This is a genomic window from Sphingobium sp. GW456-12-10-14-TSB1, from assembly GCF_059424385.1.
This window is the reverse complement of the sequence record NZ_JBWKZI010000001.1, coordinates 1,470,188-1,525,644: the sequence shown is the minus strand read 5'-3', so window position 1 is coordinate 1,525,644 and position 55,457 is coordinate 1,470,188. Positions and strand designations below refer to the sequence as shown.

The following is a 55,457-nucleotide window of genomic DNA, read 5'->3' as shown; positions in this document are numbered from 1 at the left end:
CCCGGGCGTTCGCGTTCTTCGGCGGTGTGCCGCGACGCGGTATCTACGATAATATGAAGACGGCGGTGACGGCCGTGTTCACCGGCAAGGAGCGTGTGTTCAACCGCCGCTTCCTGATCATGACCGATCATTACATGGTCGAGCCGACCGCCTGCTCGCCGGCGGCGGGATGGGAGAAGGGCCAGGTCGAGCAGCAGGTCCAGACAATCCGAGGCCGCTTCTTCCAGCCGCGGCTCCGGTTCGCCAGCCTGGCCGAGCTCAACGGGTGGCTGGAGGCCGAGTGCCGGCGCTGGGCCGAGCATCATGCCCATCCCGAACGCGGGGATATTACCGTCGCCGAGGCGCTGGATATGGAGCGACCGGCCCTGCAGCCGATCCTGGCACCGTTCGACGGCTTCCATGAGAGCGAGCATGCCGTCACCGGCACCTGCCTCATCAGCTTCGATCGCAACCGCTACTCGGTCATGTCGACGGCCGCACGCCGGACCGTTCAGGTGCGCTCCTATGCCGATCGCATCGTCATACGCTGCGGCGATGCGATCGTCGGGGAGCATGAGCGCCACTTCGGTCGGAACCGCACGATATACGATCCCTGGCATTATCTGCCGGTCCTCGCGCACAAGCCCGGCGCGCTGCGTAACGGCGCACCGTTCCAGGACTGGGATCTGCCGCCCGCCCTGCACCGATTACGGCGAAGGCTCGGCACCGGGGACGAGGCCGATCGCAGGTTCGTGCGGGTCCTCTCGGCGGTGCTCACCGATGGCCTGGAGCCGGTAGAGGCTGCCGTGCGCGAAGCGTTGGCGAACGGAACGGCCAGCGACGAGCTGATCCTCAACATCCTCTCCCGGCGCCGCGAGCCGGCGACACCCCACAGCATCGTCACTTCGGAAGACCGGATGCTGCAGCATCCTCCGCTCGCCGACTGTGCCCGCTATGATCTGCTGCGAGGCTATGATGCAGCGGCATGATATGATCGACACGATGCGCGGCCTCGGACTCAAGGGCATGGCGGCGGCGTTCGACGAGGCGGTCACCACCGGCCTCCAGCGCAAGCGCACCACCATGGAGATACTGACCGACCTGCTCCGTGCTGAGGCGACCCACCGGGATGCAGCCTCCATCCGCTATCGGATGACGGCTGCGAGGCTGCCCGTGGTGAAGGACCTGGAGCGGTTCAGCTTCGAGGGCACACCGATCAATGAGGAGATGATCCGCTCCCTTCACGATGGCTCCTTCCTCCCGCCTCGCCGCAATATCGTGCTGGTCGGCGGCACGGGGACAGGCAAGACCCACCTCGCCATCGCGATCACCGCCAATGTCGTGCGAAGGGGCGCTCGCGCCCGCTACTTCAACACCGTCGATCTGGTGACACGCCTCGAAGAGGAGACCCGGATCGGCAAAGGCGGGACCCTGGCGGCGCAGCTGTCGCGGCTCGACCTGATCGTTCTCGACGAGCTCGGTTATCTGCCGTTCGCCCGCTCGGGAGGGCAGTTGCTGTTCCACCTCATCAGCAAGCTTTATGAGCGGACCAGCGTCATCATCACCACGAACCTCGCCTTCGGCGAATGGCCGACCGTGTTCGGCGATCCCAAGATGACCACGGCGCTGCTCGACCGCGTCACCCACCACTGCGATATCGTCGAGACGGGCAACGACAGCTGGCGCTTCAAAAACCGCAGCTGACAGCCACCTTCGGCGCCTTCAAAAATCTATCTTGCGCTGCGCGCGCCTCCGGTCGGGCTACGCCCGCCCTCCGCCGCACGCAGCGCAAGGCCATCTTCAACAAACCAGCATCATATTATCTGAAAAGGGGGTCCCTCTTCGACGCCGATCGGGGGTCCCTTTTGAACGCCGTTTGACACTCTATCTCGCGCTCGAGGACAATCAGCGCCGCCTTCAAGGACGACTGCGCGCGATGTGCCTTACCGATGTGCCGGATCGGCTGACTTTCAGCACAGAATGGCCAAATCTCGATGGCGACTGCCTCAAGGAAATTGAGACTTGGCTCGATCGGGCTGAAAAGGCACGACTGATCGTGATCGATGTCTATGCGAAGGTGCGGGGTAGCAATCGCAGCAACGAGACGCAGTATGAGGCTGATTACCGCTTCATGACAGCACTACAGGGACTTGCCGGGCAATGGGGGGTCGCCATCGTCGTCGTCCACCACACCCGCAAGATGGAAGCTGAAGACCCGTTCGACACCGTGAGCGGGACGCGCGGCATTACAGGCGCGGCGGACAGCATACTGGTCATGAAGAAGGACAGCGCCAGCCAGCAACCAGTCCTCTACGGGCGCGGGCGTGATCTGCCCGACTTCGAAAAGGCGCTGCTGTGGGATTCCAATACCTGCACGTGGGCGATTACCGGGGACGCTCAGCATCTCGCGCCATCTGTCGAGGGGCAGGCCATCATGGAAGTTTTGGCTAAGGAGGGCGTCCCTATGTCGCCTACCGAGATTGCAAAGCGCCTCAACAAGGAGCGCAGCAATATTCAGCACCAGATGACCAAGCTTTGTGAAGCCGGGAAGCTCCAGAAAGAAGGGAGGGGGCTATATACCCCATTCACTACACTCACTCCGTTCACTCAGACAGTGAATGAAGTGAACATAGTGAATGACATATATAGGGGAAGTGACAGCGATCTGGACGGCGATGGCAATATCATCGGCTGGAATGAGATTGAGTAATTGGCCCCGGCGCTCACACTTTTTTCTGAAGTGGAAATCTTTGGATGCTCTCTGTTGGCCTGATTTGCCGTCAGTTGCCTTCTGTTTACTGATTTATGAACAGTTGAATAGTATTGATATTGCTGTATTATTTGTCGTTATGGACGAAAAGGCTAACTCTCCGGCTAACTTAGATACTGAAACGCCTGCTATTGCGCGTCGTCCCGGTCGTCCCAAGGGTCAACCCAAGGCTCCCGGATCGGGCCGCAAACCTGGCACCCCAAACCGCCACACGCGTGATGTGCGCGCTGCTGCTGCCAAGCACTCCACGAAGGCCATTGCGGCGCTTGTGAAGCTGCTGGGCCATGAGGATGGTAAGGTGATTGCCCTCGCAGCGAGAGAGATACTGGATCGCGCCCACGGTCGCCCGATGACGCCTACCGAGATGACTGGCAAGGACGGCGCTCCGCTGATCCCGGAGGTTTCTCAATTCGACGTTGCCCGGCGCATGGCCTTCCTCCTGAACAGGGCCGCGAAGGAAAAGGCGACCGCCGATAAGCCGCTGCCCCCCGCCTCCGAACGCTTCGCCGCACAGCCCCGCCCTGAAGTGTCGTCGCCCCCGCCACCACCCGCACCGCCGCCTGCGCCGATCGTTCCCGATGACACTCAGCGCATCTTGGAGGAGGCGGGCCGCGCCGATCGAGAAATGCGCGCTGAACGCTCCCGTCCCGATCAACAGAATTTCGCCAACACCGTGCCGAACGTGGTGCGGCTTCGCCCTCGATAGGAACCACTATGCTTACGACGACTGAACAGACGCAGCGGGCGCACAAGGCGGTAGGAGACTGGCGTAGCGCAGTCGCCGGTGCGCGGCTAACCCGGCAGGCCATGGAGGCGCATGTCGCTGCTATGCGCACCGCCCGCGCCGCCCTGCTGCCATTCGCTGACCCCGACCATGTGCCGACCTTTGAACAATTGGCCAAGGTCCACCCTAGCGAATGGGACGGCATGATTGCCGACACCATCGAACACGTAAAGTCCCGCATGAAGGAGCAGAAAGCATGAACGCCGTCACCCCCAAGATCAGCCCTGAAGCCCCCGACGAAGCCGTCGCCCCGTTCGACAACAGCCTGCGCGCATCCAAGACGAACCTTCAGCCTGAAGGCCACTCCCGCAATCGCTACTGGCACAAAGCTGGCCCCGGCGTGACGCAGGACCATATCCGCCATCAGGACTATTGGGCGAACCTCGCCAAGCGCTTCACCCGTCACGACATTGTTACGGTGATGGCCGACGATGAAAGCTGGGAGGCCGAACTGTGCGCCGAGCATGTCATTCACGGAGCCGTCCAGATGTCGGTGCGCAAGGTCTACAAGCGCGTATCGACCGTTCACGCGGGCCGCGTCGTGGATGGCCTGGGCAACTTCTTCTCGCAATGGCGCGCTGGCGATGGCTGGTGCATCATTCGCCGGGATGATGGTCACCCGGTCATTCGTGGCCATACTCTGGAAGCGACCGCGATTGCTCAGTGGCACCGCGAACAGCCGAAAATGGTGGTGTGATGGAAACCGATCTGGCCGAAGTCGCCCTGCCGACGATCATCAGCGAAATCACCGCGATCGAGACCGACATGCGGACCAACCGGCCCGCCTATAATCGGGACACGGAAAAGCAAGCCCGCCTGCGCGACCTATACGACCGTCGCGCAGCGGTGCAGGCTCCTACCGTGCTGGATGAGGATAGTCAGGGCATGGAGGCGCTGATGCCGGTCCTGCGCTCTGACTTCTACAAGCAATGCCCGGACGGCGATTATGCCCTCTATGCCAAATATCTGCGGCACTGCGGCGACGTGATGCTCCCGATCCCAAGCGGGGAGCGGCGATCCTTCGTCGCGCGGTTTGAGGCTCTGCCCGATGGCGTGGTGCAGGCCATGATGACCGAACTGGCCAACACAGCCACGGTTGTGCATGGGCGCTGCACCGAAAAACAGGTGCGGGACGCAACGCGGATCAACGGCGGGTCCGTCATCCACGAATGGGGGCAGGAAGCACCGGAGAAGATGGCACGGGTCCGCGCCCGGCTGGAGCGGATGCTGATGACCATGGAAACCGACCGCGACGTGTCCAGCTTCATGGATTGGTTGTCGGGGCTGTCAGATGGCGCGGCGCGGGCCGTTTACCGGAAGCTGGCGCAGTGAGCGACCTCCTTGATCAATTCCTTGGCGGGAAGTCTCCCTCCAAGGTAGATCCACTCGATGAGGAACTTCGCGACATTGCCGCCGCGCGTCGTTCGATCATCATGCACAATGCCGCTTCACCCGATGCTGCTGCGAGAGCCAACGTCCTGTCGCGCGAGAATGGCTTGCCCCCCACGATCGTGGAACAGCACCTTCCGGCTTTCGAGATCGCGCGCCGTTCGGAACGCGCCAACGCGCTGATGGCGAAGCATCCCGCGATCGGAAGATGGTCGAGCGACCCGCGCAATATCGCGGCGGCTGCGGATGATTACGATAATCTGGGCAAGCTTGGTGCGGCCTTCGCCTCGCGGATTGCCCGCGACAAGCGCGACCTCATGGCCAGCGGCGGCTTTGTCGAGCGCATGGGCGACCTGTTCAAATCTGGCGTCTATAGCCTTGATCAGGGCGCGGCGGCGGTGCGGGGCGCTTTGCAGGACTGGAGCGCCCGCAATCCGCTGCCTTGGACAAGCGCGGAGAACACGGAAGCCGCCGTGGTCGCGGCCAGACAGGCCCGTGCGATTGCGCGGATCAGCCGGGATATGGCTGGGACGAAGGTGGCGGGGGAAACTGACTGGAGCGCCGTCAAGGAGCGTCCGACGCCGGGCAATGTCCTAAAGTTCGGGTTGGATCAGACTGTCAAAAGTGTGCCTGGCATGGCGCAGGCGGCGCTTATGCTGCCTGCCTATATCCTTGGGCAGGCGGGCAGCATCGGCCAGACGCGCGCGAATGTGCAGGGGCGGGAGGACGCCGATCTGCAAGACGTGGGTGAGGCAACACCTGCGGCCCTCCTGAGTGCGGCGCTGGAGCGGATCGGTATCCGTGGAATATTCGGGGCGACCGGCAAGAATGCGGTGATGCGGGCTACCAAGGCCGGGGCGACTGAAGCCGTCACCGAATTTGGACAGAGCGCGGTCGAGTATATCGGCGGGCACAGTCAGACGGGCACCGAGTTCAGCACCGACGAGATGCTGGATCAGGCATTTGCAGGGGCTGTCGCGGGCGGTGTCATGGGCGGCGGGATGCGCGGCACCGTCGAGGCGTCCGGGCCGGTGGCAAGGCGCGCGCGCGGGCTGGTGAAGCAATTTACCGCTGCGAACGATGCTGTTCTTGACGGCCAATTTCTCGACGGCTTGGGCAAAGCGATCAACGGCACGAAACTCGCTACCCGTGATCCCGATGCACTCTCATCCCTCATTCGTGATCTGGGAGAGGAAGTCGGCGTCGAGCAAGTTTTCATATCGGGTGAGAAGATCGTCGCCTACCAGTCGTCCGGGGCGGACAACGACTATTTTGGAGAATGTGCATGTCCTTGGCGAACCTGATCGTCCAGCCCCAAGCGGCGTATCTCTATACCGATCAGGGCCATTTTGATCGTGACGGGCGTATACTGCGACTCGAACACAAGATTATGCCTTTCCCTCGCCAGTTCTTGGCGATTGCCATGGTGGGGGGGGGGAAGATGACCCCGACCAGACTTTTCGATGAGATCGAACGCCGGGGAATCGACCAGCTCGACCAGCTCGATTTTCTCAATGCGTTTCGCGCGCTGATAATTGAATTATGCCCGGAACCCGTTTGTATCAGTGGCATGGTAGAACACCGCTTCATGATTGGCTTTTACTCCCACAAACATGGGCGCGCGCTCGGTCTGACGATGTTCACGCCGGGATATGGGCCTGATGACAAAGCACCTTATGAGTATCATGCGGCTGAAATAGTGATTGCACCCAATGTCCCGGCTGCTGACGCCTTTGGCGGGCGCAGGATCAATGTCACCCGGCCTGCGTCCTTCGATCCGGTCAAGGACGGTGCGGCGCTGGTCGATGCGCAACGGGCGAAGGTGACAGGTTGGGGCCATGGCATTGCTGATGGCAGCTATATCGCTGGCGATACACTGCTAACCGAAATATCTGCCAATGGTCTGGCCTTCGATCTGATCGCGCAATATCCCGATAAAGTCGGTGAGCGGGTCGCGGCATGATGACACCGCCCTCCAGCGGGCCGGTCCTGCTCGCGAAGCAGGCGGCGGCTCAGAGGGCAGTGCCGGAATTATGTATAACCGGAAACGATCGTGACGTTAAGAGCGGGCCACTGGAATTAAATCTCTGGCGTGATGGTACAGAGGTCGTCGCCTGGGGCGGGGGTAATTCCCCGCCTCTTTTTACCGGGCTTTAGGGCCAGTTCGCGTGCCTGCTGGCGGGCGCGGTTCCACGCCGCCACGATAGCGTTGGCCTCACGAATGATAGCCTCTTCGTCCGTCTCAGCCTCTTTGACCGACACGAGATTGGCGACTGGGGCGGGCTTGAGCGCGCGGCGGACGGTATCGACGCTTAGGCCGGTTTCGTCTGCTATCTGGCGGGGAATTGCCTTTTCATGCTGTGGCCCTTTGCGGCGTCCGTCCGCCAGTGTTGAGACTGGTGCAGCATTTTGCGGCACCAGTCTCTGCGCCTCCAGCAACTCAGCATAACGCCGGATATGCTCGTCGCGCTGCAGAACTCATTTCTCGAGTTCAAGAATCGCCTTCCCTACTATCTCGCTAAGGTGTTTTGCCTGACCAGAAAGTATGGAAGAGAAGCTCCCATTTATCTGAGCAATCAAAACGCCGCTCTCATGCCGTTCAACAATACCCATCAAACAATAAACTTCAGTCTGTGCCTTAAGTGATGCGTATGCAGCTACAACAGTCCCAATCTCTGAAGGCTTCAGTAATCCGATCTTACTTATCCCATGATCGTACATCGGAAAATTTTCTTGAATGGGAATAAGAAACGACGCGTTGCCAGCATCGGCTGCCCGCGATGCGTTGATGTCGGCAGTCGATTTGATGTGTTTCAGCTCTTCAAGGATTCCCCTACGCAGGGCAACAGCACTCCGAGTGTCGGCGTGCGACTGCTTAAACCACTCCAGCAGCGTATTGCCGAGGGTCGCAAGAACGACCGCTCCCAGGCCCACCAGTAGTGGCTGATATATCGTCCAGTCTGCTCCGGCACTCAACTCAAGCTCGCCTTTATAAGTCGGCGCACCGCCTCAGGCCGCGACGGCTGATCGTCCTGCGCGTCGATCCATGCGTCTAGGTCTGATAGGTCAGCGGGCGCTAGCTTGACGTGGATGCCAACCGCACCAACGCTTGGCCGACCCCTGCCTTTCTTTTTTCCGGTATCCGATATTGCGTCTGTCATTATTATTGGGTATCAGAAAATCAGCCTGAGGGAAAGGCTGCAACCGATCCCCCAGGCCTAACCGAAACCCCTACGAGAGAGGGATTCCGACTATGACCGACCTAGCAATGTCTAGGCGCGCCGTCACGCGCGCGCTCGCAACACTTTCCGTTGCATCCGTTCCGACAATGGCTGTTACGGCTCCTCTATTGGCTTCTATGCCCGTGGCCGCCGATGCCCGCGAGTGGAATGCAGCCATGACGCACTACCGTAAAACGGTGGCGGACGGTGAGACGTTCGAGCGGGAGCGCCTTGAGCCGCATTTTGAAGCGGCCCGCACCAGATTTGGCGATGATCGCCCAAAAAGGGGAGCCCCAGACTGGCCGGAATATCGGGATTGGTGTGTGTCCAGCGGGTTCGACGCGGCCATGGATCAATGGCAAATCGTGGGCGAAGCGGTAGGCGACGCGCAAACAACGCTGCTTGCGATGCCAGCGCCCGACTTGGCAGCATTGCGATGGAAGCTGGAACATACGTTCGAGGCCGATGGCGACATTGCGCTTTGGTGTGAGGAAATCGCGCTGTCCATTCGGTCAGACTTCCTTCGACTTCTGGCCGGGGAGGCTTGAGCCATGGGCGTTATAAACCACCCCTCTTTTCCGCCTGCCGCCGCTGCGCTGATAGCCGCGCGCATGCTGGAAAAGCATAGCCCCGGCGAGATCGGCGCGGCGATTGAAATCCTTATCGACGTGCTGGACCTTATGGGCGGCGACCCGGACGCGGAAAACGGGAACGACCTGGAGGACGACTTCACCCTGTCGCCCATGGCTGTTGCCTATGGCAGCGATGGCGCAGGGTGCGCGATCAGCGATCAGGATGCGGGTGCCTATGTCGAATGGCATACCATGCGCGGGAACCAGAAGCGCGGCTCCAATCTCCTAGCCGGGCGCGAGGACGACGAGGACGACGACCCAGCGGAGCAGGACGACCATGAAGGCCAGTGCGACGAGGACGGCATAAACACCGCCTTGGATACTGTGCGCTTCACCACCGGTGCAAGCGGGCCGGGATGCCCGATCAGCGACGAGGGTGGAGGCAATGTCGAGGATGAGGCTCAAATGTGGTTTGCGCCTGCCTACACAGGCCCACAAGGGGGCTTTCCAGCCTGACACGCAACAAACGACGCGAGACAATAGGGCGGGGGCTTCGGCTCCCGCTTCTTTATGTCCGTTAGCCCAGAAGTTAGCCGAGCCAGGTGCTCAGAGACTGTTAGCCCGGCAATGCCGAGATTATTCAACATTTTCAGGCTGTTATGGTGAGTCCAGCTGGGTTCGAACCAGCGACCTACTGATTAAAAGTCAGTTGCTCTACCGACTGAGCTATGGACCCCAACTGCTTAGGTGCGGACGCCCTAGAGGGGGCGGCGGGGATGGTCAACCTCTTGTGGCATGCTTTGGCTGGCTTTTTGCAGGCGGGCGCGGAGGTGACGGACGTTGAGCCCTGAGCGGGGATCGCGCCAGGTGGGGGCGATGCTGTAGAGCGGGGTCAAAACGAAATCGCGCGTGGCAAAGGCGGGATGGGGGATCGTCAGTGCAGGGCTGTCCCATGCGCCGCCCGACCACAGGATGATGTCGATGTCGATGCTGCGCGCGCCCCAGCGGCGGTAGCGGCGCCGGCCTAGCGCCCGTTCGATCGACTGGAGCCATGCCAGCATGGCGGGCGGGGCAAGCGGGCTTTGGACCAGCAGCGCGGCGTTGGCGTAGCGGCGGCGGGACGGACCGATGGGTGGCGTTTCGATCGTCGGCGAGATTGCGATCACCCGGCCGTGCTGCGCGATTCGCGCAGTCGCTTCGACCAATAGCCTGCGCGGCGTCAGGCGAGCGGACAGGGCGCGGTTCGATCCCAGCGCCAGGGCATAGAGATGGAGGATCGCGGTCGCCATGAGCTGCGCTTACAGCTGTGGCGCGCGCGCGCAAGCGGCGCGTTCAGGATTGTGCGGGTGGCGCTTTGCCATGTTTCGCTGATGCCTTCATTTCTTCATAGACGACGTCGCGCGCATCGGGCTCCAGCGCCTCCAGATATTTGATCGCGGCCTTGTAGGTCAGGAAATCCTTGCCATCGGCGATGATCGGCACGGTGCGGCCATTATAGATTCGCCTGAGCAGGCGTCGTTGCGTCCTGCCGATCGGCGACGCGCTTTCGGTGTCGGTCATGGTCTGTGGTGGAACCTTGTGCATGAAAAAGGGCGGCTCCTTGCGGGGCCGCCCTTTTTGTAAAGCCTTGAGTGAAAGCCGATCAGCGCGAATAGAATTCGACGACCAGATTGGGTTCCATCTTCACCGGATAGGGCACTTCGTCCAGCGTGGGAACGCGGACATAGGTGACCTTGGCGGCGCCATCGGGCGAGACATAGTCGGGGATGTCGCGTTCGGCCAGGGCCTGCGCTTCCATCACCAGCGCCATTTCCTGCGCCTTCTTGCCCAGGGTGATTTCGTCGCCCGGCTTCACCAGACGCGAGGCAATGTTGCACTTCACGCCGTTCACATAGATGTGGCCGTGCGAAACGATCTGGCGCGACGCGAAGATGGTCGGCGCGAACTTGGCGCGATAGACGACGGCGTCCAGGCGGCGTTCGAGCAGACCAATGAGGTTCTGGCCGGTGTCGCCCTTCATGCGGCTGGCTTCGAAATAGTTCTTCTTGAACTGCTTTTCGGTGATGTCGCCGTAATAGCCCTTCAGCTTCTGCTTGGCGCGCAGCTGGATGCCATAGTCGGACACCTTGCCCTTGCGGCGCTGGCCGTGCTGACCGGGACCATATTCGCGCTTGTTGACAGGCGATTTGGGACGGCCCCAGATATTCTCGCCCATGCGACGGTCGAGTTTATACTTGGCGCTTGTGCGCTTCGTCATAGATAATTCCTTACAAATGCTAACAACTAAGCTCGCCCTGAAAGGGTGAGCATCATTCCCGGTATCGCCTACGTCCGTTTTGCGTTTGTGCGCTCAGGGGCAGGGCCGCCGCTTCACCGGGATGCGAGGCCAATTGCGAAGGCGCGCCTATGGCCACAAGGGGGCGGCATGTCAACCCTCGACAGGGGCGCAGGCTGCGCCTAATTGGCGGGGCATGAACCCTGATGACTATAGCAGCATGGCAGAGGTGCGGGCGGGCGTCGATGCGATCGACCGCGATCTGGTGGCGCTGCTGGCCCAACGCTTTGCCCATATGCGCGCCGCCGCGCGGATCAAGCCGGATCGCGGTGCCGTGCGGGACGAGGCGCGCAAGCGTCAGGTGATCGATCAGGCCTGCGCGCAGGCGGCGCAACTGGGCGTGCCGGTGGCAATCGTCGCCGATCTTTGGGAGCAGCTGGTCGAAGCGTCGATTGCCTATGAAATGGCCGAATTCGACCGGACGCGAGGATAGAATCCCGACCCGTTCGGAGGAGGGGGTGTCAGACCCTTAGCGTTCGCGCGGGCGATTGAGGTGGGACAGGACGCCACGCAGCGTCCGCACCTCCAGATGGTTCCAGCCCGGCTTGGTCAGCAGGTTGCGCAACGTCAGCTTGGTTGCGGGCGCGCGATCGGGTGGGAAAAAATAGCCGACCTTTTCCAGCAGCGTGTTGAGCTGCTCGATCATCCCTTCCAACTCCACCTGCGGCGCGGGTTCGCCCAGGTCGGTGACGGTCGGTTGCGACAGATTAGCCTGTTTCGACCATTCATAGGCGCAGAGGATGACCGCCTGGGCAAGGTTCAGGGAACCGAATTCCGGGTTGATCGGCACGGTCAATATCTTGCGGGCGAGCGCCACATCCTCGGTTTCCAGACCGGATCGCTCCGGCCCGAAAATATAGGCGCAGCGGCCCTGAGCAGCGTGGATTTCGCGGGCGGCTTCCTCTGGCGTGACGACCGGCTTGGTCACGCCACGCTTGCGCACGGTGGTCGCATAGACATGGGCGCAATCGGACACGGCGTCGGCGAGGGTTTCAAAGACCTGCGCCTGATCGAGAATGAAGTCTGCGCCCGCGGCTGAAGGGCCGGCATCCGGATTGGGCCAGCCATCGCGCGGCGCGACCAGCCGCATTTCGGTAAGGCCGAAATTGAGCATGGCGCGCGCGGCCTTGCCGATATTTTCGCCAAGCTGGGGGCGGACCAGGACGATGACGGGGGGAGGGGGGAAAGCTGTCATTTCAATACCGTTCGTCCTGAGTAGGGGCTGAGCCTGTCGAAGCCCCGTATCGAAGGATTTGCGCGCGGCCTGCCGAATGGCGTCCCAGTCTCCCGCGATCAATCCTTCCTTCTTTTTGCGCGACCAGCCCTTGATCTGCTGTTCGGCGGAAAGCGCTTCGTCCCGCGTCCCGAAATCCTGGCTCCAGACCAACGCGACCGGGCGACGGGTCTGCGTGTATCCCGAAATCTCGCCCGACTGGTGCTGGGCGATGCGTTGCTCCAGATTATCAGTGTGGCCGACATAATAGCTGCCGTCGGCGCAATGCAGCATATAAGTATGAAACGTCATTGCGCGGTCCTTCGATACGCCATTTCGACTTCGCTCAATGGCTACTCAGGACGAACGGAGGCGGGTGTATGAAGCATCTCCTTCACCCCCCCACTTCCTTCACCGTGCTCGCAAATTCCTCGAAATCCTTGGCGTCGGTGAAGTCCTTATAGACGCTGGCGAAGCGGATATAGGCGACGCTGTCGAGGCGTTTGAGGCCTTCCATCACCAGTTCGCCGATCGTGCGGGCAGACACTTCGCTGTCGCCGCTGGTTTCGAGCTGGCGCTGGATGCCTGAGATGAGTTTTTCGATCCGGCTGGGGTCGATCGGGCGCTTGCGGCAGGCGATGCCGATCGAACGGGTCAGCTTGTCGCGCTCAAAGGCTTCTTTGCGGCCCTCGCTCTTGACTACCCAGATGTCGCGCAACTGGATGCGTTCGAAGGTGGTGAAGCGCGCGCCGCAGGCTTCGCACTGGCGGCGACGGCGGATGGCATTGCCATCTTCCGTCGGCCGACTGTCCTTCACCTGACTGTCCTCATGGGCGCAAAAGGGGCAGCGCATTCACATTCTCCCACAAGTTCCCCCTCTCGCTTGCGGGAGGGGCCAGGGGGTAGGCCTGTCCTAACGCTGCCTAAGCCGGACAGACCCCACCCCAACCCCTCCCCTGAAGGAGAGGGGCTTCATGTTGCTCAATAAATCGGGAAGCGGCTTGTCAGGGCCAGCACCTTGTCACGCACATGGGCTTCGACCTGGCCGTCCCCTTCGTCGCCGTTGCGCTTGAGCCCTTCGACGACCTGCGCGATCAGTTCGCCGATCTCGCGGAATTCCGCTTCACCAAAACCGCGGGTGGTGCCAGCGGGGGTGCCAAGGCGGACGCCCGACGTCACGAACGGGCTGGCGGTGTCGAACGGCACATTATTCTTGTTGCAGGTGATGAAAGCGCGGTCGAGCGCCTTTTCAGCGGCCTTGCCGGTGGTGTTCTTGGCGCGCAGATCGACCAGCATCAGATGATTGTCGGTGCCGCCCGATACGATCGACAGCCCAGCATCGGCCAGCGTGGCGGCCAGCGTCCGCGCATTGGCGACGATCTGGTGGGCATAGGCCTTGAATTCAGGGCTGAGCGCTTCCTTGAATGCGACCGCCTTGGCCGCGATGATGTGCATCAGCGGGCCGCCCTGCATGCCGGGGAAGATGGCGCTGTTGATCTTCTTGGCGATCGCTTCGTCATTGCACAGGACAATGCCGGAGCGCGGGCCACGCAGCGACTTGTGGGTCGTGGTGGTGGTGACATGGGCATGAGGGACGGGCGAGGGATGCGCGCCGCCCGCGACCAGGCCGGAGAAATGCGACATGTCGGCGAGCAGATAGGCGCCCACTTCGTCGGCAATCTCGCGGAAGCGCGGGAAATCCCATACGCGCGAGTAAGCGGTGCCGCCGCAGATGATGAGCTTGGGCTTGCACTCGCGGGCGATGCGGGCGACTTCGTCCATGTCGATCAGATGATCGTCGGCGCGCACGCCATAGGGAACCGGGTTGAACCATTTGCCGCTCATATTGACCGGCGACCCATGGGTCAGGTGGCCACCCGACGACAGGTCGAGACCCATGAAGGTATCGCCCGGCTGGAGCAGCGCCAGGAACACGGCCTGATTCATCTGGCTGCCGCTATTGGGCTGCACATTGGCGAAATTGGCGCCGAACAATTGCTTGGCGCGCTCGATCGCCAGCGTTTCGACCACATCGGCATATTCGCAGCCGCCATAATAGCGCTTGCCCGGATAGCCTTCGGCATATTTGTTGGTGAAGATGGAGCCAGCGGCTTCCAGCACCGCCTTCGACACGATGTTTTCGGACGCGATCAGCTCGATCTTGTCCTGCTGACGCTTCAGCTCATTGCCGATCGCACCGAAGATTTCCGGGTCCGCGCTGGCAAGGCTTTCGCTGAAAAAGCCGTCCTGGCGGATGGCGGGGGCGAGGGTGTCGATGCTCATCGAAAATTCCTTTCAGAGCGCGGGTCAGATTGCGGGTTGGGACAGTTTTTCGACGCGGCCGCTGTGGCGGCCTCCGCCAAATTCGGTGGTGAGGAAAGCGGTGACGCAGGCCTTGGCCATGTCCACGCCGGTCAGGCGTGCGCCCATGGCGAGGACATTGGCGTCATTATGTTCGCGGCTGAGCGCGGCGGACAGCGGTTCCCCGACCAGCGCGGCGCGGCAGGCCGGGTTGCGATTGACCGCGATCGAGATGCCGATGCCTGAGCCGCAGAGCGCAATGCCACGTTCGGCGTCGCCAGACGCTATGGCTGTCGCCAGTTTGTAACCATAATCGGGATAATCGACCCGGTCGGCGGTGGCCGGACCCAGATCGGCGACATCATGCCCTTCATCACGCAGCCATTGGGCTAGTTCCGCTTTCAGATCGACGGCGGCATGATCGGATGCGATGGCGATTTTCATATGGAATGTGTCCCTTCACCACGGGGGTGATTCGTTCCCGCGCCTCATAGGGGGTGAGGGCGGCAATTGCCACCTTGGACCGCCGCCCTTATGGGAAGGGCCATGACAGGCACGATTTTATCCATATTGATGCTGGCCGGGCTGCTGCTGACAGGCGGCGGGCTGTATGTGATGGTCAAGCTGCGCGATCGCAAGCGCGGCGCGCTGATGATCGTCGCGGGGCTGGTTATGTTCGGCAATGTGGCGATCACGGCGATTCCGGGGCCGGACCTGCCGGGGCTGGAGCAGCGCTGAGCCATACGGGCAAGGCCGAGCGAGGGGCTGGCCCGTGTTAACACCGTTCGGGCTGAGCGCAGTCGAAGCCCTGCACTGAGCAAAGCGAAGTGGCTTCGACTGCGCTCAGCCAAGCCCTTCGACTTCGCTCAGGGCGAACGGGCATGGGGAGTGGAAGCCCCTTGCCTTCCACTATCCTCAGCGGATCGGCGAGTCCGGGGACAGGCGCATGTCGAGATAATTGTCGACCGACTTCATCAGCTGGTCGAGTTCATGTTCGAAGAAATGGTTGGCGCCACGGATTTCGTCGTGGTGGATGGTGATGCCCTTTTGCGTGCGCAGCTTGTCGACCAGCTTTTGCACGGCGCTGGCGGTCACGACTTCGTCCGAGGTTCCCTGCACGATGATACCCGATGAGGGGCAGGGTGCGAGGAAGGAGAAATCATACATGTTGGCCGGCGGCGCAACCGAGATGAAGCCGCGAATTTCCGGGCGGCGCATCAGCAGCTGCATCCCGATCCACGCACCGAAGGAGAAGCCCGCGATCCAGGTGGTCTGCGCTTCGGGATGGAAGCTCTGCACCCAGTCGAGCGCCGCTGCGGCGTCGGACAGTTCGCCAATGCCGTTGTCGAACGTCCCCTGGCTGCGGCCCACGCCGCGGAAGTTGAAGCGCAGCACGGCGAAGCCGCGCTTCACGAACGTCTTGTAGAGCGCCTGGGTGATGCGGTCGTTCATCGTGCCGCCGCCCTGGGGGTGCGGATGCAGGATCATGGCGACCGGCGCACGCGGGCGGGGCGGGGGGCTGAAGCGGCCTTCGAGACGACCTTCGGGTCCGGTAAAGATTACGTCGGGCATGGTACCTGTTATCGTTATGGCCACCGAACACCATTGTCAGGCCGGCGGTCGGTGGCAAAAGGACGCGCGCCACGCCATAAGCTGGCGCTGCGCGGCAGACCGCCTATATAGAAGCCGCCGCCATTTCCGCAATCAATGAGTAGCATCGCATCGTGGCTGCCCAACGCCTCTATCTTGACCATGCCGCGACCACGCCGATGTTGCCCGCCGCCAAGGCGGCGATGGTGGATGCGATGGACCGCTGGGCCAACCCGTCCAGCCCCCATGCCGATGGACGCGCGGCGCGCGCCATGCTGGAAATGGCGCGCGCACGGATCGCCGAGGCGCTGGGATGGCGCGGGCATGTGATCTTTACGTCAGGGGCCAGCGAGGCGATTGCGATCGGCCTTGGGCAGGCGAAGGCCGGGCGGGTGATGACGTCGCCGGTCGAGCATGATTCGGTATTGCGGGTGACGGAGGGGGCGGACCGGCTGGCGGTGAATTGGGATGGGGTTGCTTCCCTACTCCGTCATCCCGGCGAAAGCCGGGATCCCGCTTCTTTTGCTGCATTCGAAGAAAAGAGAGATCCCAGCGTTCGCTGGGATGACGTGGTTTTGGCCATCCAGCACGTCAATAATGAAACCGGGGTGATACAGCCGCTCGACGCGCTGGACCGTGACGGAGCGCTATTGTTTGCCGATTGCGCCCAGAGTGCTGGCAAATTGCCAATGCCGAATGCGGACATGATCGCGATCAGCGCGCATAAATTTGGCGGACCGCCGGGTATCGGCGCCTTGCTGGTGCGCGATCTGGGGTTCCTGCACGCCGGGGGCGGGCAGGAACAGGGCTATCGGGCGGGGACGGAGAATTTGCCTGCCATATTGGCGATGGCAGCCGCCTTGGAGGCGCGCACGGAATGGTTGCCTGATGCGGCGCGGCTGCGCGCACGGCTGGACGCGGGGGTCGAGGCAGCGGGCGGGCAGGTCGTCGCGCGTGATGCGCCGCGCATTCCGGCCATAGCCAGCTACCGCATGCCGGGCCTGTCGGCGCGGGCGCAACTGATTCAGTTTGATCTGGCGGGCATATCGGTGTCGGCGGGCAGCGCCTGCTCGTCCGGGTCGCTCAAGACCAGCCATGTGTTGCACGCCATGGGTTGGGACGAGACGGCGGCGGGCGAGGTGGTGCGGGTCAGCTTCGGGCCGCAAACGGATGAGGCCGATGTCGAGCGGTTCCTGGGGCAATGGACCACCATGGCAGCGCGGGCGGCGCGATGATTTATCTGGATTATCAGGCGACGACGCCGCTGGCCCCCGAAGCGTTCGAGGCGATGGTGCCGTTGCTGCGTGACCAGTTCGCCAATCCGCACAGCGCGCATCGGCTGGGCCGGGCGGCGGCGGCGCAGGTAGAGGTCGCGCGGGAGGAGATAGGTCGATTGCTGCCAAGCGGCGGACGGCTGATCTTCACGTCCGGGGCGACCGAGGCGCTCAATATCGCGATACAGGGTGCGCCAGCGGGTGACATTGTGACGATCGCAACGGAACATGCGGCTGTGCTCGATACGGTGGACGCACTGGGCAGGGCGGGGCGGACAGTCACAATGTTGCCGGTTGGGCCCGATGGGTTGGTGGATATGGATGCCGCCGCGCAGGCTATCCGGCCGGGTGTCGCGCTGGTGGCGGCGATGCTGGTGAATAACGAGATTGGCGTGATCCAGCCGGTCGCGGCACTCGCCGACCTTGCGCATGAGGCAGGGGCGCTGTTCCTGTGCGATGCGGTGCAAGGCTATGGCCGGGTGCCTATCCCCGACACATGCGACATGGTGGCGATCAGCGCGCACAAGATTCATGGTCCCAAGGGGGTGGGCGCCTTGTGGCTGCGCGAGGGGGTGAAGCCCGCCGCGCTGATCCATGGCGGCGGGCAGGAGGGTGGATTGCGGTCCGGCACGCTGTCGCCTGCGCTGTGCGCGGGTTTTGGGGTGGCGGCGCGGTTGATGCAGGATCGGGCGGAGGCGGACCGGACGCATGTCGAAGCGCTTGCTGCCCTGGCACGCGGACTGTTTGCCGACTGGACGCTCAATGGCAGCGCGGACGCGCGTTATCCCGGCAATCTCAACCTGCGCAGGGACGGGATCGACGGCGCGCGGTTGTTGTCATATTGCCGCAATGTTGCTTTTTCGTTGGGAAGCGCTTGCGCAAGCGGGTCCGGGCGTCCTAGCCATGTGCTGCGCGCGCTGGGCCTGACCGATGCCCAGGCGCGTGGATCGGTGCGGATCGGCTTTGGCCGCTACACGACACCGGCCGAACTGGAGAGCGCTGCGGAAGCATTGAACATGGCGGCAGCCGCACAAGCGGCGCCGTGACAGGGAGCGTCGCATCAATGACCAGGATCATTTTCATCAGCGCCGATGGCGAGCGACGGCAGGAAGTCGATGCTCCGGCGGGGTCGATCCTGCTGGATGTAGCGCAGGCCGCGGGTCAGCCACTGGAGGGTACGTGCGAGGGGCAGATGGCGTGTTCCACCTGCCATGTCATCGTCGACGCGGCGGATTTCCCGCAACTCAGCCGGGCGAGCGAGGATGAGGAGGACATGCTGGACCTGGCGGCATCCGCCACGCGCACCAGCCGCCTGTCCTGCCAGATCGTCCTGCCGGAAGGACTGAAAAGCCTGACCGTCCGTATCCCGTCCGAATCCTACAATATGCAGGGCATGTGAGCATCGTCATGGGCCGACCATTCCGCATCGCCGCGCTGGCCGCTCTTATGTGCATGGCCACAACCGCGCCCGCCGCGCCGAAGAAGGCCGCGCCAGAGCCAGTGCCAACAGGGCGGCTTGATTCGCTGCTGCCGCCGCCACCCCGCTATCTGGTGCCGCAATCGGCGCTGGCGTCGGTGCGCAATCCCCGGTCGATCGAGGAGGAGACGGGCGGGCGGCTGGGCATCGCGCTGGTCGACAGCAAGGGCGCGTTGATCCTGGGGTTCAACCGGGACGATCGCTTTGCGCTCTGTTCGACCTTCAAGGCGCCGCTGGCCGCTGCCGTGCTGATCGGTGCGGAAGGCGGGAAATTCGGGCTGGAGGGGGAAATCCCCTTCGGCAAGGACGACATACTTGATTATGCGCCGGTGGTGAAAAAGAACAGGAAACGCGGCCGGATGAGCATGGCCGAACTGGCGCAGGCGGCGGTCGAGGTGAGCGACAACAGCGCGGCGAACCTGCTGCTGCCGATGGTGGGCGGGCCGGAGGGGTTGACCGCCTTCATGCGCGCCCATGGGGACAGCGTGACCCGGCTGGACCGCAACGAACCGGCATTGAACGAAAATGCCCCGGACGATCCGCGCGACACCACCACCCCCGCCGCCATGGCGGAATTGATGGGGCGGTTGTTGTTCCGCGACATGAAGGGCGAGAGCGCAGATCGCTTGCGTGGCTGGCTCAACGCCAGCACCACTGGCGACAACAGGATCAAGGCGGGGCTGCCCGAAGGCTGGACGTCGGGCAGCAAGACCGGATCGTGCGGCACCGCCTATAATGACGTGGCGCTGGTGAAGGCGCCGTCGGGCGAGGAATATATCCTTGCCATCTATCTCGATCGACCGACCGTGGATGCCAAGGCGGCGGAGGCCGCGATCGCGCAGGCGGCGCAGGCCGCGCTCGATTTTCTGGCCAAGGCGCAGAAGAGCGGGCTGGATTGACCACAGTCCGTTCGCTTCGAGCGAAGTCGAGAAGCCGTTGCGCTGTTGTGTCTCGACTTCGCTCGACACGAACGGACATGGTGTGTGGCCCCTTGCCATCCCCATCCTTCTTCGCCATATGCCGCGCCGGGAGTCGGGCGGACGAGGTCGTCGCCAACCTGGTCAGGTCCTGACGGAAGCAGCCACAGTGATTTTGCCGCGGGTCGTTCCGGCTCCCACCTTCCAGCCATCATCCAGCTTCGACAATAGCCATCCGAACGGCTAGACAAGCCCCATGTCCGATTCCCCCCAGCCCTATCGCGTCCTTGCGCGCAAATATCGGCCGCGCAATTTTCGCGAGTTGATCGGCCAGGACGCGATGGTCCAGACGCTGGGCAATGCGATCAGGCGGGGACGGCTGGCCCATGCCTTTCTGATGACCGGGGTGCGCGGGGTCGGCAAGACATCGACCGCGCGGCTGATCGCCAAGGCGTTGAACTGCATTGGCGAGGATGGGCAGGGCGGGCCGACGATCGACCCGTGCGGCGTGTGCGAGCCGTGCCGCGCGATTGCCGAAGGGCGGCATATCGACGTGGTCGAAATGGATGCGGCCAGCCATACCGGCGTCGACGATGTGCGCGAGATCATCGAGGCGGTGCGCTATGCCGCCGTGTCGGCGCGCTACAAGATCTACATTATCGACGAAGTGCACATGCTCTCCAAAAATGCGTTCAACGCGCTGTTGAAAACGCTGGAGGAGCCGCCTGCCCATGTGAAATTCCTGTTCGCCACGACCGAGGTGAACAAGGTGCCGGTGACGGTGCTGTCGCGCTGCCAGCGGTTCGATCTGCGCCGGATTCCGGCTGAATTGCTCGCGGGGCATTTCGCCCATGTGGTGGAGGCCGAAGGCGTCGCGGCGGAGGCGGACGCGCTGTCGCTGATCGCGCAGGCGGCCGAAGGATCGGCCCGCGACGGGCTGTCGATACTCGACCAGGCGATTGCCCATGCCGAGATGGGCGAGGGCGAGCCGGTGGTCACAGCGACCCAGGTTCGCGACATGCTGGGCCTGTCGGATCGCGGATCGGTGCGCCGGTTGCTGGGGCTGTTGCTGGAGGGCGACACTGCCGCCTTGCTGGGCGGTGCGCGCGATCAATATGCGCTGGGGGTGGAGCCGCTGGCGCTGATGCGCGGGCTGCTGGAGCTGGTGCATGCCGTGACGCTGGTGAAGGCGGGGCGCGACATTGCCAGCCCCGGCCAGTCGGCTGAGGAGCGCGAGATGCTGGCCGACTGGGCGTCGCACCTCGGCTTCGCGCCCCTGCATCGCTTGTGGCAGTTGCTGCTGAAAGGTCATGACGAGGTGGCGGGAGCGATCCTGCCGATCGAAAGCTGTGAAATGGCGCTGTTGCGGGTGATGCACGCGGCGACCATGCCCGATCCGGGCGAACTGGCGCGGCTATTGCGCGAGGGCGGGCCTGTCGCAGCAGCGACGCCGGGCGCGGTTGCCGCCGCGCCATCGGCTGGCCCAGCCGCGAAGCTGCCTGCGACGTTCGAGGATTTGATCGAGGCGCTGTGGCAAAGGGGCAAGGGGCAACTGGCGCAGGAACTGCATGACTGCGTCGGGTTGGTCCGTTATGCGCCGCCTGAGCTGGATTATCGCGCGACGCCGCAATTGCCGTCCGATTTCGCGGCGCGACTGACCCAGGCGTTGCGGGAGATGACGGGCATCGGCTGGCGCGTGGCGGTGAGCGATGCGGCGGCGCAACCGACCTTGCTGGAACGGGAGGAAGCGGCCAAGGCCGACGCCCGCGCCGAAATTCTGGAAATTCCGGTGGTCAAGGCGGCAATGGCCGCTTTCCCCGACGCTGCGCTGGTCGAAACCGATCAGCCGGAACAATGGAGTGCATGAGGCATGAAGGATCTGAACGAAATATTGGGCATGGCCACCCGCGTGCAGGAGGAATTGCAGCGCGCGCAGGATAATCTGGACAAGCTGGAAGTCGAAGGCGCGGCCGGTGGCGGGCTGGTCAAGGTTCGCGCGTCGGCCAAGGGCCGGATCATTGGCGTGTCGATCGACGACACGCTGCTTGCGCCGTCCGAAAAGCAGATATTGGAGGATCTGATCACCGCTGCGTTCAACGATGCGCGCAAGAAAGCGGATGAAGTCAGCAATGCCGAGATGGGCAAGATGACGTCCGGTCTGCCTTTGCCCCCCGGCTTCAAGCTGCCTTTCTGATGGAATCAGGGGGCCTGTCTGCCCTGCCAAAACCCGATAACCATCGGTTCATCGTTGCGGCATTATGACATGTGACGATTGATTGGTGCGACGGTCATCCCCATAAAGGCGTTGAACCGTAGGACAGGGCCGCTTCTTTTGGCCCCGGAGAGTGAATGACTGTGCAATATCCCCTTCTGCCGCTGCGTGACATTGTCGTTTTTCCGCAGATGATCGTCCCGCTCTTCGTGGGTCGCGACAAGAGCGTTGCCGCGCTGGAAGCGGCGATGGAAGGCTCCAAGGAAATCTTCCTTGTGTCCCAGCTTGACCCGGCAGAGGATGATCCGGGCCGCGATTCCCTCTATGACACTGGCGTCGTCGCCATGGTGCTGCAACTGCTCAAGCTGCCTGACGGCACCGTTCGCGTGCTGGTGGAGGGCAAGCATCGCGCCCGGTTGCAGACGATGGAGAGCAAGGACGGCTATCTGGTTTCGGATGTCGAGACGATAGAGGATATCGCGGCCGAGGGACCGGAAGCGGCCGCGCTGATGCGCTCGGTTGCCGAACAGTTTGAAAATTACGCCAAGCTCAACAAGAAGCTGCCTGCCGAAACGCCGGTGCAGTTGCGCGAGATTGAGGATGCCGGGCGGTTGGCGGACGCGATTTCCGCCAATATCAACGTCAAGGTGTCCGACAAGCAGTCGTTGCTGGTGGAGGCCGATCCGGTCAAGCGGCTGGAGATGGTATTTGCCTTCATGGAAGGCGAACTGGGCGTCCTGCAGGTCGAAAAGAAGATCCGTGGCCGCGTGAAGCGCCAGATGGAAAAGACCCAGCGCGAATATTATCTCAACGAGCAGTTGAAGGCGATCCAGCGCGAACTGGGCAATGGCGATGGTGAGGAAGGCGATGAGCTTGCCGAACTGACCGAGAAGATCGCCAAGACCAAGCTGAGCAAGGAAGCCCGCGCCAAGGCGACGGCCGAGCTGAAAAAGCTGAAGGGCATGCAGCCCATGTCGGCCGAAGCCACGGTCGTGCGCAACTATCTGGACGTGCTGCTGGGCCTGCCCTGGGGCAAGAAGGGCAAGGTCAAGAATGACCTGAAAAAGGCGCAGGATATTCTGGACCAGGATCATTTTGCGCTGGAGAAGGTCAAGGACCGGATCATCGAATATCTGGCCGTGCAGGCGCGCACCAATAAGCTGAAGGGGCCGATCCTGTGCCTCGTCGGCCCGCCGGGCGTGGGCAAGACATCGCTTGGCCGTTCGATCGCCAAGGCGACCGGGCGCGAATTCGTGCGCCAGTCGCTGGGCGGCGTGCGCGACGAGGCGGAAATTCGCGGCCACCGCCGCACCTATATCGGATCGCTGCCGGGCAAGATCGTGACCAACCTGAAAAAGGCCGGTACGATGAACCCGCTGTTCCTGCTCGACGAGATCGACAAGCTGGGACAGGATTTCCGGGGCGATCCCGCGTCGGCGCTGCTGGAAGTGCTGGACCCTGAACAGAATAACAAGTTTCAGGACCATTATCTGGAGATCGACGTCGATCTTTCAGACATCATGTTCGTGACGACGGCCAACTCGTTGAATTTGCCGCAGGCTTTGCTCGATCGCATGGAGATCATCCGGCTGGAGGGCTATACCGAGGATGAGAAGGTCGAGATCGCGCAACGCCATCTGATTGCCAAGCAGATCGATGCCCATGGCCTGAAGGACGGCGAATTCGTCGTGACGGAAGCGGCCGTGCGCGACCTGATCCGCTATTATACGCGCGAAGCGGGTGTCCGCACGCTGGAGCGCGAAATTGCGCGTCTCGCCCGCAAGGCGCTGCGCAAGATATTGGAAGGCGTTTACGAGAAGGTCGAAATTACGCCCGACAATCTGGCCGACTATGCCGGGGTGCGTAAGTTCCGTCACGGCGTGGGTGAGGACGAGCATCAGATCGGCGCGGTGACGGGTCTGGCCTGGACCGAGGTTGGCGGCGAATTGCTGACGATCGAGGCGGTGACCGTGCCGGGCAAGGGCATGATCAAGACCACCGGCAAGCTGGGCGAGGTGATGAACGAATCGGTCCAGGCGGCCTTCTCCTATGTTCGTGCGCGGTCGCCCGGCTATGGGATCAAGCCCAGCCTGTTCAATCGCAAGGACATCCACATCCATCTGCCCGAAGGGGCGGTGCCCAAGGACGGGCCTTCGGCAGGGATCGGCATGGTCACCTGCATCGTGTCCACTCTGACCGGCATCCCGGTGCACAAGGACGTGGCGATGACCGGCGAGGTGACGTTGCGCGGCAGGGTGCTGCCGATCGGCGGCCTGAAGGAGAAGCTGCTGGCGGCGTTGCGCGGGGGCATCAAGACGGTGCTGATCCCGCAGGAAAACGAGAAAGACCTAGCGGAAATTCCGGCCAACATCCGTGACGGGCTGGAAATCGTGCCTGTGTCGCATGTCGATGAAGTGCTTTCGCGGGCGCTGGTCTCGGTGCCCGAAGCCATTGCCTGGACCGAAGAGGATGACCTTGCCGCGCAGCCAAGCAGCGGGTCGAGTCGGGATGGGGATGCTGCACTGCGGCATTGATTGGAGGGAAAAGCGGCGCATATCCGCCGGTTTCGATCGATTGTACGCCTGGGAGCGATAATTTGCATCGAAGCCGGTGACTTCGTCGCTTTCTCTTTGACAGGCGCTGGAAGCTGCGCCTTATTGCGCCGCCTACGCCGCGATTCCTATACAACCAAATAGCACAGGGGGTTCCCAAGGCATGAACAAGCAGGATCTTATCAGCGCTGTCGCGGACAGCAGCGGTCTCAGCAAAAGCGACGCCAGCAAGGCCGTCGAAGGTGTATTCGACGCCATCACCGGTGCGTTGAAGAAGGGCGACGAAGTGCGCCTGGTTGGTTTTGGCACATTTTCCGTTTCGCAGCGCAAGGCGTCGACCGGTCGCAACCCGCGCACCGGCGAGACGATGACGATCAAGGCGTCGGCCCAGCCCAAGTTCAAGGCTGGCAAGGGTCTCAAGGATTCGGTCAACTGACGATCAGGGCGCTTGCCATTGGGCGAGCGCTCGACGTCTGACCCAAGCCGGTGTCGCGGCCGGAAAGCGTTTAGGAGAGTAGCGTTGCCAGAGGGAACTGTCCCAGGCGCGCATGTATGTCTGGGCAAAGGGGTGAAGGCTGATCCAGTCTTTGCCCCTTTTTCCGTTCATGGGGCAATGTCGGTTAAGGGGGCGGCATGACGGGTAGGATGGGTGCGTTCGGCGCGCTGGGGCTGGCACTGGCCATGTCGGCGTGCGCGGGGGGCGATTATCGCCCGGTGCGCGACGTGCCCGTCAGGATCGGTCCGCCCTACACCGTGCGGGGCGTCACTTATGTCCCGGCTGCCGATCCGGGCTATGACATGCTGGGCTATGCCAGTTGGTACGGATCGGAATCTGGCAATCGTACGGCCAATGGCGAGCGTTTCCGGCCAGACTGGGTGACGGCGGCGCATACCAGCCTGCCGCTGCCCAGTTATGTCGAGGTAACGGCTCTGGACAGCGGGCGCACCATCGTCGTGCGGGTCAATGATCGCGGGCCGTTTGCGGGCAAGGGGCGCGTGATCGACCTGTCGCGCGGCGCGGCCGAGCAACTGGGCATGCGCGCGCAGGGGCATGTCGCGGTACGGGTGCGAGTGGTCAATCCGCCGGAAAAACAGCGCGAACGGCTGCGCAAGGGCAAGACGGCGGAGGAGCGTCCGCGCGTGCCCGAACGAATCCTGGTCAAGCTGCGCGCGCAGATGAAGGCCGCGGGCCTGTAACCCTCGCGCGAAAGATGGGGCGGGAGCAATTGCCTGCTTGACGCCCGGTTATCCGCCGCATATGTGCCCACTTCTCGCGGGGCAAAGCGCCCCATGGTGAGTGCTGTGGCGATCGTAGCTCAGTTGGTTAGAGCGCCGGTTTGTGGTACCGGAGGTCGCGGGTTCGGATCCCGTCGATCGCCCCATTCTTTCTGTTCCTGGCCCGGTTCCGGCATAATTGCCGTGCAGGCTGGAAGGGGCTTCGCAGCATCGCGATTGCGCTCTATAGCCCCGGCATGACCGATGCGCGCGACAAGGGGCTGACCCTCAATCCCAAATTTGACGATCATGGCCTGATCACCGCCGTGGTCACTGACGTGGCGAGCGGCGACGTGCTGATGGTGGCGCATATGAATGCGCAGGCGTTGGCGCTGACGGTCGAGACAGGTCTTGCCCATTTCTGGTCGCGCAGCCGGCAGTCGCTGTGGAAGAAGGGCGAGACGTCCGGGCATATGCTGGCGGTGCGCGACATCCGGATCGATTGCGATCAGGACGCGGTGTGGGTGAAGGCGGTGCCAGCCGGGCCGACTTGCCATACCGGCGCGCGATCCTGTTTCTTCCGCCGCGTCGGGGCGGATGGGCTTATGGCGGTTGATGCGGCGGACTAGCCTGATCCTGTTGTTATTGCTGGCGGCATGCCAGCGTGAACCGGCAAGCGACGCGGGGCCGGTGACGGGCGTTGTTGCCGCGTCGGGGCTAGAGCAGGCGGCGATTGCCAGTGGCGCAATCGCGGATGCGGCGGCGATTTCCCCCGTCGGATTGTTTCAGCGCAACCATGAGGCCGGGCGCGATGCGCTGTGCGTCATTCCCGGCAAGGGCGGCGCGCTGCGGTTCGGGCTGGAGGCCAATTTCGGCGAGGACCAAAGCTGCCGGGGACGGGGGAACGCCCGCCGGACGGGCGACAAGCTGATCCTGAGTTTTGCCGGGGGCGACCGCTGCATCATCGTGGCGCAATATGATGGCGATCAGGTCGCGCTGCCGGGCGTGGTCGACATGGCCTGCGCTGACCTGTGCGAGGGGCGTGGCACGCTGGAGGGGGTGAGCTTTCCGCGGATCGCCAATGATGCGGCCAGCGCGCTGCGCGCGCGCGATCGCGGCGGCGATGCGCTATGCGAGGCTCAATAGCCGATATAGCGTCCGGGGCGGTGGTTGACGATCAGCACCGCATTGATGGCCGCAGCTGACAGGATCGAGAGGGCGAAGCGGTCCACGCTGAGCAAGGGGAGCGAGGCCAACAGGATCAGCGCGTCGCCCAGCATCTGCGTCCGTCCGGCATTCCAGCCCCGGCGCCTTTGCAGCAGCAGGGCGATAACGCCCAGGCCGCCCACGCCTGCGCCATGGCGGGCGACGGCAAGGATGCCAAAGCCGATAATCGAGCCGCCGAACAGCGCGGCAAAAAGCGGGCTGACCTGCGCCAGATGCAGCGCTGACGGCATCATCAACCCCATCGCCATGATCGCCAGATTGGCAAACAGCGTCTTGATGCCGAAGGCGATGCCCATCGCTCGTCCGGCGAAGAGAAAGAAGGGGATGTTTATGAAGAGAAACAGCGTCGCTGGCGGATAGTGGACGAGATAGGAAAGGAGCAGCGCGATCCCCGCCATGCCGCCGGTGACCAGATTGGCGGCCTTGAGCAGCATCAATCCCATCGCGATGAATGCGCAACCGATGACGATGGCATAACCGTCTTCGGCCAGATTATGGGGGCGGGGTGCGAGCGACGCAGAAGCAGGGGGCATGGCATGTCCGTGAGGGGTTATGCCCCAGGCCATCCTCTCCCCCTTACGGATTCATGATAACCGCGCGAGCCCGTGCTGCAAAGCCTTGGTCTTAGCCGCCCGTGTCGATCTCTGCCGGCCCGAACTGGTCGATGGCCTCGAAAAGCCGGGCAAGCGCTTCGCGTTCTTCGGGCAGGATTTCCGGGCGCCAGACTTCGAACAGCAGGACGACGCGGGTTTCAGTGCTGCGGTTCCATGCCTCATGTTCGACGCTGTCGTCGAAGATCAGCATTTCGCCCGTCCGCCAGGCGCGGGTCTCCGCGCCGACGCGCAGCGCGCAGTCGCTGGGGGCGAGCAGCGGCAAGTGGCAGATCAGGCGGGTGTTGAGCAGGCCGTGGTGCGGCTGGATATGCGTGCCGGGCTTGAGCAGCGACCAGAGCGCCATGGGCGAGCGGCCAGCGATGATCGGCCGTGGCGCCAGATCCAGCGCAGCCATGACGGCAGGGCAGCGGGCGGCGTGGTCCGCCACGGGCTTGCCGCTTTGCCAGAAATAATAGGCGCCCCAACTGGGATCGTCGCGCAGCGGGTTGTTGGGGGCGGGGCCGTGCGACGGGGTTTCTACATAGGGCGCAAAATCGGCGGCGCCTGCGCGGACGGCGTTCAACTCCGCCACTATATCATCTGTCATCGCCTCAATTGCGGCGACCCAGTCAAACTCTTCCCGCTCGTAAAAGGCGCGCTGGGGCAGGCCGGGGAAATAGAACATGCTGGGTTGCTGGAGGTAAAGCTGGCTCTTGCCCAGCAGCAGATCGGTCGCCAGCGTGATGCGGGGCAAGGCAGGCAGGTCGCTGATGGCGGCGCTCAGATGGTCCTCGAACCGGGCGCTGGCGTTGTTCATGATCGCCTGCGCCTGAAGCAGCATCGGCTGGAGTTGGGGCGGCGCGCCGGTCGCGGCGGCTTGCGCCACGGCGGCACGGCACCAGCGCGTTGCCTCCCGGTCATCGCCGCGTCGCAGGGCATTCTGTCCCATGGCCAGCAGGGCGGGGAGATCGCGGGGCTGTTCGCGCAATATGCGCCGGAGCGCGGCGGCTTCGCCGTCCCAGTCGCCGGTGCGGTTGCATGCCTGCGCCAGCAGCATGGGTGGCGGGGCGGCCATGTCGTGCAAGGCTGCGCGCGCGACTGCGGCATCCCCGCGTCGCAATGCTGCGATGGCTGCTTCTTGCAGCGCGCTCTCTCTTGCCCGGTCGGTCATGGTCCCGCCTTAAACGGTGGCGGAGCGGCGCGAAAGCGGCTTATTCGCAGGGGACGACCACCAGCCGATCGGTGCGCCGTTCCAGCATGATCGACAGCAGGAAGATGCCTAGTCCGCCCAGCGCCAGCGCAGCTCCGATCCAGCCGGTCGATGTGAGGCCGTAGCCTGCCGCGATCGAAAGGCCGCCAAGCCATGGGCCAAGCGCATTGGCGATGTTGAAGGCGCTGTGGTGCAGCGCGGCCGCCAAGGTCTGCGCATCGCCCGATACGTCCATCAACCGCGCCTGCAATGGTGTGCCAAGGCCGCCGCCTGCGCCGATCAGGAAGATGCTGAGGCAGAGCGTCCAGATATTGCCGGCCATGAAGGGGAAAAGCGCCAGAGCGGCCGCGCTCCACAGGGTGACGCCGATGACGGTGCGCTTGAGCGAGCGGTCCGCGCACCATGCCGCGACGAGATTGCCGATCGTCAGGCCGATGCCGAAAATGGCGAGCACCACCGGCACCCAGGATGGGGAGACATGGGTGATCTCCATCATGGTGGACGCCACATAGGTATAGACGGCGAACAGCCCGCCAAAGCCAATCGCGCCGGTCAACAGAGTGAGCCAGACCTGGGGCCGGGTGAGGGCGCCCAGTTCGCGCGCCGGGCTGGCCTTTGGATCGCCCGCATCGCGCGGGGCGTAGAGCGCCACCAGCGTCATTGTCGCAATGGCGAGCGCCGTCACGACGATAAAGCCGGAGCGCCAGCCCATCGCCTGCCCCATCCAGTTGGCGACGGGTACACCGACAACGGTTGCGACCGTCAGGCCCGACATGACCCGCGCAATCGCCTGCGTGCGCCTTTCGATCGGCACCAGGCTGGCGGCGACCAGTGCGGCGACGCCGAAATAGGCACCATGCGGCACGCCGCTCAGAAAACGGAACACGAGCATCCAGCCATAGCTGGGCGAGAGAGCAGAGAGGCCGTTGCCGATAGCGAACATCGCCATCAGGCCGATCAGTAAGGTTCGGCGCGGCAGGCGCGCGCCAAAAGCAGCGATGACAGGTGCGCCCGCAACCACCCCCAGCGCATAGGCGCTGATCGCATGGCCTGCAGTCGGCGCATCTATGCCCAGGTCATGGGCGAAGAAGGGGAGCAGGCTCATGCTCGCGAACTCGGTCGTGCCGATGGCGAAGGCGCCGACCGACAGCGCAAAAAGGACGAGCGCGGGATGCGCGGTCGGGCGGGAAGTGCCCATGGTCAGCTCCATGCTGCATTGCAATAAAGGATAAGCGCGGCAGATGGGCGCAGTGACAGCGCTGGTCAAGGCCGGTGCCGCGTGAGTTTATTGCAAGTGCGTGGTCATGACGTGCAACTCGGCATGGGGGTGGCTGAATGCATCTGGCCGTGCGGTATTATGTGGGCTTATCCGCCAACCTGCGCCTTGCTCACATCCAGCATCTTGCCGTTGGTGATGACGACCAGATCGCCCAATTTGGTGACGCCGAACAGCTTTTGGGCAAATTCCTTGGGTACCCCGATGCAGCCATGGGTGCCGCGGCCCCATTGGACGTCGCTGCCATGGATGAACACGCCGTCATTGGTCAGGCGCTGTGCGAAGGGCATGGGGGCATTGTCATAGGTGCGCGAATAATAGTCGGCATGTTTGGCCATGATCGGGAATGCGCCCAAGGGGCTGGGCTTGTCGGTGGCGCCGTAGAGAATGACGGCAGCGCCGATTTCGTAACCGGCGCGGAATACGGACAGGGTTTGCGCGCGCAGGTCGACAGTGATGATGACCCGGCCAGCGGCGGGCGCGCCATGTTCGTCCCAGACATAATCGCCATGGCGGAACGGTCCGTCAATCTTGAGCACGCGCTTGACGCGCAGGGCGTCGGGATCGACCGCCATGCCCTGATCGCTGCTGCGCTCGACCGGTTTGGCCGGTGTCGGAGCAGGCGCGGCGGCAGTCGTGGCCGCTGGCGCTGCTTCCTCGGCAGCGGGCCGGTCGATCCAGTTGGTCACCAGCAGGCCGACGCCCGCCAGTCCCGCGCCGATCGCCAGCTTGGGTCCGGCGCTTTTTGCCAGCGCCTTAAGCAATCCAGCCATGTCAATCCTCGCTTGAATCCCGTCGGCGACACCATAGCGCCGAAAAGGTTAAGCTCAGCCTTCGCGCGCGACTTCCGCTGCCGCGATGGCGGTGAGATTGAGTATGCCGCGCGAAGTGACGCCCGGCGTAAGGACGTGGATCGGTTGTTTGAGGCCCATCAGCATCGGCCCGACCGTGGGCGAGCTGGAGGAGGCGGAGAGCGCCGTCAGCGTGATGTTGGCCGCGTCCAGATTGGGCATCACCAGCAGATTGGCCGGACCTTCAAAGCGCGAGTCGGGAATGAGGCGTTCGCGCAACGACTGGCTGAGCGCCGCGTCGGCGTGCATTTCACCATCGACCATCAGTTCGGGCGCGGCTTCGCGGACCAGTTTGAGTGCAGACCGCATCTTGCGCGCGCTGTTGCTGTGCGACGCGCCGAAATTGGAGTGGGACAGTAGGGCCGCGCGCGGGGTCAGGCCGAAATTGAGCAATTCCGCCGCCGCCAGCAACGTCATTTCGGCCACCTGCTGCGGTGTCGGGTCGGGCACCATGTGGGTGTCGGTGATGAACAGCGCGCCTGCGTCCAGAATCAGGCCAGACAACGCATAGACGCGGCTCTGTCCCGGCTCCCGGTCGATGATGCGCAGCACATGCTCGACCTGGCCCCAATATTCGCTGTTGCCCCCGACCAGCGCGGCATCGACACGGCCGGTGCGCAGCAGCATGGCGGCAGTAACGGTCGGACGGCGATAGACATGGCGGACGACTTCGGCGGCCGGCACGCCGCGCCGGGATGCGATGGCGCGATAGGCTTCGACCAGTTCGCCCATGACCAGATGGTCGGTTTCCGGGTCGATCACCTCGACATCGCGGTCCAGTTGAAAGCGCAGGCCAAGATCCGGCAGCTTCTGGTTCAGGATGCGGCGACGCGCGACGATGACCGGACGCACAATCGCTTCGTCCAGCGCGTCCTGAATGGCGCGCAGCACGCGCTCATCCTCTCCTTCGCCATAAGCGATCCGGCGGCCGCCGCCACGGGCGGCCTCGAACACCGGCATCATCAGCTGGCCGGAGCGGGTGTTCTGGCGCGACAGGTTGCGCTTATAGTCTTCGAGATCGATCGGGCGGCGGGCGACGCCGCTGTCCATCGCAGCCTTTGCCACGGCGGGCGCGATCTCCGCGATCAGGCGCGGATCGAAGGGGGTCGGGATGATATAGTCCGGGCCGAATGCCAGCTTCCGGCCGCCATAGGCTTGCGCGACGCTGTCATGCGCGGGCAGGCGCGCAAGGCCGGCAATGGCTTCGGCAGCGGCGGCCTTCATCGCTTCGTTGATCTGGGTCGCACCGACGTCCAGCGCACCCCGGAAGATATAGGGGAAACACAGGACATTGTTGACCTGATTGGGATAATCCGACCGGCCCGTGGCAATGATGGCGTCCGGGCGCACTTCGCGCGCGGCTTCGGGCCGGATTTCCGGTTCGGGGTTGGCGAGCGCGAAGATCAGCGGATTGGGGGCCATCAGCGGCAACCATTCAGGTTTTAGCACGCCGGGCGCGGAAAGACCTAGGAACAGATTGGCGCCGGGCAGCACGTCGGGCAGGGAGCGGGCGTTGGTGACGCGGGCGTAGCGCGCCATGTTGGGGAGCATCCCTTCGCGCCCCGCATGGATGACACCGTCCTTGTCGGTCATGGTGACGTTATCGACCGGCAGGCCCATCGACACGAGCAAGTCGACGCAGGCAAGCGCAGCGGCACCCGCGCCGGACGTCACCAGCCTGGCATCGGCCAGCGTCTTGCCCTGCAAGACGAGCGCATTGCGCACGGCGGCGGCGACGACGATGGCTGTGCCATGCTGGTCATCGTGAAAGACCGGAATGTTCATCCGTTCCTTCAGCCGCGCCTCGATCGCGAAACATTCAGGCGCCTTGATATCTTCCAGATTGATGCCGCCGAAGGTCGGCTCCATCAGCGCGACGGCTTCGACGAACTTGTCGGCGTCAGTCGTATCGATTTCGATGTCGAATACGTCGATGTCAGCGAATTTCTTAAAGAGGACCGCCTTGCCCTCCATCACCGGCTTCGATGCCAGCGCACCAATTGCGCCGAGGCCAAGGACAGCGGTGCCGTTGCTGATGACCGCGACTAGATTGCCCCTCGCGGTGTAATCGAGCGCCTTGTCGGGATCGTCCGCGATTTCCATGCAGGGCGCGGCAACGCCGGGAGAATAAGCCAGCGCCAGATCGCGCTGGTTGACCATTCGCTTGGTCGGTTCGATGCGGAGTTTCCCCGGTCGGGGAAAGCGGTGATAGTCAAGGGCGGCGCGGCGTGTGTTGTCGTCCATGAAATGCCCTTAGAGCGGCTGCGCGTCAGGAGCAATGGCCGTGCGCTCCCAAGGTGGAGTTGGCGCATAGAGATTGGTCAGAAAATCGACGAAGCTGGTGATTGCGAGCGGCGGATTTTGCTGCGGCAATTGCACCGCGAACAGGCCGACATCCGAAGAACCTTCAAAGTCGGGCAAAATCTGTCGCACGTCGCCGCGCGCCAAAGCGTCGCTAATGTCCCACAAGGATCGCAGTGCGATGCCGCCACCAGCGAGCGCGATTTCGCGGACGACTTCGCTGCTATTGGTACGGACGTGGCTGCGGCCCTCTATCGTCACCGGACCTTTTGGCCCGACCAGCCGCCAGGGCATCTGCCCGTCGGCGGCGAGCAGGCGATGGGCCTTTAGGTCCGCTATCCGCCGGGGCGTGTCGAACCGGTCGAGATAAGCGGGCGCAGCGCACAGGATGCGGCGATTGGTGGCAAGCCGCCGGGCGGCAAGGGTTGGGCCGGGATCGGCAGTGATGCGGATGGCGAGATCTGCGCGCGCCTCGATCAGGTCGGCGAAATCGTCGGACAGGTTGAGGGTCAGGTCGACACGGGGATGATCGTCGAGAAAGCGGGGAAGCCAGGGCGCGAGATGAAGGCGACCAAAGGATGTGGGCGCGGTGATGCGGAGCGGTCCGGCAGCAACGGCCGAGACGCCCGACACGCGCCGTTCAGCCTCGTCAAGCGCCGCCAATATGGCGCGCAGGTCGGTATGGAGCCGCTCCCCCGCCGGGGTGAGCGCCAAACGTCGGGTGGTGCGATGGATCAGCCGCGCGCCAAGCCGCTCCTCCAGCCGGGCGAGGCGCTTGGACATCATGGCAGGCGATATATGCAGGCGGCGGCCCGCTGCAGCCAGGCCGCCTTCGTCCACGATGGTCGTGAACAGTTCATGGTCCGGGTCCATCATATTCATTCACCATGGGAAATACTGTGTTCGTATAATAGTGAATATACGACATAATCGAAAAGGTCTATGGATCCGTCAACCAAGGAGTGGAATGATGACCGAACGCATGATCGACCGGGCTGGCCTTCAGGTCGCAGCATCGCTCGCCGCCTTTATCGATGACCAGGCGCTGCCCGGCACCGGGATCGAGCCTGAAGCCTTCTGGGCCGGAACAGCGGACATTTTTGCCCGGTTTGCGCCCGATAATGTCGCTTTGCTGCGCAGGCGCGACACGATGCAGGCCCAGATCGACAGCTGGCACGAACAGCGCGCCGGGCAGCCGCATGACGCCGCCGCCTATCAGGCGTTCCTGCGCGAAATCGGCTATCTGGTCGCAGAGCCTGCACCCTTCACCATCGGCAGCGAGAATGTCGATGATGAGGTCGCGCGGCTCGCCGGGCCGCAGCTGGTCGTTCCCATCCTCAATGCGCGTTTCTTGCTGAATGCGGCCAATGCGCGCTGGGGCAGCCTTTACGATGCGCTCTATGGCACCGACGCGATCCCCGGATCGGCTGCGGGCAAGGGCTATGACGCTGCGCGCGGGGCGCAGGTCATCGCCTGGGCCAAGGCGTTTCTGGACGATGCGGTCCCGCTGGCCAATGGGCGCTGGGCGGATCTGACCAGTGACGAGATCATCCTTGCCCATCCGGCGCAATATCTGGGGCAGAGCGCGAAGGGCCGTCTGTTCCGCCATAACGGCCTGCATATCGAGGTTGTTTTCGATCGCGACCATCCGATCGGCGCGACCGATCCCGCTGGCATATCCGACGTCATCCTTGAATCGGCGCTGACCGCGATCTGCGATCTGGAGGATTCGGTCGCGGCGGTTGATGCGGAGGACAAGGTTGCGGCCTATGCCAACTGGCTGGGACTGATGAGGGGCGACCTGACCGAGACGTTCGAAAAGGGCGGCGCGATGATGACCCGCGCGCTCAATCCCGACCGCGCCTATAGCGCGCCCGATGGCAGCCGCTTCACCCTGCCGGGCCGCAGCCTGTTGTTCGTCCGCAATGTCGGTCACCTGATGACCACGCCTGCCATCCTGTTGCCCAATGGCAAGGAAGCACCCGAAGGCATATTGGACGGCATCGTCACCAGCCTGATTGCGCTGCATGACTTGCAGCGGGACGGCGGCAACAGCCGGGCGGGTAGCGTCTATATCGTCAAGCCCAAGATGCACGGGCCGGAGGAAGCGGCCTTCACCAACCGCCTGTTCGACGCGATCGAGGATATGCTGGGCATGGCACGCCATACGCTGAAAGTCGGCGTCATGGATGAGGAACGGCGCACCTCGGCCAATCTGGCCGCCTGTATCCATGCCGTTCGCGACCGGATCGTTTTCATCAACACCGGCTTCCTCGACCGCACCGGGGACGAGATGCACACGTCGATGCAGGCCGGGCCGATGATCCGCAAGGGCGAGATGAAGAGCAGCGACTGGATCGCGGCCTATGAGGATCGCAACGTCCAGATCGGCCTTGCCTGCGGGCTGTCGGGCCGGGCGCAGATCGGCAAGGGGATGTGGGCCGCGCCCGACCGCATGGCCGACATGCTGGAGCAGAAGGCCGGGCACCCCAAAACCGGGGCAAATACGGCCTGGGTGCCTTCGCCCACCGCCGCGACCCTGCATGCGACCCATTATCACCGGATCGACGTTTTTGCCCGGCAGGAGGAGCGCAAGGCAGAGGGCATTGCTTCGCTCGACCGGCTGCTGGCCATTCCGGTCGCTAACGGGCGCAACTGGTCCGAGGAAGAAATTGCCGAGGAACTGGACAATAATGCGCAGGGCATGCTGGGCTATGTCGTCCGCTGGATCGATCAGGGGGTCGGTTGTTCGAAGGTTCCTGACATTCACGACATCGGCCTGATGGAGGATCGGGCGACGCTGCGTATTTCATCGCAGCATATGGCCAACTGGCTGCTGCATCGCGTCTGCACGGCGGAGCAGGTCGATGCGGCGCTCTCGCGGATGGCGGCGAAGGTCGATGCGCAAAATGCAGGCGATCCGCTCTATCAGCCGATGAGCGGTCGGGAAGCGGAGAGCCTGGCCTTTCAGGCTGCGCGGGCGCTGGTGTTTGAAGGCGTCGAACAGCCCAACGGCTATACCGAGCCGCTGCTTCATGCCTGGCGGGCGCGGGCCAAGGCGCAGGCGGCGCTCGAACCGGCATAAGCCATTGCCACAAGCAGCCTTTTGACAGGTTTGGGCGTTCTCTCCTCATTATGTGGGAGAGGATCATCTTGAAACAGTCTCTGCTTGTGGTGGCCCTGTGCTGTTCGGCGTGCAACCTGTCGGTGACGGAGGCGAATGACAGCGCCCCCGCGCCGCAGGGGGAAGAACGCAGCGCAACGCAGGCTGCGGTCGATCCCTACGCCTTTGTCGTGCAGCCTGAACCGGCTGGTGTGCCGCCGCGCGTGGATTCGATCCTGCAGGCGCAGGTCGCGCTCGATCGGGCGGGCTTTTCGCCCGGCGTGCTGGATGGCAAGGAGGGCATGTCCTTCACCAAGGCGCTCACCGGCTTTCAGCAGGCGCGCGGGCTGACTCCCAATGGCAAATATGATGAGGCGACGGCGAAAGTCCTGCTGGGCGATGCGCCGCCACCCGCCACATGGATCGTGCAGGTGCCGGAGGGTTTTGCGCGCGGGCCTTTTGCCGAAATTCCCAAGGGGCTGAACGAACAGGCGAAGCTGCCTGCCTTGTCCTATCGCAATCTGCTGGAGAAGCTGGCGGAGCGGTTTCACACAACGCCGGAGGCGCTGGTGGCGCTGAACCAGCCGGGTACGCGGGTAGGGGCGGGGGCCAACATCCGGGTGCCGGCAATCGCCAACCAGCCTATCGCCACGATCGAGGGCGATGCGCGCGGCTGGGGCGAGACGCTGGCGAGCCTGGCGGTCGCCAAGGACCAGCCCAAGGCCGATCATATCGTTGTCGACAAGTCCGAAGGGCTGCTCAAAGTCTATGACGCTGAAAACCGGCTGATCGCGCAATTTCCAGCGACCACCGGGTCACAGCATGATCCCTTGCCGATCGGCGACTGGACGGTGAAGGGCGTCAGCCGCAATCCCGATTTCCATTATAATCCGGACCTGTTCTGGGATGCGTCGGCCAAGGATGAGAAGGCGGTGCTGAAGCCCGGTCCCAATGGTCCGGTCGGTGTGGTCTGGATCGACCTGTCCAAGGATCATTATGGCATTCATGGCACGCCGGAGCCGCAGAATATCGGCTGGACCCAAAGCCATGGCTGCATCCGCCTGACCAATTGGGATGCAGCGCGGCTGGCGCAGATGGTGCAAAGTGGCATGAAGGCGGTGTTCCAGCCGTGAAATTGCGGGCGCGACGGTGGGGCTGGGTGGCAGTCGTGCTGCTGGCCTGCGTCGCCTTTGCGCATTTTTGCGTACGCATCGTTCCTGCCGATGCGCCCGCTGGCGATCCGGCGCCTGTTCAAGAGACTGCGGACCGTGGCGGAGCGTTGATCGTGCCGGTTGCGGGCATCTCGCCTGCCGCATTGACCGATACTTTCACGCAGGCGCGGGCAAGTGGAGCGCGACGACATGACGCGATCGACATCATGGCGCCACGCGGCAGCCCGGTCATCGCGGTGGCGGATGGAAGGATCGAAAAGATATTCTGGAGCGAGGCGGGCGGGCGGACGCTCTATCTGCGCTCGCCCGACCGGCGCACTCTCTATTATTACGCCCATCTGGACAGCTATGCGCCCGGCGTGCGCGAAGGACAGACGGTGCGCCGGGGGCAGTGGATCGCGCGCGTGGGGAGCAGCGGCAATGCCGATCCGGCGGGGCCGCATCTCCACTTCGCGGTCCACATAATGACGCCGGACGAGCCGTGGCATGGCGGGCGTCCGGTCAATCCCTATCCGCTGTTGACCCGCGCCCGATGACGCCCCTCTTGCCCTGAGGCCCGTCTGTCTGTATTGGCCCGCCCAGCCTTTTTTGATGAAGGCGCGGCTCTTTTCACCACAGACATATAGGCAGGCTCTTCCCATGAAGATCAGCGGCGTGGACATTCGTCCCGGCAACAATATCGAATATGAAGGCGGCCTGTGGCGCGCTGTCAAGATTCAGCACACCCAGCCCGGCAAGGGCGGCGCCTATATGCAGGTCGAACTGAAAAACCTGATCGACGGTCGCAAGAATAACGTCCGCTTCCGCTCCGCCGAAAGCGTCGAGCGCATCCGGCTCGACACCAAGGATTTCCAGTATCTCTACGCTGAAGGCGACATGCTCGTTTTCATGGATCAGGAAAGCTATGAGCAGATCAACCTGCCGCAGGAATTGCTGGGCGATGCCGCCGACTTCCTGCAGGACGGCATGGAAGTGACGCTGGAAATGTATGAGGAGCGGCCGATTTCGGTGCAGCTGCCCGACACGATCGAAGCGACCGTGGTGGAAGCCGACGCCGTGGTGAAGGGGCAGACCGCCTCTGCCAGCTACAAGCCCGCAATTCTGGACAATGGCGTGCGCGTCATGGTGCCGCCGCACATCGTCAGCGGCACGCGTATCGTGGTCGATGTCTATGCCCGCGAATATGTGAAGCGCGCGGACTGACTCGCGCTTGAAGCCAAGGGGAGGGTGGGTCGCGTCCTCTCCATCACATACCCTCCCCCCGACCCCTTCCGCCAGCGGGAGGGGAGAAAGACATAAAAATGGTCAGCCATTCAGGCCTTCTCACCGTCATGGAACGCGCCGCGCGCAAGGCCGGCTCCAAGCTGCGCCGCGACTTTGGCGAGGTCGAGCATCTTCAGGTGTCGCGCAAGGGGCCTGCCGATTTCGTGTCCAAGGCGGACAAGCAATGCGAAAAGACGCTGGTCGAAGAGTTGCAGAAGGCACGGCCCGACTGGGGTTTCCTGCTGGAGGAAGGCGGGGTGATCGAGGGCGATCCGACCAAGCCGCGCTGGATCATCGATCCGCTCGATGGCACCACCAATTTCCTGCACGGCATTCCGCATTTCGCCATCTCGATCGCGGTCGAGGAGCCGCTTTATGGCGGCAAGCGCGACATTACGACGGGTCTGGTCTATCAGCCGGTTTCCGATGAAAGCTATTGGGCGGAAAAGAGCCGTGGCGCGTGGCGGCATGACCAGCGGTTGCGCGTGTCGGCGCGGCGCGACATGGGCGAATGCCTGATCGCGACCGGCATACCGTTCATGGGGCATGGCGACTTTGCGCAATGGACCCGCATTTTCGGCGCGGTCGCGCCGTCGGTCGCGGGGATTCGCCGCTTTGGCGCGGCGTCGCTGGATCTCGCCCATGTGGCGTCCGGCCGGTATGACGGCTTCTGGGAAAGCGGCCTGCAACCCTGGGACGTGGCGGCTGGCATATTGCTGGTGCGAGAGGCAGGCGGTTTCGTGTCCGACTTCCGGGGTGGCGATCAGGCGATCGAGCGCAAGGAAGTGATTGCGGGCAATGACGCGATCCACAGCAAATTGCACAAGCTGGTCGCCAACGCCCTGCGCTAAAGGGCATCTAGGCCAAGCGGTTCAGCCACTTGGCCTTTTTGCGATTCATTCTCAGTCCTTAGGCCCCTTGCTTCGCATATGCAGCAGGCCTAAAGCGCCCCCACAACCTTTTCGCCCAGGGGATAACGTTGGTCGATCTTGCCCAATATCTGCCGATCCTGATCTTTCTTGGGGTCGCGCTGCTGCTCTCCAGCGCATTCGTCTTTCTGCCGATGCTGGTGGGCCGCCTGACCGGCGCGCACAAGCCGAACCCGGCCAAGCTCAGCGAATATGAATGCGGCTTTCCCGCGTTCGAGGAACCGCGCAGCCAGTTTGACGTCCGCTTCTATCTGGTGGCGATCCTCTTCATCATCTTCGATCTTGAAGCGGCGTTCCTGTTTCCCTGGTCGGTAAGCCTGGACCAGATCGGCTGGGCCGGCTGGGCGACGATGATGATTTTCATAGCGGAGCTGGTGCTCGGCCTCGTCTATGCGTGGAAGAAGGGAGCGCTCGATTGGGAGTAGAACTCTATAGCCCGGCGCCCGGCACCTTGCCGCCCGTCGGGACTCAGCCCGATCAGGACTTCTTCAATTCGCTCAACAGCGAAGTGAATGACAAGGGCTTCCTGGTCACATCGACCGAAGATCTGTTTACCTGGGCGCGTACCGGGTCGCTGTGGTGGATGACCTTTGGCCTCGCCTGCTGCGCGGTCGAGATGATTCACGTCAACATGCCGCGCTACGATATGGAGCGCTTCGGGGCCGCGCCGCGTGCGTCACCGCGCCAGAGCGATGTGATGATCGTCGCGGGCACGCTGTGCAACAAGATGGCTCCAGCGTTGCGCAAGGTTTACGACCAGATGTCTGAACCGAAATATGTGATTTCCATGGGCTCCTGCGCCAATGGCGGTGGCTATTATCATTATAGCTATTCGGTAGTGCGTGGTTGCGACCGGATCGTGCCGGTCGACATCTATGTGCCGGGTTGCCCGCCGACTGCCGAAGCGCTGCTCTATGGCGTGATGCAGTTGCAGCGCAAAATCCGCAGGATCGGGACGATTGAGCGTTAAGATGGGTCATTCCGCACCGAAAATCGCGACCATCGAAGGGATCGTGCAGGAAATCGAGGCGATCCTCGGTTCGATGCTGATCGAGACGGTCGACCATGCCGACGAACTGGGCTTCATCGTGCAGCGCGAAGCGCTGTCGCAGGCGATGACGTTGCTGCGTGACCGCGCGCAATATCAGCAGCTGATGGAGATTGCCGGGGTCGATTATCCCGATCGCCCCGAACGGTTCGAAGTCGCCTATCACCTGCTGAGCGTGACGCGGAACCACCGCATCCGCGTGAAGGTGTCGACGGATGAGGACAAGCCGGTGCCGACCGTCACGCATATCTGGCCGGTCGCGGGCTGGCTGGAGCGCGAAGTGTTCGACATGTATGGCGTGGTGTTCGAGGGCAATACCGACCTGCGTCGCATCCTGACGGACTATGGTTTCAAGGGGCATCCCCAACGCAAGGACTTCCCGCTGACCGGCTATGTCGAACTGCGCTATTCCGAAGAGGATAAGCGCGTCGTCTATGAGCCGGTGAAGCTGGCGCAGGATTTCCGCAGCTTCGACTTCATGTCGCCCTGGGAAGGCGCGGAATATATTCTGCCGGGCGACGAGAAGGCGAAGGGCGAAGCGCCCGGCGCGCCGACGCCAACTCCCCCGCCGACGTCCACGCCCAAGACGACCGAAAAGAAGGCCGACACGGGCGCTGGCGAAGCGGCGAACAAGGCGGCGAAGGCCAAGTCGGAGGAAGCGCCGGCCAAGCCAGCCGCGCAGACCGATGAAGGCAAGGGCGCCGCCAAGCCGGAGGACAAGGCATGAGTGTCAACCAACCTCCGTTCGCCCTGAGCTTGTCGAAGGGGTCGGCTGAGCTTGTCGAAGCCCCTTCACTTCGTTCAGGCGAGGGCTTCGACTTCGCTCAGCCCGAACGGATTATGGAGGCGGATCATGGCTGATTATCTGGAAAAGCTGGACCACCATACCGACGCCGCCGATCCGGCCTATGGCGACACGGAAATCCAGAATTACACGATCAATTTCGGTCCCCAGCATCCCGCGGCGCACGGCGTTCTCCGCCTCGTCATGGAACTGGAAGGCGAAATCGTAGAACGCTGCGATCCCCATGTCGGCCTGCTGCATCGCGGCACCGAGAAGCTGATCGAATATAAGACCTATTTGCAGGCTTTGCCCTATTTCGACCGGCTCGATTATTGTTCGCCGCTGGGCATGGAGCATAGCTATGTCCTGGCGGTCGAGAAGCTGCTGAACCTGGAAGTGCCGCTGCGCGCGCAATATCTGCGCGTGTTCTTCGCGGAACTGACGCGCATCTGCAATCATATGCTCAACCTGGGTTCGCACGTCATGGACGTGGGTGCGATGACGCCCAACCTGTGGTTGTTCGAAATTCGCGAGGATTGCCTCAACTTTTTCGAACGGGCGTCGGGCGCGCGCATGCACAGCGCTTACTTCCGTCCGGGCGGTGTGCATCAGGATGTGCCGCTGAAGCTCTTGACCGACATTGCCGACTGGCTCGACACGCGCCTGCCGCGTCTGTTCGAAGATGCGATCAGCCTTGTCGCGGACAACCGCATCTTCAAGCAGCGCAATGTCGACATCGCCGTGGTCAGCAAGGAAGACGCGCTGAAATGGGGCTTCTCCGGTCCCATGATCCGTGGCTCCGGCATTCCCTGGGACATCCGCAAGTCGCAGCCCTATGACGTCTATGACCGCATGGACTTCGACGTGCCGGTCGGCACCAATTATGACTGCTATGATCGGTTCATGGTGCGTGTCGAGGAAGTCCGCCAGTCGGCGCGGATCATGAAGCAGTGCCTCAATGAGATGCCCGAAGGGCCGATCGCCAGCTTCGATCGCAAGGTTGTGCCGCCCAAGCGCGGCGAGATGAAGCGGTCGATGGAAGCGCTGATCCACCACTTCAAACTTTATACCGAAGGCTTCCATGTGCCCGCCGGTGAAGTCTATGTGGCGACCGAAAGCCCCAAGGGCGAATTCGGCGTCTATCTGGTCGCGGACGGCTCCAACAAGCCCTATCGCTGCAAGATCCGCCCAACCGCCTTCTCGCATTTGCAGGCGATGGACTTCATGATGAAAGGCCACATGCTGGCCGACACAACCGCTGTGCTGGGTGCGATGGACATCGTGTTCGGAGAATGTGACCGATAATGGCTGACGCACCTCATATCCCCGATGAAGCCGAAACCCGCGCGCGCTGGGGCGCGTTTGCGTGGACGGCGGAGAATGCCGCGCAGGCGGAGAAGATTATCGCCCGCTATCCGGCCGGTCGCCAGCAATCCGCTGTCATGCCGTTGCTCGATCTGGCGCAGCGGCAGGTGGGGGCGGAAACGCAGACCCAGGGCTGGCTGCCCGTGCCGGTGATGGAATATATCGGGCGTCAGCTCGATATGCCCTATATGCGCGTCTATGAGGTCGCGACCTTCTACACCATGTATAACCTGGCGCCGGTTGGCCGCTATCATGTGCAGGTGTGCGGCACGACGCCCTGCATGCTGCGCGGCTCCGACGATGTGTTTGCGGCCTGCAAGAACAAGGGTCTGGTCAAGGGCGCGACGACGCCCGACGGCCTGTTCACGCTGACCGAAGTCGAGTGTCTTGGCGCGTGCGCCAATGCGCCGATGGTGCAGATCAACGACGATAATTACGAAGACCTGACCTATGACAGCATGAGCGCCGTGTTGGAGACGCTTAGCGCGGGCGGCCAACCCAAGATCGGGCCGCAGATCGATCGCCAGACCAGCGCGCCGGAGGGTGGCCCGACCACGCTCAAGGAGATGGTGTCCGAAAATCACGATTATCGGGGGGATTGGGCATGACCGACGCACCTGCCGCACCGGCCCCGTTTGTCGGCCCGCTCGCCGACAGCGATCGCATTTTTACCAACGTCCATGGTTTTCAGGACTGGGGTATCGACGCCGCGATGAAGCGTGGCGATTGGGACAATACCAAGGCGCTGCTGGCGCTGGGCCAGGACGCGATCATCGACATCATCAAGGCGTCGAACCTGCGCGGCCGTGGCGGCGCGGGCTTCCCGACCGGCATGAAGTGGAGCTTCATGCCCAAGGAAAGCAAGGATGGCCGTCCGAGCTTCCTGGTGATCAACGCCGACGAATCCGAGCCGGGTTCGTGCAAGGATCGCGAGATCATCCGCCACGATCCGCACAAGCTGATCGAGGGCGCGCTGGTCGCGGGTTTCGCGATGCGCGCGCGGGCTGCCTATATCTATATTCGCGGCGAGTTCATCTACGAAGCCAAGGTGCTGTTCGCGGCGGTCGAGCAGGCCTATGCCAAGGGGTTCCTGGGCAAGAATGCCTGCGGGTCGGGTTATGATTTCGACGTGTTCGTCCATCGCGGCGCGGGCGCCTATATCTGCGGCGAGGAAACCGCGCAGATCGAAAGCCTGGAAGGCAAGAAGGGCCAGCCGCGCCTGAAACCGCCTTTCCCGGCGGGCGCTGGCCTCTATGGCTGTCCGACCACGGTCAACAATGTCGAAAGCATCGCGGTCAGCCCGACGATCCTGCGGCGTGGCGCGTCCTGGTTCAACCGCTTCGGTCGCGAAGGCAATCGCGGCACCAAGCTGTTCCAGATCAGCGGCCATGTGAACAAGCCCTGCGTCGTCGAGGAATCGATGTCGATCCCGTTCCGCGAACTGATCGATCGCCATTGCGGCGGCATCCGGGGCGGCTGGGACAATCTGTTGGCGGTCATTCCGGGCGGTTCGTCGGTCCCGCTGGTCCCTGCGAAGGAGATCATGGACGCACCGATGGATTTTGACGGGCTGAAGGCGCTCGGCTCCGGCCTTGGCACCGCCGCCGTCATCGTCATGGACAAGTCCACCGACATCGTGCGGGCCATCAGCCGCCTCAGCTATTTCTACAAGCATGAAAGCTGCGGCCAGTGCACGCCATGCCGCGAAGGCACGGGCTGGATGTGGCGCGTAATGGAACGGCTGCGCACCGGCGACGCCGACCTGTCCGAAATCGATATGCTGCATCAGGTGACCAAGCAGGTCGAAGGCCACACTATCTGCGCGCTCGGCGACGCGGCGGCCTGGCCGATCCAGGGGCTGATCCGGCATTTCCGGCCCGAAATCGAACGCCGCATCAACGAGCGTGGCACGCCTGTGATGGAGGCAGCGGAGTAATCATGCCTAAGGTCAAAGTTGACGGCGTAGAATTGGACGTCCCGGCGGGCGCGACTGTCTTGCAGGCGTGTGAGCTGGCGGGGAAGGAAATTCCGCGCTTCTGCTATCATGAACGGCTGTCCATTGCGGGCAATTGCCGCATGTGCCTGGTCGAGGTGAAGCCCGGACCGCCTAAGCCGCAGGCATCGTGTGCGCTGCCCGCTGCCGAGGGTCAGGAGATTCGCACCGACAGCGAAATGGTCAAGAAGGCGCGCGAAGGGGTGATGGAGTTCCTGCTCATCAACCATCCGCTCGACTGTCCGATTTGCGACCAGGGCGGCGAATGCGATTTGCAGGATCAGTCGGTCGCCTATGGCCGCGGTGCGTCGCGCTATGACGAAAACAAGCGCGCGGTGACCGAGAAATATATGGGTCCAATCGTCAAGACCGTCATGACCCGCTGCATCCAGTGCACCCGTTGCGTGCGCTTTGCCGAGGAAGTCGCGGGCGTGCCGGAAATCGGTGCCATCTATCGCGGCGAAAATATGCAGATCACCACCTATCTGGAACATGCCGCCAAGAGCGAGCTGTCCGGCAATGTGGTGGACCTGTGCCCGGTCGGCGCGCTGACCGCCAAGCCCTATGCATTCGAAGCGCGGCCATGGGAGCTGAAAAAGACCCATGCGATCGACGTGATGGATGCCGTTGGCACCAACATCCGTCTCGACAGCCGGGGCCGTCAGGTGCTGCGCGCCGTGCCGCGCATCAATGACGATGTGAATGAGGAATGGGCCAGCGACAAGACGCGGCACAATGTCGATGGTCTGGTGCGCAAGCGGCTCGACAAGCCTTATGTCCGCAAGGACGGCAAGCTGGTCCCGGCGACCTGGGCGGAGGCTTTTGCGGCGATCGCGGCGGTCCAGCATGGCGGCAGCGTCGCGGCGGTCGCGGGCGACCTGCTTGACTGCGAGACAATGTTCGCGGGCAAGGCGCTGGTCGAGAAGCTGGGCGGGACGATGCTCGAAGGGCGTCAGACCGGCCTCGCCTATGACGTGTCGAGCCTGTCGTCGGTCGTGTTCAACACGCCGCTGGCGGAACTGGAAACTGCGGACGTCATCCTGCTGGTCGGCACCAATCTGCGCTGGGAAGCGCCGCTGGTGAACACGCGGCTGCGCAAGGCGATCAAGAAGGGTGCCAAGGTTTTCGGCATCGGGCCTGAGTTCGATCTGACCTACAAGGTCGAGTGGCTGGGCAATGATGCGTCGCTGCTCGCCAAGCTGCCGGAAGCGGTGGTCGAGGCATTCGGCAAGGCAGCGCGGCCCGCGATGATCGTGGGCGGCGGCGTGCTGGCCAAGGATGGCGCGCATGGTGACACGCTGGCGCTGGTCGAGACGCTGGGCCTGATCAAGGACGGCTGGAACGGCTATAACGTCCTGCATTTCGCGGCTGCGCGCATGGGCGGGCTGATGCTCGGCTATGCGACGGCTGGCGGGATCAAGGCAGTGGCGGCTGCCAGGCCCAAGCTGCTTTTCTCGCTGGGCGCGGACGAGGTGGATTATGCCGCCTTCGAGGGCAGCTTCAAAGTCTATGTCGGCCACCATGGCGACAAGGGCGCGCATGCGGCGGACGTGATCCTGCCGGGCGCAAGCTATGCCGAAAAGGCGGGCACCTATGTCAATCTGGAAGGCCGGGTGCAGCGGGGCGAAAAGGCTGTGTTCGCACCGGGTGACGCCCGTGAGGACTGGTCGATCCTGCGCGCCCTGTCGGACGTCATGGGTGCAACGCTGCCGTTCGACAGCTTCGAACAGTTGCGCGCCGAGATGGTCAAGGCCGTGCCTGCTCTGGGTATCGAGGGACTGGCCGATTATGGCTGGTCGATCCCCAAGCTGCCGACCGGCGCGACTGGCGAACTGGCTTCGCCGATCAAGGATTTCTACCTGACCAACGCCATCTGCCGCGCCAGCCCGACGATGCAGCAATGCTCGGCCGAACTGGTCCATGGGGTTGAATTTGCGGAGGCGGCGGAATGACGCACCTCATCCGTGTTCCCGCGCAGGCGGGAACCCAGTCCCAGGGTCTGAACTGGAATCCCGCCTGCGCGGGAACACGTCGCTCTGTTAACGCCGGGGGCGCGAAGTGACCGCTTTCTTCCAAAATCTGGGCCTGCCGTTTGAAGGCGCCTGGTTCCTGTCGACCATCATCGGCATCCTCGTGATTGCCCTGCCGCTGATGCTGGCGGTGGCGATGATCATCTATGCCGATCGCAAGATCTGGGCGGCGATGGCGCTGCGGCGCGGGCCGAACGTGGTTGGCCCCTTCGGCCTGCTCCAGTCCTTTGCGGACGGGGCCAAGGTGTTCCTGCAGGAAACGATCATCCCGTCGGCGGCGAACAAGGCGCTGTTCATCATTGCGCCGATCATCACCTTCACGGTCGCGCTGCTCGCCTGGGCAGTGGTGCCGTTCGATGTTGGCGTCGTGTTGGCGGACATCAATGTCGGCCTGCTCTACATTCTCGCGATTTCGTCTCTTGGCGTCTATGGCATCGTGCTGGCGGGCTGGGCGTCCAACTCGAAATATCCCTTCTATTCCGCGATCCGCGCCAGCGCGCAGATGATCAGCTATGAAGTCTCGATCGGCTTCATCCTGATCAGCGTTGTGCTGTGGGCCGGCAGCTTCAACCTGACCGCGATCGTGGAAAGCCAGAAGGGCTATTACGGTTTCCTCAACGGCAACGGATTCAACCCGCTGCTTTTCCCGATGGCGATCATGTTCCTGATCTCCGCCATGGCCGAAACCGCACGCGCGCCGTTCGACCTGACCGAAGCGGAAAGCGAACTGGTCGCGGGTTACCAGACCGAATATTCGTCCATGGCCTTCGCGCTCTACTGGCTGGGCGAATATGCCAACGTTATCCTGATGTGTGCTTTGAATGCGATCCTGTTCTGGGGCGGTTACTTGCCGCCGCTCGACTGGGCGCCGCTCTACATGGTGCCGGGTATCATCTGGCTGTTCGCCAAGATCCTCTTCTTCTTCTTCGTCTTTTCCTGGGTAAAGGCGACGGTGCCCCGCTACCGTTATGACCAGCTGATGCGGCTGGGCTGGAAAATCTTCCTGCCAACCTCGCTCTTCTTCGTCTTTCTGGTGTCGGGCTTCCTCATGCTGACGCGCTATGGAGGCGCACAATGAGCCTCGGATATTACGTCAAGTCTTTCACCCTCTGGGAGTTTGTGAAGGCGCACTGGCTGACCTTGAAATATTTTTTCAAGCCCAAGGCGACGATCAACTATCCCTATGAGAAGAACCCGATTTCGCCGCGGTTCCGGGGCGAACATGCGTTGCGTCGCTACCCCAACGGCGAAGAGCGCTGCATCGCGTGCAAGCTGTGCGAGGCGGTGTGTCCGGCGCAGGCGATCACCATCGAGGCGCAGCCGCGCGAGGATGGCAGCCGCCGCACGACGCGCTACGACATCGACATGACCAAATGCATCTATTGCGGTTTCTGCCAGGAAGCCTGCCCTGTGGATGCGGTCGTGGAAGGGCCGAACTTCGAATTCGCGACCGAAACGCGCGAGGAGCTGATCTACGACAAGGCCAAGCTTCTTGAAAATGGTGACAAGTGGGAACGCGCGATCGCCGCGAACCTTGCCGCCGATGCGCCTTATCGGTAATGCGCGCCGTGTCTAACTCAAACCCGTTCGCCCTGAGCTTGTCGAAGGGCTCGACTGAGCGCAGCGAAGTCACTTCACTTCGTTCAGTGGAAGGCTTCGACTTCGCTCAGCCCGAACGGTTTCCGGGGGCCATCCTGTGATCCATGTCTTAGCCTTTTACCTGTTCGCGATCCTGGTGGTGTCCAGCGGTGCGCTGACCATATTGTCGCGCAACCCGGTCCATTCGGTGCTGTGGCTGATCCTGGCCTTCTTCAACGCGGCGGGTCTGATGATCCTGCTGGGCGCGGAATTCATCGCGATGCTGCTGGTCATCGTCTATGTCGGCGCGGTCGCGGTCCTGTTCCTGTTCGTCGTCATGATGCTGGACATCGACTTTGCCGAATTGCGCGCCGGTTTCGTCAGCTATCTGCCGTTCGGCCTACTGATCGCGCTGGTGCTGCTGGCGGAAATCGTGCTGGGCATTGGCCTGTGGAGCGCCGGTCCGATTGAACTGGCGCAGCGCGCGGCGCCGGCCACGCCGGACGTATCGAACATCAAGGCGATCGGTACGCTGCTTTACACCCGCTATATCTTCCTGTTCGAAGCGGCAGGCATCGTCCTGCTGGTTGCTATGATCGGTGCGATCGTCCTGACCCATCGGGCACGCGGCGGGGTGAAGGGCCAGAACATCGCCAAGCAGAATCGTCGCCGTCCGCAGGATGCGGTCCGCAATATCAATCAGCCCGCAGGGCAGGGGGTGGAGCTGTGATCGGCCTTCAACATTATATGGTGGTCAGCGCCATCCTGTTCGTGATGGGGGTGCTGGGCATCTTCATCAATCGCAAGAATGTCATCATCATCCTGATGGCGATCGAGCTGATTCTTTTGAGCGTGAACATCAACCTTGTCGCTTTCAGCGCCTTTCTGGGCGATCTGGTCGGGCAGGTGTTCAGCATGTTCGTGCTGACCGTCGCGGCGGGTGAGGCGGCCATCGGCCTAGCCATCCTCGTCATTTACTTCCGTGGTCGGGGCACCATCGCCGTCGACGATGTCAACCGGATGAAGGGCTGAGCCTGAACTCATGATCCAGCTTATCGTTCTTCTTCCGCTGCTGGCCGCTGCCATTGCGGGCCTTGGCAACAAGGCGCTGGGCAAGCTGCCCGCCAAGATCGTCACCACGGGCGCGCTGTTCGCCAGCTGCGCCATGTCCTGGCCGATCTTCATCAGCTTCCTGACCGGCAGCGCCGAGGCGCATGTGACGCCGCTGTTCACCTGGATTCAGTCGGGCAGCTTTGACGCGCAATGGGCCTTGCGGGTCGATGCGATGACGGCGGTGATGCTGGTGGTGATCACCAGCGTGTCCAGCCTCGTCCACCTCTACAGCTGGGGCTATATGGAAGAGGAGCCGGATCAGCCGCGCTTCTTCGCCTATCTCTCGCTCTTCACCTTCGCGATGCTGATGCTGGTGACGGCCAACAACCTGCTCCAGATGTTCTTCGGCTGGGAAGGGGTGGGCCTGGCTTCCTACCTGCTTATCGGTTTCTGGTTCCGCAAGCCGTCGGCCAATGCCGCCGCGATCAAGGCGTTCGTGGTCAACCGCGTGGGCGACCTTGGCTTCATGATGGGGATTTTCGGGACTTATCTGGTGTTCAACACCATATCGATCCCCGAAATTCTGGAAATGGCCCCGTCGATGGCGGGATCGACCATTGGCTTTCTGGGCCATCGTTTCGACACGATGACGGTGCTGTGCCTGCTGCTGTTCGTCGGCGCCATGGGCAAGTCGGCGCAGCTTGGTCTCCACACCTGGTTGCCGGACGCGATGGAAGGTCCGACCCCCGTGTCGGCGCTGATCCACGCTGCTACCATGGTGACGGCGGGCGTGTTCATGGTGTGCCGCCTGTCGCCGATGTTCGAGACGTCAGCGACGGCGCTGACCGTCGTAACCTATGTCGGCGCAGCGACCTGCCTGTTCGCGGCGACCGTGGGCACGGTGCAGACCGACATCAAGCGCGTCATCGCCTATTCGACCTGTTCGCAGCTGGGCTATATGTTCTTTGCAGCGGGCGTTGGCGCCTATGGCGCGGCGATGTTCCACCTGTTCACCCATGCCTTCTTCAAGGCGTTGCTGTTCCTGGGGGCCGGTTCGGTCATCCATGCGATGCATCATGAACAGGACATGCGCTATTATGGCGGCCTGCGGAAAAGCATTCCCATCACCTTCTGGACGATGACACTTGGTACGCTGGCCATCACGGGCGTTGGCCTGCCGCTCATCGGCGTCGGCTTTGCCGGTTTCTATTCCAAGGACGGCATTCTTGAAGCGGCCTATGCTGCCGGCGGAGCTGGCACCGGCGCGTTCATCGTCGGCGTATTGGCCGCGCTGCTGACCAGCTTCTATAGCTGGCGTCTGGTGTTCCTGACCTTCTTCGGCAAGCCGCGCTGGACCCAGTCCGAGCATATCCAGCATGCGCTGCATGACGCGCATGGCCATGACGATCATGCAACCCACGGCCATGGATCGGCGCATGACAACGCACCGGCCCAGGAAGATGCTGGCCATGATCCGCATGCGGCTGAGGCAGGCGCACATGAACTTCCCGCCGGCACGGGCGGCTATCATCCGCATGAAAGCCCGCTGGTGATGCTGATCCCGCTGATCATGCTCAGCCTTGGCGCAGTGTTTGCGGGCTTCCTGTTCCACGATCAGTTTATCGGGGCAGAGGGCGGCATCGAATTCTGGAAGGGCGCATTGTCGTTCGACAGTCATCTGATGCACGCGGCGCATGAAGTGCCCAAATGGGTCAAATTCTCGCCGTTCACGGTGATGCTGACCGGGTTGCTGATTGCCTATCTCAGCTATATTAGGAACACCGATTGGCCGCAGCGCTTCGTCGCGACCTTTGGTGGACTCTACACCTTCCTGCTCAACAAATGGTATTTTGACGAGCTGTATAACTTCCTGTTCGTCAAGCCTGCCTTCGCCATCGGCCGCTTCTTCTGGAAGTTCGGGGACATCGGTTTCATCGACCGGTTCGGACCCAATGGCCTGGCCGCTCTGGTCGTGCAGGGCAATAAAGTGACCCGTCGGCTCCAGTCCGGCTACCTCTACACCTACGCGCTGGTGATGCTGATTGGCCTCGCCGCTGCCGCAACCTGGGCGATGACACGATAATGGACGGCTTCCCCATCCTTTCCCTGATGATGGCAGTGCCGATGGCGGGGGCCATCGCCTGTCTGTTCGTCGGCGCGAACAGCGCGCGCTGGATCGCATTGATCGCCACTCTGGTCGATTTCGTCCTGGGCATGGCCCTGTGGGCGCAGTTCGACCAGTCGGGCAGCGGCGCGCAATGGCAGTTTCAGGAATATGCGCCGATCTTCGGCAAATTTGCCTGGGCGCTCGGAATTGACGGCATTGCCCTGATGCTGATTGCGTTGACGGTGTTCCTGATGCCGATCTGCATCGGCGCCAGCTGGAACGCGATTCAAAAGCGCGTGGGCGAATATATGGCGGCCTTCCTGTTCATGGAGGTGCTGATGATCGGCGTCTTCACGGCGCAGGATCTCTATCTTTTCTACATCATGTTCGAAGCCGGCCTGATCCCGATGTATCTGATCATCGGCATATGGGGCGGTGCTGACCGGATTTACGCCAGCTATAAATTCTTCCTCTACACATTGTTCGGATCGGTGCTGATGCTGATCGCGATGATGTGGATGGTGCATGAAGCCGGGACCACCGACATCCCCGTGCTGATGGCGTATAATTTCGATCCGCATATCCAGACCTGGCTGTTCCTGGCTTTCTTTGCCAGCTTCGCGGTCAAGATGCCGATGTGGCCGGTCCACACCTGGCTGCCCGACGCACACGTTCAGGCGCCGACGGCCGGTTCCGTCATTCTGGCAGGTGTGCTGCTGAAGATGGGCGGGTACGGCTTCATCCGCTTCTCGCTGCCGATGTTCCCCGAAGCCTCGGCGCAGCTTGCGCCGCTGGTCTGGGGCCTGTCTATGGTCGCGGTGGTTTACACCTCGCTCGTCGCGCTTGTTCAGTCGGACATGAAGAAGCTGATCGCCTATTCGTCCGTTGCGCATATGGCCATCGTCACGGTCGGCCTGTTCGCCTTTAATCAAGCGGGCATCGAAGGCGCGATGATGGTGATGCTGGGCCATGGTCTGGTCGCGGGCGCGCTGTTCCTGTGCGTCGGCGTCATCTACGACCGGCTGCACACGCGCGAGATTGTCCGTTATGGTGGCCTGTCGATCAACATGCCGCGCTACGCCATGCTGTTCCTGTTCTTCACCATGGCGTCGGTCGGCCTGCCCGGGACGTCCAACTTCGTTGGCGAATTCCTGTCGCTGATGGGCATCTATCAGGCATCGAGCTGGGTGGCGCTGATCTGCACCACGGGTATCATCCTGGGCGCGGCCTATATGCTCTACCTCTATCGCCGCATCTGCTACGGCGAGCAGGTCAATGCCGATGCCGCCGCGATGCCGGACCTGTCGGGTCGCGAAATCTGGTTGCTTGCGCCGATCGCTGCGGTGGTGCTGTGGATGGGGGTTTATCCCGAAAGCTTCCTCAAGCCCATGCGCCCGGATATTCATGCACTCGAAGCCCGCCTGGCGCCAGCCGCGCCGGCCGGCGATTCCAAGATCAAGATGGGTGCGCCCAAGCCTGCGGGCGAAGCGCATGAAGGTGCCCATCACGAAGAAGCTCCTGCGCACGGGGAGGCGCACTGATGATCGACTCCGCTTCCCTTCTGGCAGTCCTGCCGGAACTGATTTTGACGGCCGGCGGCCTGATCCTGCTGATGGTGGCTGCTTTTGGCGGCGATGGCACCGCACGGATTGTCAACGCATTGTCGGTGCTTACGCTGATCGTCGCGGGTGTGGCGCTGTCCAGCACGATCGCCCATGGGCCGGATGCATTTGACGGCCTGGTCCGTGCCGATGCTTTCTCCGTCTATGCCAAGGCGCTGATCTATGCGGCGGCCGCCGTGGCTATCCTGCTTGCGCCGCGCTTCTTTTCTACCGACAGCGCGCTGCGGCCTGAATATCCGATCCTGATCCTGTTTGCCGCGATCGGCATGGGCATGATGGTGTCGGCGGGCGACATGCTGACGCTTTATGTCGGTCTCGAAATGAACAGCCTGGCCTCCTATGTCCTGGCCAGTTTTATGCGGCAGGACGGGCGTTCGTCCGAAGCGGGCCTTAAATATTTCGTGCTGGGTTCGCTGGCGAGCGGTATCCTGCTCTACGGTATCTCGCTGCTCTATGGCTTTACCGGCAGCACCGCGTTTGATGGCATTGCCGTTGCGCTGGGCGATGGCGTGGGCAAGGGCGAATTGTTCGGCCTGGTATTCGTGCTGGCGGGCCTTGCGTTCAAGATCAGCGCCGTGCCGTTCCATATGTGGACCCCGGACGTCTATGAAGGCGCGCCAACGCCGGTGACGACCTTCTTTGCCAGCGCGCCCAAGGTTGCGGCCATGGGCCTGACCGTCCGCGTCGCGATCGAGGCGCTGGGCCCGGCGGGTATGGACTGGCAGCAGATCGTGATCTTCGTCGCGCTCGCTTCCATCCTGTTCGGCGCGGTCGCGGCGATCGGCCAGAGCAATATCAAGCGGCTGATGGCCTATTCGTCGATCAACAATGTGGGCTTCGCCTTGATCGGCCTGGCCGCTGGCACGCCTGCAGGTGTTGCCGCGACCATGAGCTATATGGCTATCTATGTCGTGATGACGATCGGCGCGTTCGCCTGCATCCTTCAGATGCGCGACGCCGACGGCAAGCCGGTCGAGACGATCGCCAGCCTCGCGGGGCTGTCGCAGTCGCGCAAAGGGCTGGCGGCCGGATTTGCGATCTTCATGTTCTCGATGGCCGGCATCCCGCCGCTGTTCGGTTTCTGGGCCAAATTCCTGGTGTTCGATGCGGCGGTGGCGTCAGGTCTGACCGCGCTGGCGGCGTTCGGCATCGCGGCGTCGGTGATTGGCGCTTTCTACTATCTCAAGATCATCAAGACGATCTATTTCGACGAGCCGACCGGCGCCTATGAGGCGAAGGGCGGCGCGGTTGAAAATATCGTCCTGACCGCCTGCGCCGTGGTCATCGTCCTGGGCTATCTGCTCAACCCCCTACTGGATCAGGCGAGCGCCGCCGCTGCGGCGTCCCTGTTCTGACCATTCGCTTCGTCGCGGAGACCGGCTCCACCAATGCCGATATGCTGGCATTGGCGGAGCAGGGTGCGCCGGACGGCATCTGGCTGCGCGCGGGTAGGCAGACGGGTGGCAAGGGACGGATGGGCCGGGGCTGGGAAAGCCCGGTCGGCAATCTCTATTGTTCCGCACTGGTCCGGTTGCGCGCGAGTGACCCCATGCCGCATACGCTGGCGCTGGTTGCGGCCAATGCGGTTCACGCGCTGGTCGCGCCGCTCTGCGCAGGGCAGGCGCGGATCAAATGGCCCAATGACATATTGGTCGATGGCGCGAAGATCGCAGGCATTTTGCTGGAGCGGGCCGGTGATGCGATCGTCGTGGGGATCGGCATCAATGTCACCGATTATCCCCGCGGTCTGGATCGTCCGGTCACCAGCCTTTTGGCGCAGGGCGCCAGGGAGGCTGACGCCGGTGCGCTGATGGAGCGACTGGCGCAACTGTTCGGCCATTGGCTGGCGATCTGGCGCGCGCAGGGGCTGGACCCGGTGCGGACGCACTGGCTTTTGAACGCACACCCGACCGGCACGCCCATGCGGGTGGTTCAAGCCGATGGCGAGAGCGTCGAGGGGGCATTTGATACGCTCGACCAGCAGGGCATGTTGATCCTGCGCTTGGCGAACGGACACAGCCGTGCCATTCACGCGGGCGACATATTTCTCACCTGAACCAAGGACCGGCCATGCTCCTCGCGATCGACGCGGGCAACACCAATGTGGTTTTCGCGCTGCTCGAAGGGCGGGACATTCGCGCGCGCTGGCGG

The 55,457-nt window shown here is 62.8% G+C and carries 61 protein-coding genes, 2 tRNA genes and 1 other RNA gene (2 of these 64 running past the window's edge); 47 read left to right on the top strand and 17 right to left on the bottom strand.

Annotated elements, in window-relative coordinates; genetic code table 11:
• From istA to AC07X9_RS07405, 9 genes are all read left to right on the top strand, one after another.
• Positions 1-968 carry the 3' portion of an IS21 family transposase gene (istA, locus tag AC07X9_RS07445; RefSeq protein WP_021238707.1) on the top strand. The gene continues 547 nt to the left of window position 1, outside the view, so 968 of the gene's 1,515 nt are visible here — the last part of the coding sequence; the start codon falls outside the window, past its left edge; the stop codon is at positions 966-968.
• Positions 955-1,683, top strand: coding sequence for an IS21-like element helper ATPase IstB (gene istB, locus AC07X9_RS07440; protein WP_031304487.1), 729 nt, complete (start codon positions 955-957; stop codon positions 1,681-1,683). The genes istA and istB overlap by 14 nt, the downstream gene beginning before the upstream one ends.
• Positions 1,684-1,855: 172 nt before the next feature.
• Positions 1,856-2,689, top strand: coding sequence for an AAA family ATPase (locus AC07X9_RS07435; RefSeq protein ID WP_176342115.1), 834 nt, complete (start codon positions 1,856-1,858; stop codon positions 2,687-2,689).
• Entirely contained in the window at positions 2,682-3,455 is a 774-nt protein-coding gene (locus AC07X9_RS07430; protein ID WP_140159578.1) for a hypothetical protein, read from the top strand. Before AC07X9_RS07435 ends, AC07X9_RS07430 begins: the two co-directional genes overlap by 8 nt.
• Positions 3,456-3,463: 8 nt before the next feature.
• The gene (locus tag AC07X9_RS07425) at positions 3,464-3,733 is read left to right on the top strand and encodes a hypothetical protein (protein WP_086485724.1); all 270 of its coding nucleotides are present in this window, start codon (positions 3,464-3,466) and stop codon (positions 3,731-3,733) included.
• A complete protein-coding gene (locus tag AC07X9_RS07420; protein WP_086485723.1) occupies positions 3,730-4,230 on the top strand; it encodes a hypothetical protein in 501 nt (166 codons plus the stop codon). The genes AC07X9_RS07425 and AC07X9_RS07420 overlap by 4 nt, the downstream gene beginning before the upstream one ends.
• Entirely contained in the window at positions 4,230-4,865 is a 636-nt protein-coding gene (locus tag AC07X9_RS07415) for a hypothetical protein (RefSeq protein ID WP_140159577.1), read from the top strand. The genes AC07X9_RS07420 and AC07X9_RS07415 overlap by 1 nt, the downstream gene beginning before the upstream one ends.
• Positions 4,862-6,226 carry a hypothetical protein gene (locus AC07X9_RS07410; protein WP_086485721.1) on the top strand — a complete coding sequence of 455 codons (1,365 nt, stop codon included), beginning with the start codon at positions 4,862-4,864 and terminating at the stop codon, positions 6,224-6,226. The genes AC07X9_RS07415 and AC07X9_RS07410 overlap by 4 nt, the downstream gene beginning before the upstream one ends.
• Positions 6,208-6,885, top strand: coding sequence for a hypothetical protein (locus AC07X9_RS07405; RefSeq protein WP_086485720.1), 678 nt, complete (start codon positions 6,208-6,210; stop codon positions 6,883-6,885). Before AC07X9_RS07410 ends, AC07X9_RS07405 begins: the two co-directional genes overlap by 19 nt.
• Before the next feature lie 116 nt (positions 6,886-7,001).
• On the opposite strand, the gene AC07X9_RS07400 is transcribed toward AC07X9_RS07405, so the two are convergent.
• Together AC07X9_RS07400 and AC07X9_RS07395 are read right to left on the bottom strand one after the other, a co-directional pair.
• Positions 7,002-7,361, bottom strand: a complete 360-nt coding sequence (locus tag AC07X9_RS07400; RefSeq protein WP_086485719.1) for a hypothetical protein — start codon at positions 7,359-7,361, stop codon at positions 7,002-7,004.
• Between the two features lie 39 nt (positions 7,362-7,400).
• A complete protein-coding gene (locus tag AC07X9_RS07395; protein ID WP_086485718.1) occupies positions 7,401-7,898 on the bottom strand; it encodes a hypothetical protein in 498 nt (165 codons plus the stop codon).
• 277 nt (positions 7,899-8,175) lie between these two features.
• On the opposite strand from AC07X9_RS07395, the gene AC07X9_RS07390 reads away from it, so the two are divergent.
• Positions 8,176-8,691, top strand: coding sequence for a hypothetical protein (locus tag AC07X9_RS07390; RefSeq protein ID WP_140159576.1), 516 nt, complete (start codon positions 8,176-8,178; stop codon positions 8,689-8,691).
• 3 nt (positions 8,692-8,694) lie between these two features.
• The gene (locus tag AC07X9_RS07385; protein ID WP_140159575.1) at positions 8,695-9,231 is read left to right on the top strand and encodes a hypothetical protein; all 537 of its coding nucleotides are present in this window, start codon (positions 8,695-8,697) and stop codon (positions 9,229-9,231) included.
• 144 nt (positions 9,232-9,375) lie between these two features.
• Here AC07X9_RS07385 and AC07X9_RS07380 read toward each other — a convergent pair.
• The 4 genes from AC07X9_RS07380 to rpsD all read right to left on the bottom strand — a co-directional run bounded on the left by AC07X9_RS07380 (position 9,376) and on the right by rpsD (position 10,972).
• Positions 9,376-9,451 (bottom strand) — tRNA-Lys (locus tag AC07X9_RS07380).
• Positions 9,452-9,473: 22 nt separating this feature from the next.
• Positions 9,474-10,004 carry a 2-amino-4-hydroxy-6-hydroxymethyldihydropteridine diphosphokinase gene (folK, locus tag AC07X9_RS07375; RefSeq protein WP_017184636.1) on the bottom strand — a complete coding sequence of 177 codons (531 nt, stop codon included), beginning with the start codon at positions 10,002-10,004 and terminating at the stop codon, positions 9,474-9,476.
• Between the two features lie 43 nt (positions 10,005-10,047).
• The gene (locus AC07X9_RS07370) at positions 10,048-10,299 is read right to left on the bottom strand and encodes a hypothetical protein (RefSeq protein WP_017184635.1); all 252 of its coding nucleotides are present in this window, start codon (positions 10,297-10,299) and stop codon (positions 10,048-10,050) included.
• Positions 10,300-10,357: 58 nt separating this feature from the next.
• Positions 10,358-10,972 carry a 30S ribosomal protein S4 gene (gene rpsD / locus AC07X9_RS07365; protein ID WP_017184634.1) on the bottom strand — a complete coding sequence of 205 codons (615 nt, stop codon included), beginning with the start codon at positions 10,970-10,972 and terminating at the stop codon, positions 10,358-10,360.
• Between the two features lie 214 nt (positions 10,973-11,186).
• On the opposite strand from rpsD, the gene AC07X9_RS07360 reads away from it, so the two are divergent.
• Positions 11,187-11,483 (top strand): chorismate mutase, encoded by a 297-nt coding sequence (locus tag AC07X9_RS07360; protein WP_017184633.1) that lies wholly within the window; start codon positions 11,187-11,189, stop codon positions 11,481-11,483.
• Between the two features lie 36 nt (positions 11,484-11,519).
• Here AC07X9_RS07360 and AC07X9_RS07355 read toward each other — a convergent pair whose 3' ends face one another.
• The 4 genes from AC07X9_RS07355 to rpiB form a co-directional block, all read right to left on the bottom strand.
• The gene (locus tag AC07X9_RS07355; protein WP_017184632.1) at positions 11,520-12,575 is read right to left on the bottom strand and encodes a TrmJ/YjtD family RNA methyltransferase; all 1,056 of its coding nucleotides are present in this window, start codon (positions 12,573-12,575) and stop codon (positions 11,520-11,522) included.
• An 82-nt stretch (positions 12,576-12,657) separates the two neighbouring features.
• On the bottom strand, positions 12,658-13,116 hold the full coding sequence (gene nrdR / locus AC07X9_RS07350) for a transcriptional regulator NrdR (RefSeq protein ID WP_026002674.1): 459 nt from the start codon (positions 13,114-13,116) through the stop codon (positions 12,658-12,660).
• A 128-nt stretch (positions 13,117-13,244) separates the two neighbouring features.
• On the bottom strand, positions 13,245-14,546 hold the full coding sequence (gene glyA, locus AC07X9_RS07345) for a serine hydroxymethyltransferase (protein WP_017184630.1): 1,302 nt from the start codon (positions 14,544-14,546) through the stop codon (positions 13,245-13,247).
• Between the two features lie 24 nt (positions 14,547-14,570).
• Positions 14,571-15,008, bottom strand: coding sequence for a ribose 5-phosphate isomerase B (gene rpiB, locus AC07X9_RS07340; protein WP_017184629.1), 438 nt, complete (start codon positions 15,006-15,008; stop codon positions 14,571-14,573).
• Positions 15,009-15,110: 102 nt separating this feature from the next.
• On the opposite strand from rpiB, the gene AC07X9_RS07335 reads away from it, so the two are divergent.
• Positions 15,111-15,302, top strand: coding sequence for a hypothetical protein (locus tag AC07X9_RS07335; protein ID WP_017184628.1), 192 nt, complete (start codon positions 15,111-15,113; stop codon positions 15,300-15,302).
• A 177-nt stretch (positions 15,303-15,479) separates the two neighbouring features.
• Here the strand turns inward: AC07X9_RS07335 and AC07X9_RS07330 are convergent, their stop codons facing one another.
• Positions 15,480-16,136, bottom strand: a complete 657-nt coding sequence (locus tag AC07X9_RS07330) for an alpha/beta hydrolase (RefSeq protein WP_017184627.1) — start codon at positions 16,134-16,136, stop codon at positions 15,480-15,482.
• A gap of 152 nt (positions 16,137-16,288) precedes the next feature.
• On the opposite strand from AC07X9_RS07330, the gene AC07X9_RS07325 reads away from it, so the two are divergent.
• From AC07X9_RS07325 to AC07X9_RS07265, 13 genes are all read left to right on the top strand, one after another.
• On the top strand, positions 16,289-17,389 hold the full coding sequence (locus tag AC07X9_RS07325; RefSeq protein ID WP_017184626.1) for a cysteine desulfurase family protein: 1,101 nt from the start codon (positions 16,289-16,291) through the stop codon (positions 17,387-17,389).
• Positions 17,356-18,474, top strand: a complete 1,119-nt coding sequence (locus tag AC07X9_RS07320; protein WP_017184625.1) for a cysteine desulfurase family protein — start codon at positions 17,356-17,358, stop codon at positions 18,472-18,474. Before AC07X9_RS07325 ends, AC07X9_RS07320 begins: the two co-directional genes overlap by 34 nt.
• A gap of 17 nt (positions 18,475-18,491) precedes the next feature.
• On the top strand, positions 18,492-18,827 hold the full coding sequence (locus tag AC07X9_RS07315) for a 2Fe-2S iron-sulfur cluster-binding protein (RefSeq protein ID WP_017184624.1): 336 nt from the start codon (positions 18,492-18,494) through the stop codon (positions 18,825-18,827).
• Positions 18,828-18,835: 8 nt separating this feature from the next.
• The gene (gene blaSGM, locus AC07X9_RS07310) at positions 18,836-19,804 is read left to right on the top strand and encodes an SGM family class A beta-lactamase (RefSeq protein WP_037515250.1); all 969 of its coding nucleotides are present in this window, start codon (positions 18,836-18,838) and stop codon (positions 19,802-19,804) included.
• 125 nt (positions 19,805-19,929) lie between these two features.
• Positions 19,930-20,027, top strand: an RNA gene (gene ffs / locus AC07X9_RS07305) — signal recognition particle sRNA small type.
• Positions 20,028-20,078: 51 nt separating this feature from the next.
• Positions 20,079-21,689: a DNA polymerase III subunit gamma/tau gene (locus AC07X9_RS07300; protein WP_017184622.1), complete on the top strand. Its 1,611-nt coding sequence runs from the start codon at positions 20,079-20,081 to the stop codon at positions 21,687-21,689.
• Positions 21,690-21,692: 3 nt separating this feature from the next.
• Complete coding sequence (locus AC07X9_RS07295) at positions 21,693-22,016, top strand: YbaB/EbfC family nucleoid-associated protein (RefSeq protein WP_017184621.1); 324 nt, start codon at positions 21,693-21,695, stop codon at positions 22,014-22,016.
• A 155-nt stretch (positions 22,017-22,171) separates the two neighbouring features.
• Positions 22,172-24,568 (top strand): endopeptidase La, encoded by a 2,397-nt coding sequence (gene lon / locus AC07X9_RS07290; RefSeq protein ID WP_017184620.1) that lies wholly within the window; start codon positions 22,172-22,174, stop codon positions 24,566-24,568.
• Positions 24,569-24,749: 181 nt separating this feature from the next.
• Positions 24,750-25,022, top strand: a complete 273-nt coding sequence (locus tag AC07X9_RS07285) for an HU family DNA-binding protein (RefSeq protein ID WP_006959670.1) — start codon at positions 24,750-24,752, stop codon at positions 25,020-25,022.
• A 209-nt stretch (positions 25,023-25,231) separates the two neighbouring features.
• A complete protein-coding gene (locus AC07X9_RS07280; protein ID WP_017184619.1) occupies positions 25,232-25,783 on the top strand; it encodes a septal ring lytic transglycosylase RlpA family protein in 552 nt (183 codons plus the stop codon).
• A 108-nt stretch (positions 25,784-25,891) separates the two neighbouring features.
• Positions 25,892-25,968 (top strand) — tRNA-His (locus tag AC07X9_RS07275).
• Positions 25,969-26,058: 90 nt separating this feature from the next.
• Positions 26,059-26,430, top strand: coding sequence for a phosphoribosyl-AMP cyclohydrolase (gene hisI / locus AC07X9_RS07270; protein WP_026002673.1), 372 nt, complete (start codon positions 26,059-26,061; stop codon positions 26,428-26,430).
• Positions 26,417-26,947 carry a hypothetical protein gene (locus AC07X9_RS07265; protein ID WP_017184618.1) on the top strand — a complete coding sequence of 177 codons (531 nt, stop codon included), beginning with the start codon at positions 26,417-26,419 and terminating at the stop codon, positions 26,945-26,947. The genes hisI and AC07X9_RS07265 overlap by 14 nt, the downstream gene beginning before the upstream one ends.
• Here the strand turns inward: AC07X9_RS07265 and AC07X9_RS07260 are convergent.
• From AC07X9_RS07260 to AC07X9_RS07235, 6 genes are all read right to left on the bottom strand, one after another.
• A complete protein-coding gene (locus AC07X9_RS07260) occupies positions 26,941-27,561 on the bottom strand; it encodes a YitT family protein (protein WP_017184617.1) in 621 nt (206 codons plus the stop codon). The genes AC07X9_RS07265 and AC07X9_RS07260 overlap by 7 nt on opposite strands.
• 91 nt (positions 27,562-27,652) lie before the next feature.
• A complete protein-coding gene (locus AC07X9_RS07255; RefSeq protein WP_017184616.1) occupies positions 27,653-28,792 on the bottom strand; it encodes an aspartyl/asparaginyl beta-hydroxylase domain-containing protein in 1,140 nt (379 codons plus the stop codon).
• Positions 28,793-28,832: 40 nt separating this feature from the next.
• Entirely contained in the window at positions 28,833-30,029 is a 1,197-nt protein-coding gene (locus AC07X9_RS07250) for an MFS transporter (protein ID WP_420876317.1), read from the bottom strand.
• 167 nt (positions 30,030-30,196) lie between these two features.
• Positions 30,197-30,880: a L,D-transpeptidase family protein gene (locus AC07X9_RS07245; protein ID WP_017184614.1), complete on the bottom strand. Its 684-nt coding sequence runs from the start codon at positions 30,878-30,880 to the stop codon at positions 30,197-30,199.
• A gap of 54 nt (positions 30,881-30,934) precedes the next feature.
• Entirely contained in the window at positions 30,935-33,202 is a 2,268-nt protein-coding gene (locus AC07X9_RS07240) for an NADP-dependent malic enzyme (protein WP_017184613.1), read from the bottom strand.
• A gap of 9 nt (positions 33,203-33,211) precedes the next feature.
• Entirely contained in the window at positions 33,212-34,135 is a 924-nt protein-coding gene (locus tag AC07X9_RS07235; RefSeq protein ID WP_037515248.1) for a LysR family transcriptional regulator, read from the bottom strand.
• A gap of 91 nt (positions 34,136-34,226) precedes the next feature.
• On the opposite strand from AC07X9_RS07235, the gene AC07X9_RS07230 reads away from it, so the two are divergent.
• From AC07X9_RS07230 to AC07X9_RS07130, 21 genes are all read left to right on the top strand, one after another.
• Complete coding sequence (locus AC07X9_RS07230; RefSeq protein WP_017184611.1) at positions 34,227-36,344, top strand: malate synthase G; 2,118 nt, start codon at positions 34,227-34,229, stop codon at positions 36,342-36,344.
• Positions 36,345-36,394: 50 nt separating this feature from the next.
• Entirely contained in the window at positions 36,395-37,495 is a 1,101-nt protein-coding gene (locus AC07X9_RS07225; protein WP_017184610.1) for a L,D-transpeptidase family protein, read from the top strand.
• Between the two features lie 2 nt (positions 37,496-37,497).
• The gene (locus AC07X9_RS07220; protein ID WP_026002670.1) at positions 37,498-38,070 is read left to right on the top strand and encodes a M23 family metallopeptidase; all 573 of its coding nucleotides are present in this window, start codon (positions 37,498-37,500) and stop codon (positions 38,068-38,070) included.
• A gap of 103 nt (positions 38,071-38,173) precedes the next feature.
• Positions 38,174-38,737: an elongation factor P gene (gene efp, locus AC07X9_RS07215; protein ID WP_017184608.1), complete on the top strand. Its 564-nt coding sequence runs from the start codon at positions 38,174-38,176 to the stop codon at positions 38,735-38,737.
• A 98-nt stretch (positions 38,738-38,835) separates the two neighbouring features.
• Positions 38,836-39,648 carry an inositol monophosphatase family protein gene (locus tag AC07X9_RS07210; RefSeq protein ID WP_017184607.1) on the top strand — a complete coding sequence of 271 codons (813 nt, stop codon included), beginning with the start codon at positions 38,836-38,838 and terminating at the stop codon, positions 39,646-39,648.
• Positions 39,649-39,776: 128 nt separating this feature from the next.
• Positions 39,777-40,151 carry an NADH-quinone oxidoreductase subunit A gene (locus tag AC07X9_RS07205; RefSeq protein WP_017184606.1) on the top strand — a complete coding sequence of 125 codons (375 nt, stop codon included), beginning with the start codon at positions 39,777-39,779 and terminating at the stop codon, positions 40,149-40,151.
• The gene (locus tag AC07X9_RS07200; protein WP_026002669.1) at positions 40,142-40,696 is read left to right on the top strand and encodes a NuoB/complex I 20 kDa subunit family protein; all 555 of its coding nucleotides are present in this window, start codon (positions 40,142-40,144) and stop codon (positions 40,694-40,696) included. The genes AC07X9_RS07205 and AC07X9_RS07200 overlap by 10 nt, the downstream gene beginning before the upstream one ends.
• Before the next feature lies 1 nt (position 40,697).
• On the top strand, positions 40,698-41,501 hold the full coding sequence (locus tag AC07X9_RS07195; protein ID WP_017184604.1) for an NADH-quinone oxidoreductase subunit C: 804 nt from the start codon (positions 40,698-40,700) through the stop codon (positions 41,499-41,501).
• 126 nt (positions 41,502-41,627) lie between these two features.
• A complete protein-coding gene (locus tag AC07X9_RS07190; RefSeq protein WP_017184602.1) occupies positions 41,628-42,863 on the top strand; it encodes an NADH-quinone oxidoreductase subunit D in 1,236 nt (411 codons plus the stop codon).
• Entirely contained in the window at positions 42,863-43,531 is a 669-nt protein-coding gene (locus tag AC07X9_RS07185; protein WP_017184601.1) for a complex I 24 kDa subunit family protein, read from the top strand. The genes AC07X9_RS07190 and AC07X9_RS07185 overlap by 1 nt, the downstream gene beginning before the upstream one ends.
• Entirely contained in the window at positions 43,528-44,859 is a 1,332-nt protein-coding gene (gene nuoF, locus AC07X9_RS07180; RefSeq protein WP_017184600.1) for an NADH-quinone oxidoreductase subunit NuoF, read from the top strand. Before AC07X9_RS07185 ends, nuoF begins: the two co-directional genes overlap by 4 nt.
• Before the next feature lie 2 nt (positions 44,860-44,861).
• Positions 44,862-46,868 carry an NADH-quinone oxidoreductase subunit NuoG gene (gene nuoG, locus AC07X9_RS07175; protein WP_017184599.1) on the top strand — a complete coding sequence of 669 codons (2,007 nt, stop codon included), beginning with the start codon at positions 44,862-44,864 and terminating at the stop codon, positions 46,866-46,868.
• A gap of 106 nt (positions 46,869-46,974) precedes the next feature.
• Positions 46,975-48,024 (top strand): NADH-quinone oxidoreductase subunit NuoH, encoded by a 1,050-nt coding sequence (gene nuoH, locus AC07X9_RS07170; RefSeq protein WP_017184598.1) that lies wholly within the window; start codon positions 46,975-46,977, stop codon positions 48,022-48,024.
• Complete coding sequence (nuoI, locus tag AC07X9_RS07165; protein ID WP_017184597.1) at positions 48,021-48,506, top strand: NADH-quinone oxidoreductase subunit NuoI; 486 nt, start codon at positions 48,021-48,023, stop codon at positions 48,504-48,506. The genes nuoH and nuoI overlap by 4 nt, the downstream gene beginning before the upstream one ends.
• 136 nt (positions 48,507-48,642) lie before the next feature.
• Positions 48,643-49,254, top strand: a complete 612-nt coding sequence (locus tag AC07X9_RS07160) for an NADH-quinone oxidoreductase subunit J (protein WP_017184596.1) — start codon at positions 48,643-48,645, stop codon at positions 49,252-49,254.
• Complete coding sequence (nuoK, locus tag AC07X9_RS07155; RefSeq protein ID WP_004211745.1) at positions 49,251-49,556, top strand: NADH-quinone oxidoreductase subunit NuoK; 306 nt, start codon at positions 49,251-49,253, stop codon at positions 49,554-49,556. The genes AC07X9_RS07160 and nuoK overlap by 4 nt, the downstream gene beginning before the upstream one ends.
• Positions 49,557-49,566: 10 nt before the next feature.
• Positions 49,567-51,660 (top strand): NADH-quinone oxidoreductase subunit L, encoded by a 2,094-nt coding sequence (gene nuoL / locus AC07X9_RS07150; RefSeq protein ID WP_017184595.1) that lies wholly within the window; start codon positions 49,567-49,569, stop codon positions 51,658-51,660.
• Positions 51,660-53,225, top strand: coding sequence for an NADH-quinone oxidoreductase subunit M (locus AC07X9_RS07145; protein WP_017184594.1), 1,566 nt, complete (start codon positions 51,660-51,662; stop codon positions 53,223-53,225). Before nuoL ends, AC07X9_RS07145 begins: the two co-directional genes overlap by 1 nt.
• Complete coding sequence (gene nuoN, locus AC07X9_RS07140) at positions 53,225-54,661, top strand: NADH-quinone oxidoreductase subunit NuoN (RefSeq protein WP_017184593.1); 1,437 nt, start codon at positions 53,225-53,227, stop codon at positions 54,659-54,661. The genes AC07X9_RS07145 and nuoN overlap by 1 nt, the downstream gene beginning before the upstream one ends.
• Positions 54,658-55,362 carry a biotin--[acetyl-CoA-carboxylase] ligase gene (locus AC07X9_RS07135; RefSeq protein WP_081490964.1) on the top strand — a complete coding sequence of 235 codons (705 nt, stop codon included), beginning with the start codon at positions 54,658-54,660 and terminating at the stop codon, positions 55,360-55,362. The genes nuoN and AC07X9_RS07135 overlap by 4 nt, the downstream gene beginning before the upstream one ends.
• Before the next feature lie 14 nt (positions 55,363-55,376).
• On the top strand, positions 55,377-55,457 hold the 5' portion of the coding sequence (locus tag AC07X9_RS07130) for a type III pantothenate kinase (RefSeq protein ID WP_017184591.1). The gene runs 699 nt beyond the window's last position; 81 of the gene's 780 nt are visible here — the first part of the coding sequence; the start codon lies at positions 55,377-55,379; the stop codon falls past the right edge of the window.

Coding starts and splice junctions, on each gene's coding strand:
- AC07X9_RS07245 (WP_017184614.1), bottom strand. CDS start 30,880: ATGGCTGGATTGCTTAAGGCGCTGGCAAAAAGCGCCGGACCCAAGCTG.
- AC07X9_RS07265 (WP_017184618.1), top strand. CDS start 26,417: ATGCGGCGGACTAGCCTGATCCTGTTGTTATTGCTGGCGGCATGCCAG.
- istB (WP_031304487.1), top strand. CDS start 955: ATGCAGCGGCATGATATGATCGACACGATGCGCGGCCTCGGACTCAAG.
- AC07X9_RS07355 (WP_017184632.1), bottom strand. CDS start 12,575: ATGACGTTTCATACTTATATGCTGCATTGCGCCGACGGCAGCTATTAT.
- glyA (WP_017184630.1), bottom strand. CDS start 14,546: ATGAGCATCGACACCCTCGCCCCCGCCATCCGCCAGGACGGCTTTTTC.
- nrdR (WP_026002674.1), bottom strand. CDS start 13,116: ATGCGCTGCCCCTTTTGCGCCCATGAGGACAGTCAGGTGAAGGACAGT.
- AC07X9_RS07280 (WP_017184619.1), top strand. CDS start 25,232: ATGGGTGCGTTCGGCGCGCTGGGGCTGGCACTGGCCATGTCGGCGTGC.
- AC07X9_RS07255 (WP_017184616.1), bottom strand. CDS start 28,792: ATGACCGACCGGGCAAGAGAGAGCGCGCTGCAAGAAGCAGCCATCGCA.
- nuoL (WP_017184595.1), top strand. CDS start 49,567: ATGATCCAGCTTATCGTTCTTCTTCCGCTGCTGGCCGCTGCCATTGCG.
- AC07X9_RS07225 (WP_017184610.1), top strand. CDS start 36,395: ATGTGGGAGAGGATCATCTTGAAACAGTCTCTGCTTGTGGTGGCCCTG.
- efp (WP_017184608.1), top strand. CDS start 38,174: ATGAAGATCAGCGGCGTGGACATTCGTCCCGGCAACAATATCGAATAT.
- AC07X9_RS07285 (WP_006959670.1), top strand. CDS start 24,750: ATGAACAAGCAGGATCTTATCAGCGCTGTCGCGGACAGCAGCGGTCTC.
- AC07X9_RS07385 (WP_140159575.1), top strand. CDS start 8,695: ATGGGCGTTATAAACCACCCCTCTTTTCCGCCTGCCGCCGCTGCGCTG.
- nuoN (WP_017184593.1), top strand. CDS start 53,225: ATGATCGACTCCGCTTCCCTTCTGGCAGTCCTGCCGGAACTGATTTTG.
- AC07X9_RS07230 (WP_017184611.1), top strand. CDS start 34,227: ATGATGACCGAACGCATGATCGACCGGGCTGGCCTTCAGGTCGCAGCA.
- AC07X9_RS07370 (WP_017184635.1), bottom strand. CDS start 10,299: ATGCACAAGGTTCCACCACAGACCATGACCGACACCGAAAGCGCGTCG.
- AC07X9_RS07300 (WP_017184622.1), top strand. CDS start 20,079: ATGTCCGATTCCCCCCAGCCCTATCGCGTCCTTGCGCGCAAATATCGG.
- AC07X9_RS07145 (WP_017184594.1), top strand. CDS start 51,660: ATGGACGGCTTCCCCATCCTTTCCCTGATGATGGCAGTGCCGATGGCG.
- AC07X9_RS07185 (WP_017184601.1), top strand. CDS start 42,863: ATGGCTGACGCACCTCATATCCCCGATGAAGCCGAAACCCGCGCGCGC.
- nuoI (WP_017184597.1), top strand. CDS start 48,021: ATGAGCCTCGGATATTACGTCAAGTCTTTCACCCTCTGGGAGTTTGTG.
- AC07X9_RS07250 (WP_420876317.1), bottom strand. CDS start 30,029: ATGGGCACTTCCCGCCCGACCGCGCATCCCGCGCTCGTCCTTTTTGCG.
- AC07X9_RS07420 (WP_086485723.1), top strand. CDS start 3,730: ATGAACGCCGTCACCCCCAAGATCAGCCCTGAAGCCCCCGACGAAGCC.
- nuoG (WP_017184599.1), top strand. CDS start 44,862: ATGCCTAAGGTCAAAGTTGACGGCGTAGAATTGGACGTCCCGGCGGGC.
- blaSGM (WP_037515250.1), top strand. CDS start 18,836: ATGGGCCGACCATTCCGCATCGCCGCGCTGGCCGCTCTTATGTGCATG.
- AC07X9_RS07390 (WP_140159576.1), top strand. CDS start 8,176: ATGACCGACCTAGCAATGTCTAGGCGCGCCGTCACGCGCGCGCTCGCA.
- AC07X9_RS07415 (WP_140159577.1), top strand. CDS start 4,230: ATGGAAACCGATCTGGCCGAAGTCGCCCTGCCGACGATCATCAGCGAA.
- AC07X9_RS07240 (WP_017184613.1), bottom strand. CDS start 33,202: ATGGACGACAACACACGCCGCGCCGCCCTTGACTATCACCGCTTTCCC.
- AC07X9_RS07315 (WP_017184624.1), top strand. CDS start 18,492: ATGACCAGGATCATTTTCATCAGCGCCGATGGCGAGCGACGGCAGGAA.
- lon (WP_017184620.1), top strand. CDS start 22,172: ATGACTGTGCAATATCCCCTTCTGCCGCTGCGTGACATTGTCGTTTTT.
- hisI (WP_026002673.1), top strand. CDS start 26,059: ATGACCGATGCGCGCGACAAGGGGCTGACCCTCAATCCCAAATTTGAC.
- folK (WP_017184636.1), bottom strand. CDS start 10,004: ATGGCGACCGCGATCCTCCATCTCTATGCCCTGGCGCTGGGATCGAAC.
- AC07X9_RS07335 (WP_017184628.1), top strand. CDS start 15,111: ATGACAGGCACGATTTTATCCATATTGATGCTGGCCGGGCTGCTGCTG.
- rpiB (WP_017184629.1), bottom strand. CDS start 15,008: ATGAAAATCGCCATCGCATCCGATCATGCCGCCGTCGATCTGAAAGCG.
- AC07X9_RS07260 (WP_017184617.1), bottom strand. CDS start 27,561: ATGCCCCCTGCTTCTGCGTCGCTCGCACCCCGCCCCCATAATCTGGCC.
- AC07X9_RS07235 (WP_037515248.1), bottom strand. CDS start 34,135: ATGATGGACCCGGACCATGAACTGTTCACGACCATCGTGGACGAAGGC.
- AC07X9_RS07360 (WP_017184633.1), top strand. CDS start 11,187: ATGAACCCTGATGACTATAGCAGCATGGCAGAGGTGCGGGCGGGCGTC.
- AC07X9_RS07190 (WP_017184602.1), top strand. CDS start 41,628: ATGGCTGATTATCTGGAAAAGCTGGACCACCATACCGACGCCGCCGAT.
- AC07X9_RS07330 (WP_017184627.1), bottom strand. CDS start 16,136: ATGCCCGACGTAATCTTTACCGGACCCGAAGGTCGTCTCGAAGGCCGC.
- AC07X9_RS07295 (WP_017184621.1), top strand. CDS start 21,693: ATGAAGGATCTGAACGAAATATTGGGCATGGCCACCCGCGTGCAGGAG.
- AC07X9_RS07405 (WP_086485720.1), top strand. CDS start 6,208: ATGTCCTTGGCGAACCTGATCGTCCAGCCCCAAGCGGCGTATCTCTAT.
- AC07X9_RS07210 (WP_017184607.1), top strand. CDS start 38,836: ATGGTCAGCCATTCAGGCCTTCTCACCGTCATGGAACGCGCCGCGCGC.
- AC07X9_RS07195 (WP_017184604.1), top strand. CDS start 40,698: ATGGGTCATTCCGCACCGAAAATCGCGACCATCGAAGGGATCGTGCAG.
- nuoF (WP_017184600.1), top strand. CDS start 43,528: ATGACCGACGCACCTGCCGCACCGGCCCCGTTTGTCGGCCCGCTCGCC.
- AC07X9_RS07320 (WP_017184625.1), top strand. CDS start 17,356: ATGGACCACCATGGCAGCGCGGGCGGCGCGATGATTTATCTGGATTAT.
- AC07X9_RS07425 (WP_086485724.1), top strand. CDS start 3,464: ATGCTTACGACGACTGAACAGACGCAGCGGGCGCACAAGGCGGTAGGA.
- rpsD (WP_017184634.1), bottom strand. CDS start 10,972: ATGACGAAGCGCACAAGCGCCAAGTATAAACTCGACCGTCGCATGGGC.